This is a genomic window from Flavobacterium davisii (assembly GCF_019565505.1).
Taxonomy (GTDB): domain Bacteria; phylum Bacteroidota; class Bacteroidia; order Flavobacteriales; family Flavobacteriaceae; genus Flavobacterium; species Flavobacterium davisii.
Genome location: NZ_CP067378.1, coordinates 1 through 57,671, shown reverse-complemented (window position 1 = coordinate 57,671; position 57,671 = coordinate 1). Strand labels below are relative to the sequence as shown.

Here is a 57,671-nt window from a genome sequence, read left to right as displayed (position 1 = left end):
TTAATAGATAATATATAAAATATTATCTCAAACCAATTTATAGCCACATTCAGAAATAAAATATTTCAATAAAATTAAATATTAAGATCTTCTTGCTTCTGAATTTAAACCCCATTTTTAAGACTTTTCTTCTAAAATGGGGTTTAATGTTTTAACCTATATTAATATTACAATAAAAGATACGAGAGCTTTCTTAAACCCAGATTCCGCATTAGACTTCGTTGTGAAACAAAATTTTTCAATAAATTCAAGTGCTCACGGAAAATTTTAGAAGAAGAAATAGTGAACTATTTTGATGATTAAAATTTGAGTACGTGCTTGAATTGGAAGAAAAAATAAAGTGGAATAGATTTACTTCGTCTATTCGCTACGCTCGGGTCTAATGTGTAATCTGAGTTAAAATAAATTAGATGATATTTATTTGTGTTTAGCACCATTTATTTACTTCTTTAGAGCTATCTTTTGTAGAAAATAAGATTATAATCTTTTAGATCAACCTGATTGAGGATAAAAAATATTTTTTTAGATTATCTTTTTGCTTAATCCCTTTACCCTCTTTATCCAGAAAAGCTGAGTATTAATATATAAAAAAAACCGATAAATTAAATTTATCGGTTTTTATTTCGTGGGGAGAGCAGGATTCGAACCTGCGAAGGTTTCCCAACGGATTTACAGTCCGTCCTCGTTGGCCGCTTGAGTATCTCCCCCTCACTAACTGTGATTGCTTGATTGCGATGCAAAAATACAGTTGTTTTTTAAATTAACAAGCTTTTTTTTATCTTTTTTTATATTTTTTTTCAAATACTTGTTATTGAGTTTGTTAGTTATTGTTTTAGTATGCCAAATTATGCTATTTTATATTATGTTTTTATTAGATCGTATAAAAAATGAATCTTATACTAACTAAAAATGGTTGTTCGAAAAAAACGACCCTGTTATGCTTGCAAAAGAATAGAAAATCCCCACAATTATAATGATCAACATAACTATTTGTAAGGTAGCCTTAAATAAATTAAAGACTGAGTTTTTACCTTCGAACAACCTTTGATTAATTCTTATTTTAAAAATAATTAAATAAGATATTTTTTAAAAGTCAAATTTTTCCCTTAATTTCTTTTTTATATTTGTTTAACAATGCTTTTGTCATTCCTAAATTAGCTTTTGTAGAATCAACAGCTAAATAAATAAAATATTCATTATTTTCAGAAATATCTATAATATGAATTTGAGATTTTAAATTAATTAAAATATCTTCAATAGATTCGTTTAATCCTAAAGCATTGATAGCATTCAATTTAGCTTTTACAACTTCAAGGTTAAATGCAGATCCTAATTCAGGATCAAAATTAGGATTAACTGATAGGGTAAAGTAAGAAATTCCACTCTTAATTTCAGAAACAGCAACAGCTATAAAACCGGGGACGTTGTTTCTTAAGTCCTCACCAAATTGTTTTAAAAAATTTGACATACGTTTGATTATTAAGTTAAAAATTAATTTTATTTTTGGGGATTTAAACATTGATTATTTTAATCATGACAAATATAAACAAAATTTTGAACAATCATACAATATGATGAATGAATTTGAAGATTTAGGTATACGTTTTAATAGATATTTAATATCAAAAGGATTAGGTGTTAATCAAATTGCTAGAATGTTAGAGCTATCCGGTAGTCAAATTAGCAATATTAAAAATGGAAAGGTTTTTGGAACAGATAAAATGTTCAAAATACTGAATACTTTTACTGATTTAGATGCTAATTGGTTATTTCGTGGCGAATCTATGGAACATCCTGAAGTTGATATTAACAGATTGGATTATATCATTGAATTACAAAAAGAGCGTATTATAGACCTTAAAAAGAAAACGCAGAATTGAAGAAGTTATTAAAAACGAATACCTCTAAAATGAACTAGATGGTATTAGTTTAACTAATATAATTCCATATATTTTTTTCTTATTTAAAGCTATAAATATTTGTTTTAGTTTTTGATTAGCTGGTTTGTCCATAGTAGGATCCTCTTTTAGTAATCGAATAGCATGATGTCTTGCTAACTGTAAAATATCACGATCTTTTACCAAATCAGCAATTTGTAAGTTTAGTACACCGCTTTGCTGAGTTCCCATGATATCACCTGGACCGCGGAGTTTTAAGTCAACTTCTGAAATTTCGAAACCATCGTTAGTTTTGCACATGGTTTCCATTCTTATTTTACTTTCATTACTAAGTTTAAGACCTGTCATTAAGATACAATAGCTTTGTTCAGCTCCTCGTCCTACACGACCTCTTAATTGATGTAATTGGGAGAGGCCAAAACGTTCTGCGCTTTCTATAATCATAACGGAAGCATTAGGGACATTTACACCTACTTCAATTACAGTGGTTGCCACCATAATGTTTGTTTTTCCTTCTGCAAAACGATTCATTTCTTCTTCTTTTTCTGTTGCTTTCATTTTGCCATGTACTATTGAAATAGCATATTTAGGCAAAGGAAAATCTCTAGAAATACTTTCGTAACCATCCATTAAATCTTTATAATCCATAGATTCTGATTCTTGAATTAGAGGATATACTATATAAACTTGTCTTCCTTTATCAATTTCATCTCGCATGAATTTCCAAACTTTTAGTCTATTACTATCATAACGATGTACGGTTTGTATAGGTTTTCTACCGGGTGGAAGCTCGTCAATTACAGAAACGTCTATATCACCATATAAACTCATAGCTAAGGTTCTGGGAATAGGAGTAGCAGTCATGACTAATATATGCGGTGGAAGTTCTGCTTTTTTCCATAATTTACTACGTTGTTCTACTCCAAAACGATGCTGTTCGTCTATAATGGCTAGTCCTAGATTTTTAAATTGTACTTTGTCTTCTAATATGGCATGGGTACCTATTAATATATGTAAACTTCCATTTTGTAGTTCTTCATGGATTATTTTTCGATCTGAATTTTTAGTGGAACCAGTAAGCAATTTTATATTTATATTAAGAGGCTTAGCTAATTCAGTAATTCCGTTAAAATGTTGAGTGGCTAAGATTTCTGTAGGTGCCATAATACAAGCTTGAAATCCGTTATCTAAAGCTAACAGCATGCTCATTAGGGCTACAATTGTTTTACCAGAGCCTACATCTCCTTGTAATAAGCGATTCATTTGGGCTGGATTTCCTAAATCATTTCGAATTTCTTTTAATACTTTTTTTTGAGCATTAGTTAAGTCAAAGGGGAGGTATTGAGTATACATTTCATTAAAATAATGACCTACTTTTTCAAATGGATATCCTTTAATTTTGTGTTTTCGTACTAAATTTTTGGAGATTAATTGTAATTGAATAAAAAAAAGTTCTTCAAATTTTAATCTAAATTGTGCTTTTTGTAATAATTCTTGACTTTTAGGAAAATGAATATTGAATAATGCGCTGTTTTTAGGAATCAGTTGTAATTCTTCTAAAAGATAAGGAGGGAGGGTTTCAATAAATAAAGTATGGGTTTCAATAAAAAGTTGTTGCATCATTTTATTGATAACTTTATTAGAAATTCCTTTATTCTGTAATTTTTCAGTTGAAGGATAAACGGCTTGCATTGCTGTACGCAAATTGGCTTTGTGTTCGTCTAGCAATTCCATTTCAGGATGTGGCATTGAGAATTGATTATTAAAGGCATTTGTCTTACCAAATATTACGTAAGGCGTATTTATTTTTATATTTTCACGTATCCATTTAACACCTTGAAACCAAACTAATTCTATTTCACCTGTATCGTCTATGAATGAGGCTACTAAACGTTTTTTCCCTTTACCAAATTCAACTGTTTTTAAATGAATAATTTTGCCTATAATCTGAACTTCGCTATTGCTAGGCATTAATTCATTAATTTTATAATAACGCGTTCTATCTATATACCGATTGGGATAAAGATTAACCAAGTCGGCATATTTATATATATTAAGTTCTTTTCGTAATAACTCCCCGCGTTGTGGACCAACACCTTTTAGATATTCTATAGGAGTTTCTAATAATGACATTTTTAATACAATCTGGTTAATTTAACAATTTAATTTTTTTTTAATAGATCTACATACCAAAAACCATAATGAAGGGGAGTTTGATTTGAATTTGTATTACAAACTTGATTTGAGTTATCTGATTGAGGCTGTTTATAAGATCTGTATACTATTTCTCCTATCTCAAATTCAATGGGTTTTGAGAAAATAGGACCATCAAAGGTAAATGTATGAAATTCGCCGTTTTCACCACAAACATCTACATTCTCAGGTAGATCATTTAAAAATTGAGAATCTATAATCCGCCCTACAAAACTTTTATCTAAATATTCTTCATTAACACAGGTTACAATAGTTTTAAAACCTAGGTCTAAAAAGGTGTGAATTAATTGTGTTGTATCTATTTTCCATAGAGGAAAAACGGCTGTAATATTCAATTCTTTTAGTTTATTTTCACGATAACTGCGTAAGTTTTCTAAAAAAATATCGCCAAAAATGGAATATGAAACACCTTTATTCTTAAAGTCAGATAAGGTAGTCTGCATGATTTTTTCATAAATTTCCATTGTAGGCATTTCAGGAATTTCCATTTTATGTAATGGTATTTTTATACTTTTTGCCTGTTCTTCTAAAAGTTCAGTACGAACGCCGTGCATAGAAATACGGTTGTAATGCTTATTAACACTTGTTAATAGACTGACTATTTCATATTCATTTGTTTGCAAAATTGTATATAACGCTAGTGCTGAATCTTTTCCGCTACTCCAATTAAAAATGGCTTTTGACTTCAATTTTTGATATTTTAGGGTAAACTTACAAAAACATTGTATTTTTAGAAAGTAAATTAGTAATTCTAATTGATAAAGGAGAATTTTTAATTATTATAATCGTATTAAACCCAGATTACGCATTAGAAATTTATTAAAAATAAAAAGGATACTTTTTTGACCTCAATTAAGTTTTACTAAATACTAAATCAGAGTTTAAAGAATATTAAAAAGTAGGGGAGAGGAAATAATATAAAGGAAAGTTTCTTTAACAACTTGTAAATTAAACCTAAATAATAGAAAATTAAACTAACAGGTTTTATTATATTCAATTTCTTAAGTATATATTGTTTTTATTATTTATAAAAAAAGAATACTATTTGTTCTGCTGCAATTTTCTGTAGATACTTTAATTTTTTTGTATAGTAGGCTCTAATATAAAAACGAATTTGAAATAGTTTTTTATTAAAGTTTTAGATGATTAAAATTTATAATAAAAGAGGCTGTCTGAAAAAAAACTTGTTTTGTCATTTTTAAACTAAGGAAAAGAAATTATATAATCTTTTTACAAGTTTAAATAATGTCCTAATTCTTATTTTCAGACAGCCTAAATAGTATAATTTATAAGAGAATTTTATTTGTTTTAGATGTGTACTTAATGTTATATAGTATACATTTTTTTTCTCATTTCTTGAATTTTATCATCTTCAAGGTATTCATCAAAAGTCATGTAGCGATCAATAACCCCGTTAGGTGTTAATTCTAAAATACGATTTCCAACTGTTTGTGCAAATTCGTGGTCATGTGTTGTGAATAACACAGATCCTTTGAAATTTTTTAATGAATTATTAAAAGCGGTAATAGATTCAAGGTCTAGATGGTTCGTAGGTTCGTCTAACATTAATACATTGGCACGTAACATCATCATTCTAGAAATCATACAACGTACTTTTTCACCTCCTGATAATACACGTCCTGTTTTTAGTGCTTCTTCACCTGAAAAAATCATTTTACCTAAGAAACCACGTACATAAACTTCATCACGTTCTTCTTCTGTTTTAGCCCACTGACGCAACCAATCTACTAATGTATAATCATTTTGAAAAAAGTTGTGGTTATCAGCAGGTAAATAGGATTGATTGGTGGTAACTCCCCAGTCAAATGTACCTGAATCAGCTGTTAAATTACCGTTTATAATTTCATAAAAAGCAGTGGTTGCACGAGAGTCTTTAGAAAATACAACAATTTTATCTCCTTTAGCCATATTTAGGTCGACATTTTTGAATAAAACTTCGCCATCTAAAGAAGCGGATAGATTTTGAATATTCAAAATTTGATCACCTGCTTCGCGTTCTTGATCAAATATAATAGCAGGATAGCGACGGCTAGAAGGTTTAATGTCGGAAATATTTAATTTTTCGATCATTTTCTTACGAGATGTTGCTTGTTTAGATTTTGCAACGTTTGCAGAAAATCGACGAATAAATTCTTCTAATTCCGCTTTTTTCTCTTCTGCTTTTTTGTTTTGTTGTGCACGTTGTTTAGCAGCTAATTGTGATGATTCATACCAAAATGTATAGTTACCTGAATAGTGGGTTATTTTACCAAAATCAATATCAGATACATGTGTACATACTGCGTCTAAAAAGTGACGGTCGTGCGAAACTACTAATACGGTATTTTCATAATTAGCTAAGAAGTTTTCTAACCAACCAATAGTTTCAAAGTCAAGATCATTAGTAGGCTCGTCCATAATAAGCACATCTGGATTACCAAATAAAGCTTGTGCTAATAAAACACGTACTTTTAATTTTCCTTCCATTTCGCTCATTAAGGTATAATGATAATCAGATCCAATACCTAAATTAGATAATAGGGTAGCAGCATCAGAGTCTGCATTCCAACCATTCATTTCTTCAAATTGAATCTGTAATTCTCCTATTCTGTCAGCATTGGAATCGTTATAGTCTAAATATAACGCATCCATTTCTTTTTAACAGCATATAAGACTTTATTTCCCATTAATACAGTTTCTAAAACTGTATGTTCATCAAACATGTTGTGATTTTGGTTTAAAACAGACATACGTTTACCGGGCTCTAAAATTACATGTCCAGAAGTAGGATCAATATCGCCTGATAATATTTTTAAAAATGTTGATTTTCCCGCACCGTTTGCCCCAATAATACCATAACAGTTACCTTGTGTAAAAGTTACGTTTACTTCGTCAAACAAAATTCGTTTACCAAATTGTACTGATAAATTTGAAACTGTTAGCATTTTTTATTTTTTTAAAGCGTTGCAAAAGTACTAATTAGTAATCAGTAATTAGTAATTAGTTGTTAGTTTTTTATAAATTGCGTAAAATTCTAAATATAAAGAATGAAAATACCGTTTGATAATGCTCCTTTTTATCATTATTTATTAGAAATATTTGCATTTTTTATAGGCATGCGCCTTTATTCTTTTCTTAAGAAAAAAAATAAAATTATATCGGATGAAAATAGACTTTGGATTTTATTAGGTGCTATGATAGGGGCTCTAATAGGATCAAGAGTTATTGCAGTTTTAGAAACGCCTAGTTTAATTCCTAATATGTCCTTTTTTTCTTTTTTTCAAAATAAAACAGTTGCAGGTGGTTTTTTAGGTGGTTTACTTGGGGTAGAAATAATAAAAAAATTATTGGGGAAACAAAAGCTTCCGGTGACTTATATGTATACCCTATTTTAATAGCTCTTATAATAGGTAGGATAGGATGTTTGGGCATGGGAATTATGGAACCGACTTACGGAATAGAAACTTCCTTTTTACAGGAATAGATTTAGGTGATGGTAAATTGAGGCATCCCGTAGCTTTATACGAAATTGTTTTTTTATTAGGATTGATTTTTTTGTTCTACAAACTTGAAAAAGTCGATTTTATAAACGGAGATCGTTTTAAACTTTTTTTCTTGCTTTATTTTTTATATCGTTTTTTTATTGAATTTTTAAAACCTTATGAATCTTTGTTTTTTCAATTAAGTATTATTCATTTCATTTCTATTTTTGTTTTTTTCACTATTATTGTTTTATAATTAGAATTATTAAAAAAATAAATGCCTACTAGAGATTATATATATTACGATGCCACACAAAGTATTTGTCCAAAATGTTTACATCTTTGTAATGCTAAAATTGTTTTTGAAAACGAAAAAGTTTGGATGTTAAAACATTGTAAGACACATGGTGATTCAAAAGTTATGATTGCGGATGATGTTGAATATTATCGTCAGATAAGAAATTATAATAAGCAATCAGAAGTGCCTTTAAAATTTAATACAAAGGTGCATTATGGTTGTCCTTATGATTGTGGGTTATGTCCTGATCATGAGCAACATTCCTGTCTATCAATTGTAGAAGTTACAGATCGTTGCAACTTAGCCTGTCCTACTTGTTATGCTAGTTCAGCCCCTAATTATGGGAATCATAGAACATTAGACGAAATTGAAAGAATGTTAGATGCTATTGTAGCTAATGAAGGGGAACCTGATGTAGTTCAGCTTTCAGGAGGAGAGCCTACTGTACATCCTCAATTTTTTGAAATTTTAGATTTAGCTAAATCAAAACCTATTAAACATTTAATGGTTAATACTAATGGTATAAGAATAGCTAAAGATATTTCTTTTGTAGAAAAATTGGCTTCTTATATGCCCGATTTTGAAATTTATCTTCAATTTGACAGTTTTAAATCAGAAGTTTTAGAAAAAATGAGAGGAGAAGATTTAAGTCAAATTAGAAAAAAGGCTATTGATAACTTAAATCGATTTAATTTATCCACCACTTTAGTTGTTACTCTACAAAAAGGTGAAAATGATGACGAAATTGGTGAAATTTTACAATATGCCTTACAACAAAAATGCGTTAGAGGAGTAACTTTTCAGCCAACTCAAGTTGCGGGAAGAAATGAAAATTATGATGATAGTGAAGGTCGAATAACACTAACAGAAGTACGTAGAAAAATTTATGAGCAATATCCTATTTTTACACCGCAAGATCTAATTCCTGTTCCTTGTAATCCTGATGCTTTATGTATGGCTTACGCTTTAAAAATGAATGGAGAAGTTTTTCCTATGACAAATCTTATTAATCCAGAAGATCTTTTAAACAATTCTAAAAATACAATTGTTTTTGAAAGTGATGAAAAACTTAAAAATCATTTACTTACCTTATTTAGTACAGGTATTTCTGTAGATTGTGCAGAAGAAAAATTAGGCGAATTAATGTGTTGTCTACCTAGGGTAAAATCAGATCATTTACAATATGAAAATTTGTTTAGAATTATTATTATGAATTTTATGGATGCACATGATTTTGATGTAAGAGCTGTCAAAAAATCATGTGTACATATAGTTGATAAAAAGGGAAAATTAATTCCTTTTGAAACAATGAATTTATTTTATAGAGATGAATCGATAAAAGAAATTAGAAAACAACTAAACTAAAAAAATGCAAAGATTTAGTTTTTAAGGAAAGAAAGATTAAATGACATGAAGAATAAGAAAATATTTTTTTTATCAACTTTCATAATGATATTATGTATTCTATTTGTAGAGCCTATTCGTACTATTCTAAAATTAGGCCTACTAACTATTGCCGGATTGGCTGTTATAATATCCCCTTTTCCTCTTATCATAGGATTATTACGTTTGTTTTTTATAACGGATGATAAGAAGTTTACATTACAATTAGTTACGTATTCAACTATTATATTAATAATAGGCTATAGTACTTGTGGTATATTAACCTTTGTAAAATAAATAATATGTTAAATAATCTTTTTTTTGTTTTAATTATTGTTGTAGAACTGGTAAGTCTAATAGCTTTTCTTGTAGGTCTGATATTAGGCATTTTTTTTAGAAAAGATAGGTATAAATTAATAACTAAAAACTATTAATTTACTCTGTCATTTCATTTATAATAGGATTTGGATGCTGTGTAGGTCGTATTGTGTTATCACCTAAATGATTAATTTTAACGCTATATTAACATTTTTTTATAAATTATAAAAATACATTTGCTATAGGTAAATATTAAATGATGATTGCTTATTATAAAAAAATATTTTTTTATACACTATTTTTTATCCCTTTTTTTCTCATTTCTTGCAAAGAAGAACAAGAAGATAAGGTTTATTTTGGTGGTGAGATAATAAATCCTAATTCTAAATTTCTTTATTTATGTAAAGAAGACAAGGTGATTGATACTATAGAATTAGATAACAATAATCGTTTTTTAGTAAAATATGATACGTTAAGTTCTGGTATGTATACTTTTAGGCATGAACCTGAATATCAATATATGTATATAGAAAAAGGGGACAGTTTAATGGTAAGGCTAAATGCACAAGAATTTGATAATTCATTAACATTTTGTGGGCGAGGAGATGAGAAAAATAATTTTCTAATTGAATTATTTTTGAGAAATGAAGAAGATAAAAATTCTAGTTTTGATATTTATGATGAACCCTTAAAAAAGTTTGAATATAGGCTTAATAAAGAATATGAAAAAAGGAAAGCCTTTTATGATGAAAAAAAGAAGAAATAAATTGGAATGATGATTTTGATTTGTATGCTAATTCTATGTTGGAAATGCCTTACTTAACAAAAAAAGAGCTTTATCCTTTAGTATATCAATTTAGAACCAACAAAAAAGTTTGTGGTTTACTTCCAAAAGATTATTATGATTACCGAAAAAAATTGATTTCAATAATCAAAAATTAACTGATTTCTCTCCTTTTGTAGCCTATTTAACAGCTATGTTAAACAACATTACCTGTCATAATAGAAAAGAAACTGTTATTGTACAAAATAATATAGATAGATTAAAAGTAGCCGATTCTATATTTACCAATAAATCTATTAAAAACTCTGTATTACATAACATTGCTTTTATGTATCTTTTAGAAGATCAAAATACTTCTAATAATAAAGCTTTTTTGTCTCAATATTATAAACTTTCTACTGATTCGTGTAGTCGAAATGCTATTAAAGATATAGCTAATGCTATTCAGTCTTTAGCTAAAAATAAATATCTACCAACAATTGAACTAATTGATTTACAAGGAAAAAGGATAAGTTCTATACCAACAAATTCTAAAAAAACGGTTGTGTTTTTTTGGAGTTCAGAGGCAAAATCTCATTTAAAATTAGCTCATAAAAAAGCGATTGAAATTATGAAACGAAATCCTTCTATAAACTTTGTAGCAGTTAATATAGATAAGGATCCGACTCAATGGAAAAAAGTCTTAGAGCATCATCATTTTGGAATTCCTCAATTTCATGCTAAAGATTTTGAAGATATACAAGATAAATGGGTAATAACCAAAATACACAGAGCAATATTATTAAATGAAGATAAAACAATCAAAAATGCTTTTATAAATATTTTTGATGCAGAATTTGATAATTATCTAAAATAGTGATATTGTTTTTGATTAAATATTGTCTGAAAAAGATTAAAATATTATTTATTTCATTGTTTATATTTAATAAGAGTATTTTTAGTAAGATTAGAAATTATACAATATTTTACATAAGGTGTATAAACTAAATATTTAAATATTACTTTTTTAGAAAACTTCCTTTTTATATACGCTAACTAAACGTTTTTATGCCTCTTCTTTTTTTACTTTTTTCTATCACTTTATGGGGACAATCAAGGCCTAATGTAGATTTTATTTCATTAAATGCAGAACTTTCACCCGCTTTTGAAACTAAATCAATATCAGGAACTTGTGAATATCTTTTACAAGTAAATAGAAAAGTAGATTCTATTAAAATAGATGCAATAAACATGGCTTTTGAAGAGGTTCAAATAAATGAAAAAACTGTAAAATACAAAAATACAAATAAATCAATTGTTTTTTTTGAAGGCTACAAAATAGGTAAAAATATAATTAGATTTAAGTATCAAGCCACTCCCAAACAGACTATGTATTTTGTCGATATGGGAAAAGATTCTAACGGCCTATCTTCTAATTATCATCAAGATAATGAATATAGAAATTATCAAATATGGACACAAGGTCAAGGAAAGTATACTTCTCACTGGCTACCTAGTTTTGATAATGTAAATGAAAAATTAATTTTCAATTTAAGTATTTGTGCACAACCATTTTATGAAGTCATTTCAAATGGTATATTAAAAAAAAGTGATACAGCCCTGGTTTAAAAGCAAATAAAAAATGGGAATATAAAATGAAAAAACCAATGTCTTCTTATTTAGTTATGCTTGCTATAGGAGGATTTGGTCATAAAAAAATAAAATCAAAAAAAGGTAAAAATATTTTTTTATATTATAAAAATGAAGATCAAAACAAATTGGATTATACATACAAATATTCAAAGGAAATTTTTGATTTTTTAGAAAAAGAAATTGGACTAGAATATCCGTGGGATATTTATAAACAAGTTCCTGTAGAAGATTTTTTATATGCTGGAATGGAAAATACTACTGCTACATTATTTAGTCAGGATTTTGTAGTAGATAAAATAGGTTTTAATGATAAAAGTTATCTAAATGTCAATGCTCATGAATTAGCACATCATTGGTTTGGAGATCTGGTTACTGCCAAAGAAGGAAAACATCATTGGTTGCAAGAAGGTTTTGCAACCTATTATGCACTATTAACTGAAAAACATTTGTTAGGGGATACTCATTTTCATTTTGAATTGCTAAAATATGCTGAAGAAATACAAGCCAATTCTAAAAAGGATACAATTCCTATTTTAAATGAAAAAGCAAGTGTTTTAAGTTTTTATAAAAAAGGAGCTTGGGCATTACACTATTTAAAAGAATTAATAGGCGATAATAATTTTAATAAAACGATCAAAACCTATCTAAAAAAATATCAATATAAAAATGTTGAAACAGATGATTTTCTAAATGAAATTAAGAAAGTAGCACCTGATTTTAATATTTCTCAATTTAAAAAAGAATGGTTAGAATCATCTTATTTTCCTATTGAAAAAGTAATTCAAATTTTGAGTAAAAATGAGAAGGTGAAAAAATATTTTGAATTACAAAAAATGGAACCTATTCCTTTTAATGAGAAAAAAAGTTTTTTTAAAAATATTTTATTATTAAATGAATCTGAAGCATTATCACAAGAAGTAATTTACCAACTAATTAATATTCCTTACGAAGAAAAATCGGAACTATTAAAATTAGCAATGGATACAAAGAATATAGTTATCAGACAAACAGTAGCAGAAACAATGCAAACAATTCCTTTAGAATTTAAATCAAATTACGAAGGTCTTTTAACTGATGATTCCTATGTGACTCAAGAAATTGCATTAACTCAGCTATGTAAACAATTTCCTGAAAATTGTCCTTTTTATTTAGATAATACCAAAGAAATAACGGGTTTAAATGATAAAAGCTTTAGAATTAATTGGTTAGGACTAGCTCTTAATTCAAAAATATATAATAAAGAAATATATAATTTGCTTTTGTCAGAACTTTTAAATTATACAACAATTCAATTTAGTTCAACTATAAGACAAAACGCATTAGAAGTAGCTCTAAAAATTAATCCAACACATCCAATTGTTTTAGAATCATTAGTAAATGCTACTCAGCATCATAAGTGGCAATTTGTTCGTTTTTCAAAAAAATACAATTAGGGCAATGCTAAAAAAAGTATATTTTAAAAAAGCTTTTGAATCTATTTTGCCTAAATTATCTGAAAAAGAACAAGTTTTTTTAAAGAATGAATTAAAATAGATAATAGGGTAGAGGCTTAATTATAAAATTTCTTCTATATTTTTTTTTATATTTTCTGCTATTTTATTAGTAGGTAAATCATTTTCATCATTTCCAAAAGGATCTTCAATTTCTTCTGCTATAAGTTCTAGACTGGCCAAAACATAAAATATAAAAATAACAACAGGTATTGTCAAATAACCTAAACTAAAAACATAGCCAAAAGGTAAGGTCATGACATAAAAAAGATAAACTTTTTTAGGAATACACTATAAGAAAAGGGAATAGGTGTATTTTTTATCCTTTCACAAGCTCCACAAATATCTAAAAAGAGATTAATTCATTATTGATGAATAGTAAATTTTCATCTGAAAGTTTGTTTTGATTTTTAAGCTCAATTATTTTTTTAGTCATTAGTTTAACAATTTGATTGGGCTTATGTTTTTTATGACGTACGTCTACATTTAGTTCTTCAAATAACTCTTGACTAATTTCTTCATTCTTTAAATGTAAATTAAGAGTTTGTGCAAAATGGGGTATTGATTTTTTAAATAAAATTCGATCTTCTTTGTTGAGTAATGCAGAAAGTTTTATTGCTAGGTTTCTACTATTATTAACTAAAGATCCCCATTGTTTCCTTCCTTCCCACCATCTATCATAAGCGGTATTTGTTCTAAAAACTAAAAGTAATGAAATAACAAAACCCAACATGCTGTGCATGATGGGTATGTTCTTTAAGTTATGATTTTCTGATAATTTAAAATATTCGAGTTCTAAATAGGCAATGATTCCAGCATATATTCCAATACTAACTATTAAAGGTAATAATTGTCTAAAAGTATCTGCTTTGTGAAATCTAAAAATAAAAGTAAACCAATCTTTTGTATTATAAGAAATCATTATGTTTTATTCTTTTTCTTTGTGAATTCTATCTAATTTAATTTTTTCTGGAGCATGAAGTACCATTGGGAATTTTTCAATTTTCACAGAACTTATATCCAATCCAAAAGCACTTTCTTCTGATAAAGAGAACTTTTTAAGAAAGAAATAGGTATTCATTATTATTTTTTCAGCAAAATCTAAGAAACTGTCATTTGAAAGATATTTTTCAGAAAGTATAAATTTAAAGTCGCCTAAAATTTTATTTTTATGTAAAGATTCGTAACGACTTGTAATATCTACTTCTCCTTTTTCTACCATGTCCTTAATTACTTCTTTAAACATTAGATTAATTTTGGTAGGTTCTCTAAATCCTAAATTAAAATCAATACGGTATAAATCATCTTTAATAATCTCAGTTACTCTATATTCTTTTTGTATGGTTCATTCGTAACATTAACATGTATAAACCAATAAATATCAGCACGTTTTGGTCTTTTTTGCAAAATAGAATACATTACTTTTTCTTCAATTTCATCTACGCGACCTGCGTTGGTCATATAAACTAAATGAGTAGCATATTTTGGAATAGATAAATCAACGCTTAATTCGGCTAAAACTTTTTTGTAGTGGTCAACTTTTACAAATTTAGTATAATTTTTACCAATTTGTTTCGCTCTATACCAAACAGCCATGACAAATATTAATAAACAGGCAATAATAAGTGTTACGTATCCGCCATGTGCAAATTTATCCAAACAAGCTATTAGAAAACTAAATTCAATAGCTAAATAAAATAGAATTACAGGTATTATTATATAGACAGCAATACGCTTCATAACCATATAATACATCAATAAAATAGTCGTCATGATCATACATAAAACGATAGCAAGACCATAGGCAGCTTCCATTTTTCCTGATTCTTTAAAGTACAAAACAATACCAATACAACCTGCTAATAATAACCAATTGATAGAAGGGATATACAATTGACCTTTTAGTACTGTTGGGTATTTAATTTTTACTTTAGGCCAAAAATTTAATCGTACTGCTTCATTAATTAATGTAAAAGAACCAGATATTAAGGCTTGAGAAGCAATAACAGCAGCTAAAGTAGCTATTAAAATTCCAAAAGGTTGAAACCAATCCGGCATTACCAAATAAAAAGGATTGATATTATTAGGATTAATACTACGTAAAGTTTCTCCTTGATGTTTGATTAAATAAGCTCCTTGACCAAAATAATTTAATAAAAGAGCTATTTTTACAAAAATCCAACTGATTCTAATATTTTGTCTACCACAGTGTCCCATATCGGAATATAAAGCCTCAGCACCTGTAGTACATAAGAATACAAAACCCAATACATAAAATCCTTCTGGGTGAATTTTTAATAAATGAATAGCATAATAAGGGTTAACAGCTTTTAAAACATCAAAATTTTGTGAAATTTGAATAATTCCTAAAATGGCTAACATTCCAAACCAAATGGTCATCATAGGAGCAAAAAATTTACCCACTAAGCTCGTTCCAAATTGTTGAATTAAAAATAATAATACTAAAATAGTAATTACAATAGGAACCGTATTTATTTCAGGAAAATATAATTTTAATCCCTCAACAGCAGAAGAAACAGATATAGGAGGTGTAATAATTCCATCTGCTAACAAAGCAGATCCACCTACAATAGCTGGTATAATGAGCCATCTGACTTTCGTTCGTTTAACCAATGCGTATAATGCAAAAATACCACCTTCGCCATTATTATCGGCAGATAGTGTCATAATTACATACTTTAAAGTAGTTTGAAGGGTAAGCGTCCATAAAATGGCCGAAATTCCTCCTAAAATTACATCGGGGCTAATAGCATGATTGCCAATAATAGCTTTCATTACATACAAAGGAGATGTACCGATGTCACCATAAATAATTCCTAAAGTAACAAGAATTCCACCTAGAGTAAATTTACTGTGGAGATCTTGATGATGCGTTGCGCTCATATTTGAAGTTAATAAAATAAAACACAAAATTAAATATTTACAATTAAATGTTTGTATTTTTAGTCTTTTTTTTTAAAAGAAATAGAAAGTTTTAAACTATGAAAGAAATATTTATAACATTTGTTATTTCGTTTTCACTATTAGCTTGCAAAACAAGCCAAAAGAATACTCTTAATTTTATAGATTCTATAAAAATGGTTTAATAGTCAAAAATAGTTGGTAAAATAGCTGTTAGCTATTGTAAAATATGATATTTCGAAGAGTTTATTGAAATTCGTTTCAATAAACTTTTTTTATTTATGAAAAACTCAAAAAAAAGCGATGTCCAACTTGTAAAAGTCTAGAAACTATAAAATGGGGAATTCAACAAAACAAACAACGATTTAAGTGTAAAAATTGTGGACAATTATTTACTAATATTAATAAATCAGTTTCAGATTCTAATAAAGAAATATGGTTCAAAAATTGGGTAATTGGCAAAGACACTTTTAATAAAATTTCACAAGAATCAGGATATGGAATAAGCACTTTACAACGTTATTTCTATAAGATGCTAAACAAATCTCCTGTCTTAGAGTTTAGTTCAACTGATGAGATATATTTAGTTCTTGATGGAACTTATTTTCCAAATGATATCTGTTTAGTTGTATATAGAAACTTTCATTTAAAGCTAACACAACTTTACAGAATAAGCAATGGAGAACATTTTGAGGAAATAGCCGAAGACTTAGAAAATCTATTAAAGCTTGGGATAACAATAAAAAGCATTACTTCTGATGGAGATAAATCTTCTATAAAAGCCATTAAAAAAGTTTGTCCAAAAGTACCCTTTCAAAGATGTTTAGTTCATATATCACGAATGTGTAGAATATGGCTTACAGCAAATCCAAAACATAAATCTGGTTTTGAACTGAAACAAATAGCTGTTAAAATTCATTATATAAACACCGAGTACAAAAAGCAATTATGGCTTATGGAACTCATAAAATAGGAAGAAACATATAGAGATTTCATTAATCAAAAATCATATAATCCCGAAACAGGAAGATATTGGTATACGCATAAAATGGTTAGAAGATCGTTTACGGTAATCAAAAAAGCATTGCCTAATATATTTTTGTATCTAAAAGATGAAAAAATACCCAATTCAACAAACTCATTGGAATCATTTTTCGGACACTTAAAAGGCAACTTGAATATTCATAGAGGATTAAGTTTAGCCAACAGAAAGAACTTTTTGAAATGGTATTTGTATTATAAAAACCAAATGTAAAAAGGTTTTATTTAGCCATGTTAAATTACCGATAATTAAAGAGGATAGACTGAAAATCTATCCTCTCAAACTATCGTATAATTATCAAACTTATTGCTAGTTGGTTGCTCCTCAGCAGAGCCAACGTCCTCTTCAATTTGATAGGGGTAATATAAGCATTAAATACTAAAAAATCACCAACTATTTTTGACCACATTACCATAAAAATAGATACTCTCTTAATCGAGCAAATGAGCAGTCGCGCTTTATTAATAGATAAAGACCATTTGTGGTTTGGAACCAATCAAGGTAAATTTGGTTGTATCCATCTAAAAAATAAATCTACCTATATATCTAATGTAATAGAAAAAAATAAAAAGTTCGATTTTAGAAGTATTGCTCAAACTAATAGGATGTATTTATATTAAGTATTGCTAATCCTGCTATACTTTATAAAATAAATAAAAAGACAAAAATAGTAGAAAAGGTATATGAAGAACATCATGAAAATGTTTTTTATGATGCCATGTTATTTATTAATAATAAAGTAGGATTTGCCATTGGAGATCCAATAAATGGATATCCTTGTATCATTAAAACAGAAAATGGAGGACTTAGTTGGAAAAAAATAGAAGCAATTCATTTACCAATATTTATATCAGGAGAATCTTTTTTGCAGCCAGTAATACCAATTTAAATTATAAAAATGGAACTCTTTTTATGGTTTCTGGTGGAAGATCAGCAAATCTCTACACATCTATGAACAAAGGGTTAAAATGGAATAAAAAACCAACTCCAATTATTCAAGGTGAAAGTATGACCGGAATTTTTACATCTGATTTTTTTAATGATAAAATAGGAATAATAGCAGGAGGTAATTATGAAAATTTGAATGACAACACACAAAATAAGGCTATTACTCTTGATGGAGGAAAGAGTTGGCAATTATTAGCCCAAAATGAAGCTTTTGGATACGCATCTTGTATACAATTTGTGCCTAATAGTAAAGGAAAATCGTTATTAGCCACAACAGCAACAGGTGTTTTTTATTCCCAAAACAGAGGAAAAAATTGGAAGAAATTATTATCAGATAATGATTTTATTGCCTTTCGATTTTTAAATTCCAAAACTGCAATAGCTTCTGGCAAAAATAAAATTGTTCGTTTTAATTTAGAGTAAAAAATTACCTTTCTTTAAAAATAAATCCAAGTCCCATTGATTTTAGCATTTTTTTACTAAAAGGGGAAAAAAAATGAGATTGACCAAAAAGCCAACCAAAAAACATTAACATAAAAGGGTAGAGAGGCAATACTAAAATTAATAATAAAAAGTAATAAATACTCCAATGCATACTTTCCTTTGTTAATCCTAGAAATTGCATAAAATAGGCGGAAATTCTAGCTGATAAAGAACCATTTATAGCAAATACAAGGAAAATAACAGCTAATTGATAATTCGATTTAATTCCCCAATGCTTTTTAAGTCTATTCATTTTCTTTTATTTTCACAAATATAATTAACGTATGGGAAACCTGCTAAATAATTGTTTATTATTATATTTTGTTTCATAAAAATAATCATAATTTATGAGTATTTATACAAATTGAACTGTAATTTATTAGATTCTTAAATCTGTAAATTTTCTTAGAAACATACTAGAATTTAACAGCTAATTAGTTAAACTAGATCATATACTTATAATTGATAATTTCATAAAATATTTTTAAATTAATATCGTATAAAATTTAAAAACAATTGAATTTAACCCAAATTACTTTTAGATATTTTAAAAAAACATTTTACTGATTTTAGTATTATAAAATTAAGAACTAGAATTACCAAAACTATATTTGAGTTTAAGTTTTTAATATTCATTAAAATCTAAAATAACGACTCTCTCTTTATACATCATTATAAAAGACCTATAATTTATATTATGTAAAATAGAAAAATTAAACATTTCCTTTGCTCCTATAAAAAATGTTTCTAATTTTACTTTGAAAACATTTACATTTGATAAAGTCTTCATTTGTTACTTAATTATTTTAATGATTATAAATGCTTTCTAAAAATAGATTTTATAAAAATTATATGAAAAATTCTATAGCTACTAATATTGCCAATTTTTTAAAGGATTTTAAACCCTTTAGTTTTTTATCTTTTGAAGATCTAGAACAAATTGCGCATTATATCAAAGTTATTCATTTAGATAAAAAACAAAAACTTTTTCAAATAAATGATCCTTTACATGAAAGTTTTTATGTCGTAAATTCTGGTGTTATTCATTTAACTGTTGTATCAGATGCCGAAGAAACGCTATTAAACAAATGCTATGCAGGAGATATTTTTGGATTAAGACCTTTTTTTGCTAAAAACAACTATCAAATGACCGCAAAAGCAAATGAAGAAGCTATTTTATTTGCTATACCTATTGATAAAATTAGACCATTTGTAATACAAAATTCACAAGTTTTAAATTTCTTACTAGAAAGTTTTGCTTTAAATTCAAACAATCCAACAGATCAAGATAAAAAACAATTAATTGCTGATAATGTTCAACTTTCAGAATTTCAAAATGATTTTTCATTTATACAAACATTAGCTTATAACCACTCCCCTTTGTTCGTTAAACGAGATCAAAGTATTAAAGAAGTAGCTTTGCTAATGACTGATAAAATGCTCGATAACGCATTTATAATAGAAGATAATAAACTTATAGGGATCGTTACCGATTCAGATTTTAAATATAAAGTTGCTACTGGTAAAAATGCTATTCAGTCGCATATTGATAAAATAATGACTTATCCAGTTATAACAGTTACTGAAAATATTTCATTATCAGAGGCACAATTAGTAATGTTATCACATAAAGTACACCATTTATGTGTTACTATAGATGGGACTCCACATAGCGATGTAAAAGGTGTTATTACACAACAAGATTTAGTACAAGCGCAAGCTAATTCCCCGGTGTATTAATAAAAGAAGCTAAAAGAGCCAACTCTTCATTAGAATTAAGAGCTGTTTATAAATCCATGGCATCTATGATGCAACAAGCACTTACAAAAAATATACCATTGCAACATCTTTATAATGTAGCTGGTGAAATTATATTAGCAATTATTCATCGTTCTGTAGAATTAGCTATTTTAGATTTAGGTTCTCCTCCTGTACCTTTTGCATTTTTAAGCATCGGAAGTCAGGGAAGAAAAGAACAATTATTATTAACAGACCATGATAACATGTTAATATATGCAGATGTAGAGATACAACAAGCTAGAAATGCTCGTTTTTATTTTAGCCAATTAGCTAAAAAAGTTGCTGAAACACTTGAAAAGTTAGGCTATAAACATTGTGAGTTCGGAAATTCTATAACAAATGAAAAATGGTGTAAACCCTTAGGAGAATGGATTATGCAATATGAAAATTGGATTAAATCTCCAGGGAATTTACTAATGAACATTGTGCCATTTTTTTTGATTATGAATTTGTATATGGAGATCAGAGTTTTGAAACTGCTATTACCGATACGATTAATAAAATGAAGAATAAAGTTTTATTTTTAGACTATTTAGGAAATGATGCACTAAAAAAACCAGCGCCCTTAAATTTCTTCAAAAAATTTAATGAGGAAGATACAGGGCCATATTATGGTAAATTCAATATTAAAGAAAAAGCGCTTAATCAAATGGTAGATATAGCCCGTTTGTTATCCATACAATTTGAATTAAAAGGAATAAATAACACTTATTCTAGATATAAAGAATTGGCTATAAAAAATGCGGAAAATGAGAACATTTATCGTCAGGCATCCGAAACATTTTTGTTATTATCGAAATATAGAATTTTAGAAGGTTATAAAAACGATAATACGGGTGAGTATATAGATGTAGAACATTTACCTAAAATAGAAAAAGAACGCTTGAAAGAATCTCTTTCTGTATTAAAAGATTTAGAAGAAATAGTAAAAGATACCTTTCAATTAACACAATTTTCATAAAATGCTCGATTGGTTAAAACATTTAGGAAAAGAATATCCAGATTTTTGGAAAAATTATTTAGTTCAATTAGAAACACCTTCTATAAGAAAAGTTGCTTTGCATATTGAAACAACAGGATTAAATCCTTTAAAAGATAAAATTATATCTATAGGGGCTGTTGTCATTCAACATAATCAAATTATCGTTGAACAAAGTTTAGAAATTGAATTAGAAAAGGATAAAATAATGAATGCTAAAGAGTTGACTTATGAAGAAGCTCAAGCCATTGAAGCCTTTATCCATTTTATAGGTAATGCTACACTTGTTGGACATAGAATACATTATGATATTGATATTTTAAATGAATATCTTTCAAAGTTACATAGCGGTCGTATCAAAAATAATTTATTAGATGTAGAAGTCATGGAAACTAGAATTTTGGATCTAAATTCTAAAAATTTTTCACTAGAAGAACTATTTTCTACCTACAAAATAAAAAATCCTGAAATACAAACTTCAGCGAATTTAGCATTTAATATTGGTTTGTTGTTTTTAAAAATGAGAGGGAAACTAAAAATTAATTAAACCCAGATTACGCAAAAGTTTCTATCTATTTCAAAAACTAAATCAAAAAGGAGGAATTATATATCATATAATTCCTCCTTTTTTGAGAGTTATAAACTTAAATGATGATTTAATACAATTTATTTTAGACACTCTCTTTTTTTATTTCTTCAACTATTTCTGGATTTAATAATGTAGAAATATCTCCAAAGTTTTCCAAATCACCAGAAGCTATTTTTCTTAAAATTCTACGCATAATTTTACCTGAACGAGTTTTAGGTAAACCGCTAACAAACTGGATTTTATCTAATTTAGCAATTGGACCTACTTGATCTGAAATAATTTGGTTAATTTCAATTTTTAAATTTTCACGATCACGATGTTCTCCTGTTTCTTTTAAAATGACAAAACCATACAAAGCATTTCCTTTTATATCATGAGGAAATCCAACGATAGCACTTTCTGCCACAGCAGGATGCTCATCAATAGAATCTTCAATAGGTGCTGTTCCTAAATTATGTCCTGAAACAATAATAACATCATCTACTCTACCTGTAATTCTATAATATCCTACTTCATCACGTAATGCACCATCTCCTGTGAAATATTTACCAGGAAATTGTGAAAAGTAGGTTTCTTTATAGCGTTCATGATCTCCCCAAATAGTTCTAGCAATACTTGGCCAAGGAAATTTAATACACAAACTTCCTACTACTTGATTCCCTTCTATTTCATTTCTTAATTCATCCATTAAAACAGGTTGTACACCGGTAAAGGCAGTGTTGCATAAGTAGGTTTAGTAGGAGTTACAAATGGTATTGGTGCTATCATAATTCCGCCTGTTTCCGTTTGCCACCAAGTATCTACCAAAGGACAGCGTTTTCCTCCTACATGATCATTATACCAATGCCACGCTTCTTCATTAATAGGCTCACCTACTGAACCAATTACTTTTAATGATTTTAAAGGAAATTTTTGTACGTAATTTAAATTTTCTTTAGCTAAAGAACGAATTGCTGTAGGAGCTGTGTAAAATTGCGTTATTTTATGTTTTTCTATTATTTGCCAATAGCGTGAAAAATCAGGGTAAGATAATATTCCTTCACTTATGACTGTTGTTGCACCGTTTAGAAGTGGTCCGTATAAAGAATAAGAATGTCCTGTAATCCAACCTATATCTGCTGTACACCAAAAAATATCGCCATCATTATAATTAAAAACATTTTTAAAAGTATAAGCGGTATAAACCATATAGCCAGCCGTAGTATGTACCATTCCTTTAGGCTTACCAGTAGAACCTGAAGTATATAAAATAAACAAAGGATCTTCAGCATCCATAATTTCGGCTACGCTAGTATCTAAAGCATTATCTAATAAAGGTTGTAACCAATGATCACGCCCTGCTTTCATGTCTATCGTATCTTTAGTCCTTTCTACAACTAAAACTGTTTTAACAGCATGACAGCGCTCTAATGCTTCATCTACAATACCTTTTAAATTAATTTTTTTATCACCTCTATAGGCACCATCTGATGTAATTACCATTTTTGCTTGACAATCATTTATACGAGCTTCTAAAGCGCCTGCTGAGAAACCTGCAAAAATAACGGAATGAACAGCTCCTATTCTAGCACAAGCCAAAATAGTAATTGCTAATTCTGGTATCATAGGTAAATAGATACAAACTCTATCGCCTTTTTCTATTCCTTGTTCAAGTAAAACATTGGCCATTTTTGAGACTTTTTGATAAAGCTCATTGTAACTAATCTTTTGTGATGTTTCCTCTGGATTATTGGGTTCAAAAATGATAGCTGTTTTATCGCCACGTCTAGCTAAATGACGATCAATACAATTCTTTGTTATATTAACTTTTGCATCAATAAACCATTTAAATTCAGCTTTTTGCATGTCAAAGTCAAAAACTTTATCCCACTTCTGATACCAAATAAAATTTTCATCGGCTATTTTATCCCAAAATTTTTTGGGTTCACGTACCGATTTTTTATACATTTTAAAATAGTTTTCTAAATCCTTTATGGTATAATAACTCATGATTTGCCTTTTTATAAAATGGTTTATGACTCGTTAAAATTCTAAAAAGCGAAAATACCATATTTATAATGAGTTCGCAATTTATAAATGATTAAATATTCGCAAAAAGTAAAAAAAAATCTACTTACTATATTTAAAAAAATCTATTTTTCTATTTTAATTGAAAAGAATAAAACAAAACAATATCCAAACAAGTATAATTTAAATTATTTTTGCACATTCAAAATCGTTAAAAAATAGGTATAAGTGGTTTATTCATTTTTATGAGTTTGTGTTTTTTAATAAAATAAGATAAAATGTTTTTTAATTCCTTAGAATTTGCAATTTTTTTACCTGTCATCTTTTTTCTCTATTGGTTTGTTTTTAATAAATCGAAAAGAAGTCAAAATACCATATTAATTATAGCTAGTTATTATTTTTATGCTTGTTGGGATTGGCGTTTTTTATTTTTATTAATTTTTTCAACACTTTTAGATTATATATCAGGTATCCAGATTGAAAATAGTAAAAATGAAAGAATTTCTAAATTTTGGTTTTGGCTTAGTATTGGAATAAACTTAGGTTTTTTGGGCCTTTTTAAGTATTATAACTTTTTTGTACAGTCTTTTGCTGATCTATGTGACAAGATAGGATTTGAAATACATCCTTATATGTTAAAATGGGTCTTACCTGTAGGTATTTCATTTTACACTTTTCATGGTTTATCTTATGTTATTGATATCTATAAAAAAAGAATTAAAGCAGAATATAATTTTATTGATTATTCTTTATTTGTTAGCTATTTTCCTTTATTAGTAGCGGGGCCTATTGAAAGAGCCACTCATTTACTCCCACAAGTAAAAGTTAAAAGAATATTTCATTTTGAAAAAGCAAAAGAAGGATCTTATCAAATTATATGGGGCTTGGTTAAAAAAGTGGTAATTGCGGACTCTTGTGCTTTATATGCTAATGCTATTTTTGATCATTCAGACACTATGAATAGTTATTCACTACTATTAGGAGCTATTTATTTTGCCTTTCAAATATATGGTGATTTTAGTGGTTATTCTGACATTGCCTTGGGGACTTCAAAATTATTTGGAATAGATTTATTAAAAAACTTTGATTATCCTTATTTTTCTAGAGATATTGCTGAATTTTGGCGTCGTTGGCATATTTCCTTATCCTCTTGGTTTCGTGATTATTTATATATTCCTCTAGGAGGAAGCCAAGGTGGAAAATGGATGCAAGTTCGTAACACATTCATAATCTTTTTAGTTAGCGGATTTTGGCATGGAGCTAATTGGACTTTTATTATGTGGGGACTTATAAATGCTATTTATTTTTTACCATTGTTGATATTAAATAAAAATAGGAATAATGTTGGAAACATAGATTTTAAATGGAATTTTTCTGGAATTAAAACCTTACTAAATATACTAAATACTTTTGTTCTTTCTACTTTAGCTTGGATATTTTTTAGAGCTAAAACGATAACAAATGCTTATAATTATATTTATAGATTATTTACTAATAGAGATTTCACTACACAATATTTAGATAATGAACGTTATTCTCATGAATTAATCCCTTTAGTAGTATTATTTATCATTTTTGAGTGGTTTAATAGAGGTAAAACGGAACCTATTTCGGGAAGATTTGCTTTTATAAAATTATTTATTTTGATTTTAACTTTAATTGCTCTAGGTGTTTATTCTGATTATAAAGAATTTATATATTTTCAATTCTAATGAAAAAATTTTTAAAACATAGTTTAGTACTATTATGTATTGTTATATTAGGTAGTATTTTTCTTGATCTAACTTATACCTTTATTCTTTCTTCTTCTAATAAAAGAAATAAAATTGAATATGTATTGCATATAAAACCCCAAAAATATGATGTCGTTATTATGGGAACATCTCGTGCTAATAATCATTTTATTCCTTCTCTTTTTGAAAGAAAAGGTTACAAAACGTTTAATTTTGGTATCAGTGGTTCTCATCTTTTTGAAACTAATTTATTATTAAAAATAATGCTTCAACGAAAGGTTAAAATCAAAAATTTATTACTAGAAGCTGATTTAAGCGTTTGCAATGAAAAAAGAGATGAAGGAACAACAGCACGTTTTATGCCCTATTTGCATACTAATTCAATTATAAAAGATCATTTTAAATCAGAAGCAGATTTCTTACAACTTTATTATATTCCTTTTTATCGCTATATAAAATTTGATAGCAAAATTGGTTTTAGAGAAGTAAAAAATGCTTTTTCAAAAGAAAAAACAAACTTATTAGATAATAAAGGTTACTATCCTCTAGAAGGTACTAATTGGCGGAGAATGAAAAATAATATTGCTGGATTAAAACCTATTCGAAATCATTATTTAGATGATATCAAAGAAATATGCAGAAAAAATAATATTCGTTTAATTTTAGTCATGACTCCTATGTGTAAGTGTACCAAAGGCATGAATTATTTTTCTAATGTAAATAAAATTTACCCCGAAATTTATAATTTTGAAAACGCGGTAACGGAAGATTATTATTTTTCATCCTGCGGTCATTTAAATAACAAAGGAGCTATTAAATTTACCAACTATATACTAAATCATCTTACATTTTGATTGGAAATAATTAATATTTTTTTAAATAAAATTAATTATCGATTTCCTTGTTCAAGTTATTTTGTAATTGATATAATTAAAAAGAAGGTGTCCTAAAGGACACCTTTCTGCCATTTTCGACCATAGGAAAAAGAGATGATACTCATGATATGTCTTGTTTCGCCTGTTTGAGTAAAGTTTTCAAGTTTCTTATTGTCCAAATGACAGATTAGACGTTGAATTTTAACTTTTCAGCCCCCTCCTTTTTAATTATTTATATTTGAAGTCATTTACTTTTTTATACAGTATAGCAAGTTACAGCTAATTAAAAAAATTGAATTACTCCTTATTAATAAGATGATTAAGCATGATGTACTAGTATCGGAATATGTACTCTATGTGTCATTTTTTGAGTGAGCCTTTTAGTAAATAATTCTGTAAAAAAATCTCTTTTATAGGTAACCATACCTAACAAATGTATTTGATGATTATCAATAAAATTCTCAATTCCATCCATTACATTTTCTGATGTATCAAAGACAAAATGAACCTTATCACTTTCAAAATTTTCTTTCCAAGAATTTATTATTTCATCAGATACTTTATCTGCTGAATTTACAACATGTAAACATTTGATGGTACAACCTAATTTATTAGCTAAATCTATTGTATTTACAAAAGCTTCTTTATCCGTTTCCTTAAATCGGGTGGTAAAACCTATAGTTTCCCAATCTTCTGTATTACATCCGTCAGGTAAGACTAATGTAGGTACATTACCTGTTAAAATAACGGAATCAGTATTTGTTCCCATAACTCTAGAAAACCAATCATCATCTCCAGAAGTTGACATTACGATAAAATCTACTAGTTCTTCTTTTACACATTGATTTATACTTACATTTAACTCACCCAAAACAATTTTATGACTTATTTCTACATCTTCTAGTCCTTTTGAATAAGCTAATTCACTTAATTTTTTATTATTTTCTTTAAATAGTTCAAATTCATCTAAATCAACACTTGAATACAACATATTAGCACTCAAAACACTTGATTGCACATCTATAATGGGCAAATTATAGCTATGTAATAAAAGCACTTTTGCTTGGTTTTTTTTTGCTAATTTTAATGCAAAAAGACTGGCTTTATTAGCTGCATCTGAAAAATCGGTAGGAACTAAAATGGTTTTCATATATATTAAGTTTTAGTTATGATAGTTTATTTCTTAAAATTTTTAGCTTTAAAAGAAGGACTTAGTAATTCACTATTTTTTTAAAATATTGCGACTTAAATTTAGTGAAAAATCTAAATGAAAGTCAATCGGAAAGATCTCTGTTCTCCCCTATTTTATGCCTGATTAAATTGCTCTTCCTAATTTGTAATCTAATTTAGATCTAAATAATAATAAAAATGATGATAATTGTCATTTGATATATTTAAATAGAGGCAATCTAAAAGATACAAGACTTTTTATTTCTCTTTTTATCTTCACTATCAAGTCTAATGCAGAATTTTGGATAAAGATAAAAATTAAGCTAAATTTTCACTTGTTTTTGTTAGGCTTCCTAATTATATTTGAAAAATAAAATAATTCTTTTAACTCAGATTCTGAACTATTTATGAATTTACAGAACCTTATAATAACAGACAAAGAACAGATCGCTCTAAATGACGTATTTCTAGATGAAATCAGTAAAAAAAACATAAATCAGCTTATAAAAGAGCATATTTATTTTGATGAATTAAATAAATATGGACTGCCTGTAAATAATAAAATTTTATTACATGGCAATTCAGGTTGTGGAAAAACAATGACAGCTAAAGCTATTGCAAAAGAATTAGATAAAAATATTTTAATACTCAACTTAAGTAATATAGTATGCTCACGTATAGGAGAAACATCTCAAAATATTAAACAAATTTTTGATAAAGCCAGTCGAGATCATGCTATTTTATTCTTAGATGAATTTGATCAAATTGGAAAAGCAAGAGAAAATGATGATAAGGACGTAGGTGAAATGAGAAGATTGGTAAATACCATTATACAACTTATAGATTATTTCCCAAATAAAGCTTTATTAATATGTGCCACAAATCATCCTGAAATTATTGATATCGCTTTATTAAGACGTTTTCAATTACAAATTAATTTCAAAATACCTCAAAAAGAAATCTTAGATCAATATTATGATACTCTTTTATCAAAATTTCCTGAAAATTGTCAAAACATAGAACGTAAATATGACATATCCTTTGCTGAAGCTAAAGATTACATATATACCGTTATAAAATCAATAATAATTGCATCCTTGGAAAAAAACAAGAAATAAATCTTATGGAAGAAAAAATTATACAAAATATAAAAATTATAGAAGAACGTATAAATAATGCTTGTAAAAAAAGTAATAGAAATCCAAATGAAATAAAATTACTATTAGCAACTAAAACCGTTTCCGCTGAACGCATCAAAATAGCCTTAAATAATGGAAACAAATTAATAGCGGAAAACAAAGTACAAGAATTAAAAGAAAAATATGAATTATTAAAAGAAATTCCTCATACAAATCATTTTATAGGACATTTACAAACCAATAAAATAAAAGAGATTTTAAAATATGATGTTTCTTGTATTCAATCTCTTGATCGTTTGGATTTGGCAGAAAAATTACATCAAAGATTACAATTTGAAAATAAAACAATAGAAGTTTTAATACAAATAAATACCTCCAATGAAAATAGCAAATTTGGTATAGCGCCTGATGAAGTTTTTCATTTTATACAAAAAATAGCCCAGTTTAGTACCCTAAAAATAAAAGGTCTTATGACAATAGGATTATTTAGTAATGAAAAAGATAAGATACGTGAATGTTTTCGATTACTAAAAAATATTCAAGAAAAAATAATAGCTCTTGATATTCCAAATGTAGAAATGCAAGAACTTTCAATGGGCATGAGTGGAGATTTAGAAATTGCAATAGCAGAGGGAGCAACGATCATAAGAGTTGGTACTGCAATATTTGGACAAAGAATTTATCCTGATAGTTATTATTGGGATGAAAATAAAATTTAATTTTTTAGATGTAAGGAAAAATTAACAGAGACTTCAAAATAATATTTTAAACCCAGATTCCATATTAAACTTTCTTATAAAACAAAATTTTCAATAAATTCAACTGCTTACGGAAAATTTTATAAGAAAAAAATAGGAACTATTTTCATACTTAAAAGAAAGCAAGTGCTTAAATTGTAATGAATAACCTGAAATAAATTGGCTTCGGCAATTCATTTTCTTCGAGTATAATAGGGAATTTGGGTTAAATGTATTGTCAGGAATACTAACAAATAATAAAAAAACTAATAATTCTTATTTTTGTAGTATAATGATTTATTAATTGTATATCCATCTTGAAAGGTTATAATCACTCATTACTCTCTCATTAATATATTTAAAACAAATCATTTAAATTATACTTTTTAAAAAATTGAATTCATCAAAATGATGAATAATTTCATTAGCCAAAGACAAATCTTGTAATTTAGAATTAATACTATTATAACCCACACAATAAATTCCTGCTGCATGAGCCGCTCGAACCCCATTAGTACTATCTTCAATAATAATACAGTTTTCTTTAGGAGCTATTGAAAGTGAAGCAGCATGTAAAAATATAGCGGGATCTGGTTTTGATTTTGGAAAATCTTCTCCACTTACTTTATGTGTAAAATATTGATTTAAATCAAACCGATTAAATACCCGATTTATCGTACTTTTTGAAGCAGATGAAGCTAAAATGAGTTGAATATCTTCAGCATGCAATTTTTTAATCAAATCCAATACACCTTCAATTAATTCTAAATCAGGTTTCGTATCAAAAGCCTCATTAAAAAGTGCCCTCTTTCTCAATATAAGTGCCTCCACCTCTTCTTTTAAATTAAAATTTTCTTTTAATTTTTGAAAAACATTTCGTGTAGAATTACCAGTAAAAGAAGTATACATAATCTCAGGAACCGTTATAGACAACTCTTTAAAATGTTCATAATAAGCATACTTATGAACAGGTTCTGTATCTACAATAACCCCATCCATATCAAAAATGACAGTTTTAATCATAAAATTTAATTTTAAACCCAAAGATACAAAGGCTTTTTATATTTAAAATTAAACCTTTTTAAATATCTTTAGTCTTATACTGAAAGCCTAACTATCTTGCAAGACGAAATTCTTTTTTTAGCAGAACTTTTAAATTCTAAAACTCAAAATGAAGCTTTTAGGAAGTTAATTCGTATGTATCAAAAACCATTGTATTATCATATACGAAATATAGTAATAGATCATGATGACACAGACGATATTTTGCAAAATACATTTATAAAAGTATTTCAAAATCTTCAAAATTTTAAAGGGGAAAGCAAACTTTATTCATGGATCTATCGTATTGCTACAAATGAAGCTATCAGTTTTTTAAATAGTAAAGCCAAGAAAAAAGGTTTATCTAATGACGAATTAAAAGCAAAAATGATACAAAAATTAGAAGCCGATATTTATTTTGATGGAAACGAAATTCAACTAAAATTACAAAGAGCCATAGCTTCACTACCGGAAAAACAACAACAAGTATTTAAAATGAAATATTTTGAAGAATTAAAATATGAAGAAATTAGTCAAATATTAAAAACTTCTGTAGGAGGATTAAAAGCCTCCTACTTTCATGCTGTCAAAAAAATTGAAGATTTTTTAAACTCAAATTAAACCTTTCCTTCTCAATGATGTCCTATTAATATGAATCAAATTAATATAAATACAGACCCTAAAATTAATGCTGGTTATCAAGTACCTGATGATTATTTTTTAAATTTTGAAGATCGTCTAATGTCAAAAATAAACCAGAAAACAAAAACAGCTAAAGTATTTTCTATTGGACAGAAAAAAAACATTTGGCTATATGGAGTTGCTGCCGTAATAGTTCTATCTATTTTTACTTGGATTTATTTTTATCAAACGAATACTTCTACCTTGGTCTCTACACAAGAATATTTAGCATATTCAGACGATATAATGACTGAAGATTTAGTTGATTATTTAACAAATGAAGATTTAACAGATTTAGAAAAGGAACTTACTTCTATAGATCATCAAATGTCTATTTATTTGAATGAATACTTATAACTAATTATTAAAAATACTATGAAAAAAATAATTATACTTTTTATATTTCTATCATTTCAACTTAGTTCTGGACAAGAAAAAACAGAAAAGATAGAGAAAATAAAAGCATTACGTATCGCTTTTATATCTGATAAATTAGAATTAACTCCTGAAGAAGCCGAAAAATTTTGGCCTGTATTTAATCAATTTGATAGTAAACATTTTGAACTTCAAAGACAAAAAAAGAAACTAATGCAAGAACTAAATGTTAATGAAGTTACTTCTTTATCTGATAAAGAAGTGCAAAATTTAATGGATCAAGAAGAAAAAATAGAAACTGAAATTAGACAAAATAAACGATCATTAGTTAAAAGTTTACAAGGAGTTATTCCAAATCAAAAAATTATTCAATTAAGACAAATAGAGATAGAATTTAAACAAAAATTACTTAATCAAATAAAAAAAAGAAAATTTGAAAAATAAATTAGTTTAAGCTTAAAATCAAATTAATTCATCTTTTATTATTTCTTAATAATAGATGAAATCTAAAATTTCCTCTAAACGAAATCATTATAAAAAATAAATAGTACAAATTATTCATCATTTTTTTAAAAATCTATTCCAAAATAAGTAAATAATGTATATTTGGATCCAAATAAGAAACAAATGATTACAACTGAAAAATCTACAACATTAGAACAATATTTTTTAAAATTTAGAGAAAATATTGTAGGAATTAATCAAGAATTTGATTCACCTTTTGGAAGAAAAAAATCATTTACACAGATTGGACTGCCTCAGGGAGATTATACAGACCAATTGAGGAAAAAATATTAAACGATTTTGGTCCTTTTGTGGCAAATACTCATACTGAAACGACTGTATCTGGGACAGCTATGACCATGGCTTATCATCAAGCTCGAAAAATTATTAAAAACCATGTAAATGCTGACGAAAATGATGTTTTAATTACAGATGGTACAGGTATGACGGGAGTAGTTAATAAATTTCAAAGAATTCTCGGTTTAAGAATATCTGAGAACTTAAAAAGTTATACTAATATCCCCAAAGAATTAAAACCCATTGTATTTATTTCTCACATGGAGCATCACTCTAATCAAACCTCTTGGTTAGAAACCATTGCCGATGTAGTAATAATTCCAGCCAATGAAGAAGGTCTTTTTGTTTAGAAAATTTTAAAAAAATAATAGCGCAATATAGCGATAGAAGCTTTAAAATAGCATCTATCACATCTTGTTCGAATGTTACAGGCATTAAAACGCCTTACCATGAAGTAGCAAAAATCATGCACCAAAATGGAGGTGTATGCTTTGTAGATTTTGCTTGCTCAGGACCTTATGTAACAATTAATATACATCCTGAAGATCCTGAAGCCTATTTAGATGCCATTTTCTTTTCTCCCCATAAATTTTTAGGAGGGCCAGGAACTTCTGGAGTGCTCATCTTTAATAAAAATTTATACAAAAATAACGTGCCTGATTGCCCGGGAGGAGGTACTGTATCATGGACCAATCCTTGGGGAGAACATAAATATATTGACAATATAGAAGATCGTGAAGATGGTGGTACTCTCGGTTTTCTTCAAGTTATAAAAACAGCATTAGCCATTCAGTTAAAAGAAAAAAATGGGTGTAGCAAATATTTTAAAACGTGAAAAAGAAATTGTTGATTACATATTTAATGAATTAAAAAAAGAACCGAATTTAACCATATTATCCGAACAACATCAAGACCGATTAGGCGTTATTTCATTTTATATAGATAATTTACATTATAATTTAGGTGTTAAGATATTAAATGATCGTTTTGGTATTCAAACTCGTGGTGGATGTAGTTGTGCAGGTACTTATGGTCATTATTTATTACATGTTGATCAAGACAAATCAAATGCTATCACTTGTAATATAGATTCTGGTGATTTAACTGTTAAACCCGGATGGATACGAATGTCTATACACCCTACTACAACTAATCATGAAATTGAATTAGTTTGCAAAGCCATCTGTTCCTTAGCTCAAAATCATCAAGAATGGTCTAATGATTATTTATACAACACTAAAACCAATGAATATACTCATAAAAATGCACAATCTATTGATAATTTAATTAAACATTGGTTCGACATTTAAGTCAATACAAAATAGAGATTAACTTAATATTTCCTTCGAATCGAAGAGCCAATAATAAATACAATCACTGAAGATCTATGAAAAAAGGAAACTTAGTGAGGTGAACCTGTGTTGAGCTCTTCGATAAAATCAGAGTTTGTTTCCTGATTATGACTATATTCCTATTTATAATACGAAATTTTGTTTTTTTAAAACAAACTATTTTAGCTAAGTAAACAAGGGATATATTAATTTATTTTTAAAAAAGTTTTTTGTGCTTCCTTATATCCTATTGAAAAAATTTCATCCATTTTTAATTTATTAGTCTCAAAAGTACCAAATTTAGACAATTCTTCTGGCTGAATTAGCCAATTACAATTTGTAAATTTATGCGCACTAGAATTAGCAAAAAGTAAATCAAAAGCGCGAGCTGTTACAGATCTAATAGAAGTAAGATTCTTGGATTGTATTTTTTGTATAGGGCTTACATAAACACCTATACAATAATGACATCTTCCTTGTAATAAATCTGTTGGAAAATGATTTAAAATTCCGCCATCACTATACAAATTTCCTTCAAATTCATAGGGAGAAAAAACACCAGGAAAAGATGATGAAGCCAAAATAGCATCTACTACACGTGTTTCTTCATCAAAAATCTTTAGTTCCCCTTTTACTAAATCGGTTGCAGTTATATGAATTTGAATAGGCAAATCTCCTATTTTCAAATCTTTAAAAATTTTATAAAAATAAGGCTCGAAAGCATTTCCATCTATTAAACCTGCTTTAGAAAATGTGAAATGTCTCCAATGGAAAAAATAAATAGATCTAAAAAATTCTAAAATTTCAAGAGGTGATTTACCTACTGCATATAAAGCTGCTATAATAGCTCCTACACTCGTCCCTGAAATAATTTTAGGATTTATTTTGTTTTCATTTAAAAAATGTAATACTCCTGCATGAGCTAAACCTTTACTTCCTCCACCAGAAAGCACTATTCCTATATTATCTAATTTCATTTTTATAAAAAACGGTAAAAAAATTATTTTATTTTAGCGCCCTTTTACCTTCATAACAAAATCTAGTGCCTAGATATTTATTGATAAAAGGAAAAATATTGTAAACAATATTTTTCCTTAAAAATAACAATTTATTTTTTATTCAATAACAAACCCAACTTGTACGTTTACTACTACAGCTATTTCACCTATTGCTAAAATTTCTTTGTTCCCTGAATCACCCAAAGCCTCTCGCATTCCAGCTGATTTATACATCATAGGTTGTTGAGGATAATAACTTGATGAATTATCAGTTACTAAAAGCAGTTTTCCTACTTTTTGTCCTAAAACAGATACAAAATCTTCTGCTTTTTGTTTAGCATTTAACATTGCTTTTTTACGAGCTTCTTTTTCTAATTCTTCCAATTTTGAAGTTTTAAAATCTACACCTCTTATATTCGTTATACCTGTATCGGTAATTCCTAACATAAAATCATTATATTTCTTAATATCTTTTAATAAGATGCTAATGGTCTGACTAGCGTAAAAATTATACTTCTTTTTTTCATAATCATAATTTTTATTAAGATTTACATCTGTTGTTTGATAATCAGAAGCTGGAATATTATACTCTTTTATATATTGAATGAGTTTATGTATTATATCATCATTCATTTTTTTTGCAGTGGTTGCATCTTTTGCTGTATTTTCAACTCCTAAAGTAATTAAACATTGATCTGGAATTACTTTTACTTTTCCTTCTCCAGAAACACTCACTTGTGGAATTTGTTGTTTTAATTCTTGTGCTTGCATTATAAAAGACATTAAAAAGAATAAGGATGTGATTAATTTTTTCATTGATATATAATTTTAATTCTACATTTATTTTTTAGAAATGTTACAAAATGTATGCCATTATATTTTTTTTATCTTAGTTAAGAAAAAAAGTATTATTATAGGAATAAGTAATAAAATAATCATTTTAAAACTACTAATTAAAATAGTCGGGTTTATTAATATTGTAGAGACTAAACCTCCTAATGCTCCTCCAAAATGTGCTTCATGCCCTATATTATCATTTTGAGCTTTTATTCCATAAATAGAATATAACAAATATCCTATACCAAATATATAGGCTGAAATTGGAATTGGAATTAAAAAAAGATATAAATTCATTTCAGGATTCAACAAAATAGCAGCATATAATATACCTACTACTGCACCAGAAGCTCCTCTTGCTCTATAACTGTAATCATTTTTATGATAAACCATAGATAAAAAACTTCCTGATAATAAACTAACTAAGTAAATAATTAAAAACAGATAGGAACCAAAATTATAAATTACAATGTCTGCAAACATATATAAAGTGAACATATTAAAAAATAAATGTCCCCAATCACCGTGCAAAAAACCTGATGTCAACATTCTTATTTGTTCTCCTGAACGAATTTTTCTTACATTAAATTCATATTGATTAGAAAAATTGTAATCTGTAAAACCTTTATAACTTACAAAAACTGTAATTCCTATTAGTGCTAATAATACTAAATTCATTGCCTCCTTTTTTTACGAGCAATATACTACATTTTAGACGAACAGTATGCAATGAAATTCTTTATTAAATAAATTTAATGAGTTATATTTGCCTTAAAATATTAAAATGCAATTAGTCGTTTATATACTAGTATACCCTATAATTTGGTTCATATCAATACTTCCTTTTAAATTATTATATATTTTATCTGATAGTGTTTATTTTATTATTTATTATATAGTAGGCTATAGAAAAAAAACGGTACGTCATAACTTAATGATTGCGTTTCCTAATTTATCTTCAAAAGAACGATTGTCTATAGAAAAAAATCATATAGACATCTTTGTGATATGTTTCTAGAAATGATAAAAACACTAAGTATTTCAGAAAAAGAAATGGATAAAAGGTATCAGTTTACCAATTTAGAAATTTATAATAAATTGGAAATGCAACAAAAAAGTGTCATTATCATGTTAGCTCATTATGCAAGTTATGAATGGATAATAGCCATGAATAAATATATTAAGTTTGAAGGTTTTGGTGTATATAAAAAAATTAAAAATCGTTATTTTGATAAGTTAGTAAAAAAATTCGTTCTAAATTTAATGCTACATTAATTAGTACAAAAGAAACCTCTAAAGTTATAGAAAAGAATAACCATAATAATATTTTATCAGTATATGCTTTTATTAGTGATCAAACACCTAAGCCTTCAAGTAATATGCATTGGTATCAATTTATGGGGAAAGAAACGCCTATACATGTTGGAGCGGAGCTATTAGCTAAACGTTTTGACATGAGTTTAATATTTTTGAAAGTAAAAAAAGATAAAAAGAGGTTTTTATCAAGCTACTTTTGAGATTTTAGCAGATGAAGTAAAATCTATTCCTAATTTTCAAATTTCGGAAAAGTTTATTCAAAAAGTAGAACAACAAATTTATGAGGCTCCTGAGTATTATATGTGGACTCATAAGAGATGGAAACATACTCGATAAGTAATAAAGAAGTTTTTAAAAAATTCAAATTCAACATCTAATCTGTCACTTTCAAGAAAGGTGAAGTCGTATTATCAGTATCTTATCATTTCGCCCTGTGAACGAAATGATAAGATTGTGACTTTTTAGAAGATCCTTCTTTCTATATATTTTATTATTTAAGAGGAATATTTTGTAAGATCTCTAAAACAAATTTCCAATATTTTTGAGCAGAAGAAATACTAGCTCTTTCATCAGGACTATGTGCTCCTTTAATTGTAGGTCCAAAAGAAATCATATCCATACCGGATAATTAGTTCCTAAAATACCACATTCTAAACCTGCATGACAAGCTACTACATGTGGTTTTAAACCATTTTGTTTTTCATATATAGAGGTTAATACATCTAATATTTCGGAATTAACATTTGGTGTCCATCCCGGATACGAGCCTGAAAAATGAACTTCGCAACCAAATAATTCGAAAGCTGAGCGCAACGCATTAGCTAAATCAAATTTAGAACTTTCTACTGAAGAACGGGTTAAATTTTGAATAGATATTTGTCCTTCTTTTACAATTACTCTGGCAATATTATTTGATGTTTCTACTAAATCAAGCATATCAGGGCTCATACGATATACTCCATTGTGAGCTGTATAAATAGCACGTAATAAACCTTCTTGTACTCCTAAATCCATTACATTGGCTGGCAAATCTGACTTTTCAATCATAATTTGCAGATTAGGTTCCATTGTTTTATACTCTGCTTTGATATCATTTATTACCTCTTGCATATCAAAAACAAAAGCTTCATCATACATTCCAGCAATAATAACTTTAGCTACACTTTCACGTGGAATTGCATTTCGTAAACTTCCGCCATTGATTTCTGCAACTTGAAGACCAAAATTTTCAAAACCATCAAATAATAAACGGTTCATAATCTTATTGGCATTACCTAAGCCTTTATGGATATCCATTCCTGAATGTCCTCCTTGTAATCCTTTTACAGTAATAACATAACCTACTGAACCTGCAGGTGTTTCTTCCTCATTATACGTACGTTCAGCTGTTACATCTACTCCCCCTGCACATCCTATATCAATTTCATCATCTTCTTCTGTATCTAGATTTAAAAGGATTTGACCAGATAATAATCCTCCTTTTAGCCCTAAAGCTCCTGTCATTCCCGTTTCTTCGTCAATTGTAAATAAAGCCTCAATAGCAGGATGTATAATATCTGTACTTTCAAGTATTGCCATAATCGTTGCTACACCTAAACCATTATCTGCTCCAAGTGTGGTTCCTTTAGCTCGAACCCAATCACCATCAACATACATTTCAATACCTTGTGTATCAAAATCAAAAACAGTATCATTGTTTTTTTGACAAACCATATCTAAATGCGATTGCATTACAATGGTTTTTCTATCTTCCATTCCTACAGTAGCAGGTTTTTTAATAATTACATTACCTACTTCATCTTTTATTGTCTCTAGACCTAATTTTTGTCCAAATTCCATCATAAAAGCAATCACTCGTTCTTCTTTTTTAGACGGGCGAGGCACCGAGTTTAGATCGGCAAACTTGTTCCAAAGAGCTTTGGGTTCAAGGTTTCTTATTTCTTGACTCATTTTGTTAGAATAATTTTAAAGTGTCAAATTTACAAATAATGGTTTTTCTATGATATAAAAAGATTATAATTTATAAACTTCATTTCATCATATAGAATAACCTTAAAATATATTATTTTTATGCTTTACTTATTTTATTTTTAAACATTAATCTTTTTCTCAAAAAACTAATAATTCAAAAGTTTTTTTAATTCTATTTCAAAACGCATTTTCGGCAAATATTGATCTTCTAATGATTTCATAAAAGGAATAGCAGTTTCTAAACTACCGACTCTACAAACAGGGGCATCTAAAAACTCAAAGCAATTTTCCATAATTAATGCCGAAATATCACTAGCTATACCTCCAAAAAGTGTATCTTCTTGTAATACAATGGCTCTATTCGTTTTCTTTACAGATTTATAAATTGATACTACATCTAATGGCTGGAGTGTTCTCAAATCGATTAGATCAGCTGATATGTTTGGATTATCATTCAAAGTTTCTAAAGCCCAATGTACACCGGCTCCAAAAGTGATGATAGTAACGCTATTTCCTTCCTTTATAAGCGAAGCTTTACCAAATGGTAGTGTGTAATAATCTTTTGGTACATTCTGATAAATGGAACGATAAAGCATTTTATGTTCAAAAAAGACAACGGGATTAGGATCATTAATAGCCGTATTCAATAAACCCTTTGCATCATAAGGGAATGCTGGATAAACGACTTTTAAACCGTGTGTTTTAGTAAACCATGCTTCATTAGTTTGAGAGTGAAAGGGGCCTGCTTGTGTACCACCGCCACAAGGCATACGAACTACTACATCTGATTTTTCACCCCAACGATAATGTTGTTTGGCAAACAAATTAACAATAGGATTAAAACCTGTAGAAACAAAATCAGCAAATTGCATTTCTACAACCGCTTTGTAGCCATTAATAGATAATCCGTTTGCAGCTGAAAGAATTACACTTTCACAAATAGGTGTATTCCTTACCCTCTCTTTTCCAAATTCCGTAACAAATCCTTCTGTAATTTTAAAAGCTCCTCCATATTCAGCTATATCTTGTCCCATAAGAACTAAATTAGAGTGTTTTTGCATAGACTGTCTTAATGATTCTGAAATAGCGTCTATAAAACGAATATTCTCTACTTCTGTACTGGGATCTATTTTTTCAAAATTATAAGGAGCGTATACATCTTTTAATTCTTCTTCTAAATTGGCTATAATAGCCGGTTCTTCTTGTACTTTTAGCCAATTTAAATCGATTTCTTCTTTAATTTCTTTATGAATTAAATCATCTTCTTCATCTGAAAGTACCATTGTAATTTTCAAATATCTCCTATAATTTTCAATCGGATCTTTTTCTGCCCAGTTTTTAATTAATTCTTCAGGTACATATTTCGTACCGCTTGCTTCCTCATGCCCTCGCATTCTAAAAGTTTTACATTCTATTAAAACAGGTCTAGGAGAATTAATCATTGATTCTTTTAAGTCGGATATTAAATTATAAATTTCAAGAATATTATTCCCATCTATTATATAACTTTCCATTCCGTAAGCTTTACCTCTATCTGCTAAATTTTCACATTTATATTGCTCATTTGTAGGAGTAGAAAGGCCATATCCGTTATTTTCTATAATAAAAAAAACAGGTAAATTCCAAACGGATGCTACATTTAAAGCCTCATGAAAATCACCTTCTGAAGTAGCGCCTTCTCCAGTAAATACTGCTGTAACTTTATTGTTTTTAGATAGTTTATTAGCTAATGCAATACCATCAGCTACTCCCATTTGTGGTCCTAAATGAGAAATCATACCTATTATTTTATACTCTTGAGTTCCAAAATGAAATGATCTATCTCTACCTTTTGTAAAACCATTTATCTTTCCTTGCCATTGCGAAAAAAGTTTTTCTAATGGTATATTTCTAGCTGTAAAGACACCTAAATTACGATGCATTGGCAATATGTATTCATCATCATTAAGAGCAGCTGTAACACCTACTGCTATCGCTTCTTGACCAATACCAGAAAACCATTTTGATACTTTTCCTTGACGGATTAAAATCAACATTTTTTCTTCTACTAATCGAGGTTTCAAAAGCTTTTTGTAAAGAGCTAATAAAGCTTTGTTTGTTAAATCTTTTCTTTCAAAATTCATAATTAATTCAGTTAGCTATATCAAAAATAGAGATTAAAATTTCAGTAAAACTGACAAAAGTTAGTTTTTTTATAATTGTTAATAACTTTTATTGAAGAATAAAACATTTTATCTCTACATTTGTTCTATCAAGGTATTATACCAATTGAAGTTATTAACAAAAACTAAGACAATGCAAAAAATTCCTAGTGTTGACTTACGTGATTTCCTATCGGATGACCCGGTACGTAAACAAAAATTTGTAAATGAAATCGGAAAAGCCTACGAAGAAATTGGTTTCGTAGCATTAAAAGGTCACTTTTTAGATGACAAATTAGTTGAAAATTTGTACAGTGAAGTACGTAACTTCTTCAGTTTACCATTAGAAGTGAAATCAAAGTATGAAATCCCCGGTATTGGAGGACAAAGAGGATATGTATCTTTTGGAAAAGAGCATGCTAAAGGTCGTTCTGCTGGTGACTTAAAAGAATTTTGGCACTTTGGTCAGTACGTATCAGAAGGTTCTAAATGGGCTGGAGAATACCCTGACAATGTAATGGTAAATGAATTACCTAAATTTAATGAAGTAGGTAAAGAAGCTTTTCAAATGTTAGAAAAAACAGGTGTTTACGTGTTAAGAGCTCTAGCATTATATGTAGGTTTAGACGAATTGTATTTTGATAATTTTATCAAAGACGGGAATTCAATTTTACGACCTATACATTATCCACCTATTACAGATGAGCCTAAAGATGGTGCAGTACGTGCAGCAGCTCATGGTGATATTAACTTAATCACATTGTTAATGGGAGCTCAAGGTAAAGGGTTACAAGTACAAAATCATGCAGGCGAATGGATTGATGCTATAGCACAAGATGATGAATTAATGATTAATGTAGGCGATATGTTATCCCGTCATACTAATAATAAGTTAAAATCAACTATTCATCAAGTGGTAAATCCTCCAAGAGAATTATGGGGAACTTCACGTTTTTCAATTCCTTTCTTCATGCACCCTGTAAGCAACATGTCTTTAAATTGTTTACCAGAATGTATAGATGAAAAGAATCCTAAATTATTTGAAGATATTACAGCTGGCGAATACCTAAATGAGCGTTTAGTTGAATTAGGATTATTAAAAAAATAATTTAACCATTAAATATTTAAAATTGAGAGTTAAGGATTTTAATTAATTTTTAATTCTCAATTTTTGATTTTCATCAAAATGGATTTACAAGATCAATTACAAAAACTTTTCCCTGATCATACACCTTCTAATGATCCTATTGAAGAAGAAAAATCACATGAGCTCTTCGTTCAAAAAGAACCTATGATTTGCAAATATGAAAGAAGAAAAGGAAAGCCCATCACCATCATAGCAGGCTATGAAGGTGAAGATGAAGATTTTAAACTTTTAGCTAAAGAAATAAAAAATAAATTAGCAGTTGGAGGAAGTTTTAAAGAGGGAGAAATCATTATTCAAGGAGATTATCGTGATAAAATCATGAATATTTTAAAGGATAAAGGTTTTAAAGTTAAACGTGTTGGAGGTTAAATTTAACTCTAAAAAAATCAAAATTAACTTTTAAACGTTTTGTTTATCAATTCTACCATTTAGAACAATCAGAGCCTCAAAATTAAATTGATTAACTAAAGGAGATAAAATAATTAGATTCTTTTAAACAAACTCTTTCATTTAATAATTTTAAATTTATGATTAAAAATTCAGAACTTATATTAAACCCTGATGGTAGTGTTTATCATCTTAACTTAAAACCGTCAGATATTGCAAAAGATATTATTATAGTTGGTGACCAATACCGTGTTGAAAAGATCACAAAACATTTTGATTCAATTGAGTTTTCAACACAAAAAGAGAATTCAAAACTCAAACAGGAATCTATAAAGGTAAACGTATTACTGTATTATCTACAGGAATTGGCCCTGATAATATTGATATCGTAATGAATGAACTAGATGCTTTGGTAAATATTGATCTAGAAACAAGAAAAATTAAAGAAAATTTAACTTCTCTAAACATCATTCGTATTGGAACTTCTGGTTCTTTACAAGCAGATATACCTGTTGATAGTTTTGTTTTATCTAAATACGGACTAGGCTTAGACAATATGCTACGCTCCTATTTAATTGATCACATTACTGAAAACGAAATAGAAGAAGCTTTCATTTCTCAAACAAATTGGGATATGCGTAAAGGAAAACCTTACGTTATTGCAGGAAGCGAAACGTTAGAAAAACGTTTGGAAAGTGATAAAATTTTTAAAGGTTTTACAGGAACAGCAGGCGGTTTTTATGGTCCTCAAGGACGTGTCCTACGTTTAAATATTCAAGATCCACTATTAAATAACAAAATGGATTCTTTTAATTTTAACGGAACCCGCATGACCAATCTTGAAATGGAAACCTCTGCTATTTATGGTTTAGGAAAACTTTTAGGTCATAATTGTTTATCTCTAAATGCTGTAATTGCAAATCGAGCTAACGGTACTTTTAGTGAAGATCCTTATAAAGCTGTAGACGCACTCATCATATACACACTTGATAAATTAGTTGAATAACTATTATCCTAAATAGATGATGCTACAACTGGAAAGCAAAAAACTAATTTTTAAACCATTTGAAATGACTGATGCGCAATCATTGTTTGAAATGGATAGAAATCCTAATGTTCATAAATATTTATGGCAACAGCCCATCCAAGATATTGAAGATGTTAAAATTGGTATTAAAAAGGTATTAGAACAATATGAAAAAAATAAAATAGGACGATATAGCACTATTTTAAAAAAAACAGGCGAATTTATTGGATGGACTGGTATTAAATTTATAAATGATCACAAAGAAAATGGTAATACCAATTTTTATGATTATGGATACAGACTAGATGAACGTTTTTGGGGACAAGGATATGCAACTGAAGCTACATTTTTTTGGTTAGAATATGCTTTTTATCAAATGAAAATAAAAGAGTTAAACGCATATACTCATTTTGAAAATAAAGCTTCCAATCATATATTAAAAAAATGTGGATTCCAGTTTATAGAAACATATATTGCATCAGATAATGTATCATGGAATTGGTGGAAAATTATTAAATAGTTAGTCTATTATGAATTTTATTTTAGAAACACCTAGGTTAATCATGCGGCCTTTGACAATAGAGGATGTAGAAATATTGCATAAAATAGATTCTAACCCTAATGTTCATGAGTATTTATGGAACGCTCCTGCAACTGATATTAATCAAACAAAATTTGTTATAAACGCTATTTTAAGTCAATATATTAAACATAAAATAGGACGTTATGGTATTATTCTAAAAGAAACGAATGAATTTATAGGCTGGGGTGGTCTTAAATTTAATGAAAATACAGTCAATAATCATCAAGATTTTTATGATATAGGCATTTGTATAACACAAGAATATTGGAATAAAAAATTAGGCTTTGAAGTTTTTCATGCTTGGATTAAATACGCATTTAAACACCTAAATTTACCAAAGTTATACGCCTATACACAAACAAAAAATTATAGTAGCAATAAAATGGCCGAAAAAAATTCACATGCGCCTGACAAATGAATTTATTTATGATGATCAAAATTGGAATTGGTACGAATTAGGTATACTAAAATACGACATGATTATTAGTAAAAAAATAATACATGATATAGAAATTAATATTTCACCTATTCTAACAAACAATAATGAATAATCTATCTAATTGGTTAACTAATAGAGGCATCTCTACTTGGGAGGAACTGACTAAATACGTACAAAAAATTCCCTATGGAAGAAATAGTTTGCGTAATGATTTTTCCCTTGTATTAACTGAACATAGAGGAAGCTGTAGTTCTAAACACGCATTGTTAAAATCCTTGGCATCTGATTTTAATCAAGAAAATACGGAACTCATTTTAGGCATTTTTAAAATGAATGCAAAAAATACCCCTTCCTTAAAAGAAATATTAGAAAGCAATTCTATTGATTATATACCAGAGGCACATTGCTATTTAAAAATAAATGATCAATATAAGGATTATACAAGTAAAAATAGTCTTTATTCTAGAATAAAAGAAGATATACTTTTTGAAATCATAATTAATCCTGATCAAGTAATACAATATAAAATAGATTACCATCAAACATTTTTAAAAAATTGGATTTTCGAGACCAAACAAAATAAGACCTTTGAAGAAATTTGGGATATTCGTGAAAAATGTATTGCCCAATTATCTAAATAATTTAATTTTCTAAAAATCATTTTCTTTAATTTAAAATATGAAAACAGTACGAATTGTTGGAGTGCCAGAACATTTTAATCTTCCTTGGCAATTATGTATAGAAAACGGAGAATATGATCAAGTGGGAATTGACCTACAATGGACTGATATTCCTGAAGGAACTGGCAAAATGTGTCAAATGTTACGTAACAATGAAACAGATCTTGCTGTAATTCTAACAGAAGGAATAATAAAAGATATTGCTTCAGGAAATGATAGTTCTATCATACAATTATACGTTCAGTCTCCATTAATCTGGGGAGTACATGTTAATTCCAATTCTCACTATCAATATATGTCTGATTTAGAGAATACTAAAAGTGCTATTTCAAGAATAGGTTCAGGTTCTCATTTAATGAGTTTTGTTAATGCAAAACAACAAAATTGGGATCTTAACACATTAAATTTTGAAATTGTTGATACGATAGAAGGAGCCGTTAAAGCTATACAAAATGGAAAAGCAGACTATTTTCTATGGGAACGTTTTATGACACAACCCTTAGTTGATCAAGGTATTTTTAAAAGAATAAGTGAATGTCCGACTCCTTGGCCTTCTTTTGTAATTGCTGTTCGAAATGAATTTATTCAAAATAATTCAGCTACATTGGAGTTAATTTTAGAAATTATTAATAATACAACTATTGAGTTTAAAGATATACCTAGTATAGACAGAACATTAGCTGCTCGTTACAATCAAAAAATAGAAGACATACAACTATGGCTTAAACAAACAAAATGGTCACAAAAGAAAATGGATCAAAAAACGTTTGATAAAATTCAAAAACAATTGCTAGAATTTAATTTAATAGAAAATAAATTATCTTTTGACATGATCGTAAAATAAATTTTGCGTGATATAAAAAATGACTACAACCTCTATAAAAGATCTTTATCATCAATACAAGGATCGGCTTTCATCAGTAAAGCCTTGGAGTCGTGTAGTCATTTTAATTTTATGCTTATTACTCACGCTACCCACTTTTATAATTGCACATCATAACTTAAAAGAAACTAATTGGAAAATTCCTTTTGATCGTTTTTTATTATTCATTTGCATTACTATAATTTATTATTTATTATTTCAAAAAATAAAAAAATAATTATTGTTTTTATTGTCATCTATATACTTATTTTATCATACGGAACTTTTTTTGGAAATTATGGTTTTTATAATTTGTATGATGATTACAGATCTATGATGTACACAATGGATGAAAATCCATATCCACAAGATATTATTATCAACAAACTACTCCCCTTCCCTAATAAATCTAAAGTTCTAAAAGCAATTGATTTTAACAATCCAAAAGTGCGCAATTTTGCTGTTTGGTCTACCACTCAAAATTTTAAAAATGTATCCCATTTAAAAGATTTTTTTGAATACCGAACCACTATACAATGTTTTGCTGTTTTTAAAGAAATCAAAAAGAAATGGAATTATGTAAATGACCCACAAGGAAATAATTATATTGCCGATGCCTCTGAATCAATTGAACATTTTTCAGGTGATTGTGATGATCACGCTATATTAATGGCAGCCGGTATTAAGGCCGTCGGAGGTATTCCACGTTTGATACACACAGATGCCCATATTTATCCCGAAATGCTTATTGGCACTAAACGAGATCTTGAAAAAGTAAATTACTTAATACATAAAGTATTATTTATTCAAGAAAGCAAAAACAAACCCTTACACTATCATATAGATGAAAGGGGTTATATTTGGCTTAATTTGGATTATACTGCTAATTATCCAGGAGGAAAATTTATGAGTGAGACCATCTTAGGTCAATTAACACTTAGTAATTAAACTTACCATTTTATTTCTTCTTTATCAATAGATTTCAAATATTCATTCGTTTTACTAAAATGTTTATTACCAAACCATAAACCACGATTGGCACTTAAGGGTGATGGATGTCCCGTTTCTAAAACATAATGTTTATCTCTATTTATCTTAGCTCCTTTTTTCTTAGCAAATCCTCCCCAAAGTAAAAAAACAACATTTTCTTTTTTATCTGAAATTTGCTGGATAACAGCATCTGTAAATATTTCCCATCCTTTGTTCTGATGACTCCCCGCGTTATTTTCTCTAACTGTTAAAGTTGCATTTAAAAGCAAGACCCCTTGTTCAGCCCAACGTTCTAAATTGCCTGATACTGGCATGGGCATTTTTAAATCGGACTCAATCTCTTTAAAAATATTAAGTAATGAAGGAGGAAATGCAATACCTTCATTAACAGAAAAACATAATCCATTAGCCTGTCCCAGACCATGATAAGGGTCTTGTCCTATTATCACGACTTTTACATCATTAAAATGACAATGATCAAATGCAGAAAAAATAAGATTCCCTTTGGGAAAGCAACGACCTATTTGATATTCATTCTTTACAAAGTCAATCAAATTTTTAAAATATATATTTTCGAATTCTTCTTTTAGAATATCTTTCCAAGAATCATGAATTTTTACTTCCATTTTTTTTCTTACAAAAATATTAAAACTTATAAACTTATGATAACTTTTCCATACTTTTGCCGGTTTCAAAGAATATCAAATAACACTAATGAACAGCAACAATAAAGTATTAGTATTTGTTTTATCAGTTACATCTGTATATCTTGGACTTTCATTTTTTTCAAAAAACATAATTGAATATTATCCTAGTTTCAAAAATGTTAATCTATTTGCTGATATACAAAACGATAAATCGGTTAAGACTGATAAAGAAAATACTAAAAAGAAAACAAATAGTTTAGTTAATAAAACTCAAAAACTAGATAGCACATTTACTATTTTTGATAGCTATCAAACAACCAATATAACAGATTTTGATAATGATAGCAAAAATTTTGTATTCCAAAATTTATCTAGTAAACTAGATGAACTATATCAAAATAAAAAAGCAAAAATTAGAATTGCTTGGTTTGGTGATAGTCAAATAGAAGGAGATCTAATGACTCAAGACATTCGAGAAATGTTACAAAATTATTTTAATAAAAAAAAGGGCGTTGGTTTTGTTCCTATTAATTCAATTTCATCTGATTTTAGGCAAACAGCCACTTCCAAAACATCTGGATCTTTTGAAACCTTTAATTTTAAACAAAACCCTGAAAAAAATGTTTTCTTATCAGGTTATTCATTCCTTAGTTCGGATTTAGATATTACTTTACGAAATAATATAAAAAAAGACAGTACACAAATTCTTGAAAAATGGTTATTATTTGGTAAAGGAAATGATATTACGATAACTCAAAATGGTGTTCAAACAAACTACCATGCTAGTGAAGCTTTTAACAGAGTTTTATTAGATAGGTCTACAGCAAATAGCATACACTTTAAGGCTCAGTTTGCCAACACTCCTATTTACGGTATAAGTTTTGAACCCGAAAACGGTATTGTACTAGATAATTTTTCTTTTAGAGGTATCACAGGAATTGAGCTCAACAAAATTAGTATAGAACTCTTACAAAAATTGAATCAAGAAAATTATTATGATTTAGTTGTATTTCAATACGGAGTTAATCTGATGTTTAGACCTAATGACTTAAATTATGACTATTATTATGAAAAAATGTCTCCTATCATTAAAAAATTTAAAAAAGAAATGCCTAAAACCGATTTCTTAATTTTTAGTTGTTCAGATAGAGCTTTTAAATATGATAATGAATGGAAAACGGCAATAGGAATAGATAGCTTAATAAAAGTACAAGCTCGATTATCGTATGATAATAAAGTCCCTTTTATAACCTTTTTAATTCTATAGGAGGAAAAGGAATTATGAAAAAAATGGGTTGATACTATTCCTAGAATGGCTAGTAAAGACTATATCCATTTCAATAATAGAGGGTCTAAAGTAGTGGCTAAAACAATATTTCAATCTATTCAAAAAGAATTTGAAAAAATAAAAAACAAACCGAAAAAGCAAATAAAAAAACAAAATAATAAAAACTAATTTTCAAAATGTTAACTTTCGATTTCAACAAAATAATCGATCAGCTATTTTATGATCCTAAAAACCCATTACTTTTTAATAGTGGCTTCTTTGTTTACTTTTTTTTAGTTTTCATTATTTGCTATTATATGGTAAGAAAAAATTACTTAAGAAGAGCCTATATCTTAAGTTTTTTTTCGCTTTTTTTTTTTACAAAGCGAGTGGAAATTTTGTTTTTTTAGTAATAGGATCAGCCGTTGTTGATTATTTACTCTCTATTGCTATATACAAAGCAAGAGCAAAAGCCGGATTAAGAAAATTTTTATTAATTTTTTGTATTATTTTTAACTTGGGCTTACTTTTTTATTTTAAATATACTAACTTTTTTATAGAAATAATAAACAGTTTAAATATAACAAAATTAGATCCTATCCACATTTTATTACCTATTGGTATTTCATTTTATACATTTGAAAATATTAGTTATGCAGTAGATGTCTACAAAGGAGAAATAAAACCAGAAAGAAATATTGCAAACTATATTTTATTTTTATCCTTTTTCCCTAAATTAGTTATGGGACCTATTGTTAGGGCTAAAGACTTTATACCTCAATTAAAAAAAGATTATTACGTAAGCTCTGAAGATTTTTCAAAAGGGTTCTACCTCATAATAAGTGGATTAATAAAAAAATTAATCATTTCAGATTATATAACACTAAACCTAGTAAACTATATTTTTGATGGTCCTCATTTACATAATGGTTTTGAATGTCTTATAGCTCTATATGGATACGCCATTGTGATTTATTGCGATTTTAGTGGATACAGTGATGTGGCTATTGGGATTTCTAAATGGCTAGGAATTACGATCCCTCCCAATTTTGAATCACCGTACCAAAGTACTTCTCTTACTGAATTTTGGAGAAAATGGCATATTTCCTTATCTTCTTGGTTACGTGATTATTTATATATAGCCATGGGAGGAAATAAAAAAGGTAAATTAAGAACTAATATTAATTTATTTTTAACGATGCTTATTGGTGGATTTTGGCATGGAGCAAGTTGGAATTTTATTATTTGGGGATCTTTACATGGTTTTGGCTTGATTTTAAATAAAGTTTGGACCAATTTCACGTCTAAAATAAATTTTTTACCTCGATTTATTTCAAATCTTATTTTTGGACTTATAACATTCCATTTCGTCTGTTTTTGTTGGATTTTTTTCAAAGCAGAAAATTTAGAAACGTCCTTGACTTTTATCAATCAAATTATCAATCAATTTAGTCTTGAAGGAGCTGAAGATTTTGTAACAAATTACAAACACCCTTTAATAATGATTATAATAGGATATTTAATACATTTAATACCAAATAATTGGAGTGAAAAATACATTGCAATACAAAAAAAGCTCCCTTTATTATTTAATATCATCGTTATGATTTTGTTTATATTCTTATATTCTTATTTTAAAAGTACTGAAGCTGTAATGCCTATTTACTTACAATTTTAATACTAGTAAAAGAGGCAGAATTGCAATAAATTATTATTTTAAAATTTTATATAATACCCCTATTTTTGAGTTAATTATTCAAAAATGGGGTTTTTTATATTAATGCCTATTTTTGTCTTTTCATCTAGATCATGAAGTCTAATGCGGAATTTAGGCTAAAAAAGGTTATTCTATTAAATTCAATGTATTTAATCTAAGGAATAAGATGAAGTCTTTTTCAGTAGAAGTCTCGTTTACTATATAAAAAAATAAAACACTTTTATATACTTAACACATAAATTCATCATTTATAAAAAATGATCCAGCCTAATATTATTTAGAAGATTTAATTTCTTACTTCTGAATTTGTTTTAGTAACAGTAGAGGAAAGTGAATTTAAAAAGTTATTCCAACTTTTAGCAAATGCTTCGGTAAATAAATAACCTTGCAACTCATATCCCTTTTTAGAATAATGAACAAGATCATTTGTTAAAAATTGATTTCTTGCTAATTCACAACCTCCTTCTAATCCTTTTGAAATTTCAAACAAATCCCAAAGAGCAATCTGATTTTCAAGACAATATTCCTTAATTGCTTCAGAAAAATCCTTTAATTTTTTATTAGGAACTACTTTCTTATAAAAAGAAACAGGAGGAGTTGACAATATAAAAACGGCTTCTGGATTAAATATTCTTATTTTTTCAATTGTTTCTTTTATAGATTCGATAAAATTTTCAGGGGTTAAAGCAATATTTTGTGCTTCATTTGTTCCCATAGACAATATATAACAATCTGACTTAATATTTTTAATTTGATTCCAAAATAAATTTTCGGAGTTATAATCCGAAAATTTAGCTCCATTTACTCCTATAGCACTATAAATAATTCCTCTATCAATAGAATTTTCTAAAAATACACCATAGAGCTTTGTACAAATAGAATCATTACATACAATATTGAAATCAGAACGAAGACTACTAAATTTAAAATCTAAAACTCCTTTTGTCTTAATATTACATTTTATTGTATCCGCTACTAAATTTATATTTTTAATTTCATCATTCGTAAATAAAGTAAGTTTATCAAACTTATGAATTGTTTCCAATGCTCTAAATTTGAAACTAACAAAAGAATTTGGTTCTGTAGATTCTATGGCAAAACCACTTAAACCACAGGGTATATCTGGATTTTTCTTAATCAATCTACTCCCTTTCCAATCCGAATTAGAACTAAAAATTATATCTGAAGGAGCATTACTTTTAGCTAGTTGATAGGGAAATATTAAACCTCTACCAGCATTACCAAAATAACGTTGTAATTCAGTACGTACTATTTTAGTAGACATATCAGCCTGTATATGCGAATCTCCTATATGAACAAATGAAACTCGTTTTCCATCATTTTCTTTTAACCTTAAGAGTTTAAAGAAAAGAGGTTTTAAATGATTCTCATTTATAATGCTATTTTTTTCAAAATCTAAATTTATCTTAGGATATAAAGAATCTGTTTTTTTATACTGAAATATGGCTATATTTTGCCCTAAAAGTGGTTGCAAAACAAAATAAATAAATAAAAAAACAACTTTATTAAAAGACATAAAATATTAATTCTAAGTTAATTTGTTGATAAAAAGCACATTTAAAAAAACTTTTTCTTAAATTTGCTCCCTACTTCTTAAAAAGAAGAAATAGAATTATTAATCATTTGGCAAATTTGGTCATTATTTTAAGTAATACCAACTTAATTATAAAGAAATTTATGCTTATGAAAAATCTAAAATTTTACTTTTTATTTGTTTTCACCTTCCTTAGCTTTTGTAATAGCTATTCGCAAACTGAATCATACATTAAGGAATATGGTGAAATGGCAGATAAGTTATCTTTTGAATTTGGAATACCAAGATCTATAATTTTAAGTATTGCTATAGTAGAGTCAGGCTATGGTAATAGTAAAGTTGCAAAAAGGTTAAACAATCACTTTGGTATAAAAGGAAAAAATCAGGTAACTTGGTCTAGTTTCAAACAATATTCAAGCGTTGAAGATTCGTTTAGAGATTTTTGTTTAAAAATGGCATCAAAAAAATTCTATATGAATTTAAAAGGAAGTGATGACTACCTACTTTGGTTAAAAAAATAAGTTTAACAGGATATTCAACAAAACCAACTCTTTGGCGAAATAAGATAAAAAAAACAATTTTAAAGCATAATCTACATTAAAAGTTACTTTTAATAGATTAAATTTAAAAGGGGATTGAATTTTCAGTCCCCTTTTTTTGATTTAAATTGTAAATTTGTGACTACATTAAAAAACAAAATGATTTCGATAAATAATAAAACCTTACAAGACTTAGAGTTTCAAACTGTTTTAGAAACTATTTCAGAATACTGTACAACTGAAATAGGTACTGAAAAAACATTGCATATAACACCCTATAGTAACAAAGATGAATTAATAGAAATTTTATTACAAACTTCAGAATATCGTTCTTCTTTTGATAACAATAATGCTTTGCCCAGTCATAATTTTGATCCTATAATAAATGAACTAAAATTTTTAGCAATTGAGGATAGTTTTTTAGAAGCTTTAAGTTTTAAAAAAATTCATTCGCTCGCTGAAAATGCCAATATTTTACTACTTTTTTAAAAAAATTTGAAGATTATTATCCAGCTCTACATCGCAAAGCTATTGAGATAACTATTACAAAAGAAATTAGCAAATCTATTGAAACTGTTTTTGATAAATACGGTGAAATAAAAGATGAGGCCACTCCCACTCTACTAGAAATCCGCAGAAATATGAACCTAGTTCGTGGTAAAGTGAATCAAAGTTTTGGAATGGCACTAAGCCAATACAATTCATTAGGTTATTTAGATGAAATTCGTGAAACCGTAGTAGAAAATCGTCGAGTATTGGCTGTACAAGCAATGTACCGTCGTAAAGTAAAAGGATCTATATTAGGCAGTTCTAAAACTGGAAGTATTGCTTATATTGAACCCGAATCTACACTTCGTTACTCTCGTGAATTAGCTAATTTAGAATATGAAGAACGAGAAGAAATTATCAAAATTTTAAAACAATTAACTAATAAAATTCGTCCTTTTCACGGGTTATTGACACAATATCAAGATTTTTTAAGTGATATAGATGTCATTTCAGCTAAAGCCAAATATGCTTTTAAAATAAATGGATTACTTCCTAAAATAAATGAAGAAAGAAAAGTCTTTTTGCGAGAAGCTTTTCACCCCATTTTATTTTTAACCAATAAAGAAAGAGGAAAAACAACCTATCCACAAACTTTTGATTTTGATGAAGATAAACGTATTATAGTCATATCAGGTCCTAATGCTGGTGGTAAAACGATTTCTATGAAAACAGTTGGCTTGTTATTAGTAATGTTACAATCAGGTATGTTAATTCCTGTTCATGAACGTAGTGAAACTTGTTTTTTTGATCGAATTCTAACAGATATTGGCGACAATCAATCTATTGAAAATCACTTAAGTACCTATAGTTATCGTTTAAAAAACATGAACTACTTTTTAAAAAAATGCAATGCTAAAACCTTATTCTTAATTGATGAATTTGGTACCGGTTCCGATCCCGAGTTAGGAGGAGCATTAGCTGAAGTATTTTTAGAAGAATTTTATCATCGTGAAGCCTTTGGCATCATTACAACACACTATGCTAATCTAAAAATGTTAGCTAATGAATTACCGAGTGCTACCAATGCTAATATGCTTTTTGATGAAAAATCATTAGAGCCGATGTATAAGCTAATTATTGGACAAGCAGGTAGCTCATTTACATTTGAAGTAGCTCAAAAAAATGGTATTCCATACGGATTAATAAATCGTGCTAAAAAGAAAATAGAAGGTAGTAAAGTACGATTTGACAAAACAATTTCATCACTTCAAAAAGAACGTTCTAAACTAGAAAAAACTTCACAAAATTTAAAACAGGAGGAAAATAAAGCTCGTGAAGAAAGCAAAAAAATGGAAAGCATTAATCTTAAAATTCAAGATAAATTAGAACGTTATCAAGAGTTATACGATAGTAACCAGCGTTTGATTTACATGGGACAAAAAATTGATGATATTTCAGAAAAATATTTTAACGATAAAAGTAAAAAAGATCTAATTGGTGAATTTTTAAAAATGGTAGAAATTGAAAATTCAAAACGTAAAAAAATTACTATAAAAGAAAAAAAGCGAAAGAAAAAATTGAAAAAGAAGTACTTGCTGAAGTAAAAGAGAAAGTAGATGAAATTCGAAAAGAAAAAAAGGAAAAGAAAGAAATTGCTAAAAAAATAGAGAAAACAAGCCTAAAGTAATACTTAAAGTAGGCGATCGTGTTCGTATGATTGATGGCAAGTCTATAGGAACAATTGATAAAATTGAAAAGAATAATGCAATTGTGAATTATGGTATTTTTACTTCAAAAGTAAGCTTAGACCAATTAGAATATATTCAGCCTAAATAAATATTAAATTAATGGAACATTTAGCAAAAGATAAAAAAATAATCCTTTTTGATGGAGTTTGTAACCTTTGCAATTACTGGGTGCAATATATTATTCAAAAAGATAAAAATGATATTTTCCGTTTTGTAGCTTTAGAATCTAAATTAGGACAAGAAATCCTTTTATATTTAGGAATTAGTAACCGGAATATTGATAGTATTATACTTTATATTCCAAAACAAGCTTATTTTTATAAATCTGATGCTATTTTAGAAATTGCTAAAAATCTGCCTTATTTAAATTGGCTTTATTTTTTTAAGATAGTTCTCGGAATATTACGTGATCCTCTTTATGATTTTATAGCTAAAAATCGCTATAAATGGTATGGTAAAAAAGAAAGTTGTATGATTCCTACTCCAGAATTAAAAGCAAAGTTTATTGATTAATACAAAAATATGATCCCTTTAAGAATAAATAAGATACTTATTTCAAAGAATACTTTTTTTTATTATTCTTTTTACTTCAAATTGTATTATTAGAAATATTAACAACATTTCCTTTTATTACAGAACAATACTATAGCAATGGCTTTTACCCCGTCATTTCAAAACTAAATAGAATCATTTTTGGATGGATTCCATTTTCTATAGGTGATCTTATTTATACTTTATTAATACTGTATTTTATTTACTGGTTTTATAAAAATCAAAAAACAAGCTGGATTCAAAAAATCAAACAAACTTTTAATATTTTTGTCATAACCTACTTTATATTCCATTTACTTTGGGCCTTTAATTATTATCGAATGCCTCTTTATCAGAAAATGAATCTAAAAACAGATTATACTCCAAAAAGTAATTTCAATTTTTACCAAAAACTTATTAATACAAGTAATCAAATTCATTTTAAACTGACACATAATACAAATGAAAAGGTCATTATTCCTTATAAAACAGTCCAAATATTTCAATTAGCACCATTAGGATATGTAGATTTACAAAAAAAACATCCTTATTTTGAATATAAAAATCCTAGTATAAAAAAATCATTATTCAGTATACCACTAACTTATATGGGATTTGGGGTTATTTAAATCCTTTTACAAATGAAGCGCAAGTAAATAATGAACCACCATCTTATAGTTTACCTATTGTCGTTTGCCATGAAATGGCACATCAAATGGGATATTCTAGTGAAAGTGAATGCAACTTTATTGGTTATTTAGCCTCAACACATAACAAAAACTTATTCTTTCAATATGCGGGTCATACTTATGCTTTACGTTATTGTTTGTCAAACATTTCCTCTAAAAATAAAAAGGAACTAGAAAACATAATTAAAACAATAAATCCGGTATTTTAAAAAATTTTAAAGAAACTGATCTCTTTTGGTCAAAACATGAATCAATCCTTAATAAAGGATTTGAATTATTTTACGATCATTTCTTAAAACTAAATCAACAAGAAGAAGGTATAAAGAGTTATAGTAAATTTATTGATTTATTAATTAATTATTCCGATCAATAATTTTTAAAACCCACACAGAGTACTTGAATTTGAAGAAAAATATTTACTTCGCAATTTATTTCGTTCGAATCTAATGCGAGATTTGGTTTAAAATTTAGAGGCTGCTGAAAAATTGGACGCTTTATAAAATTAAGAACTCCAAATTCCAATTTTATTATTAAGTGCAAGGTTTTTAGACTATTGTATTCAAAACCTTGCATCTAATATTCTGATTTCTACAATTTATATATTCAAAGTTCTATTTTACAAATTATATAAGAATTAAAATTTTCTAAAAAATATTAAAAATGAAGATTTTAAGTAAAAATAATGCCAATTAACGTTGAATTAATTTTTTAGCAGTCTTATTTACTTATAAATTTTATTTAATACATTTTTCTTAACTATTTAAAAAAGAAAGGTTTTTATCTTTTTAAATAGAATTAAATTCCTACGCATTAACTACTTTTTTAAGTTCAATAATTGTTTTTTCTGGATCGTTTGAATGAAACACAAAACTACCTGCAACTAAAACATCTGCTCCTGCTTCGACTAATTTTTTTGCATTTTGAGAAGAAACACCTCCATCAATTTCAATAAGAGTAG

50 protein-coding genes, 1 tRNA gene and 14 pseudogenes are annotated in these 57,671 nt (G+C 27.7%); 45 read left to right on the top strand and 20 right to left on the bottom strand.

All coding sequences use genetic code 11. From position 1 onward, the window contains the following. Positions 1-626: 626 nt before the first annotated feature. Together JJC05_RS00285 and JJC05_RS00280 are read right to left on the bottom strand one after the other, a co-directional pair. Positions 627-707 (bottom strand) — tRNA-Tyr (locus tag JJC05_RS00285). A 386-nt stretch (positions 708-1,093) separates the two neighbouring features. Then, positions 1,094-1,468 (bottom strand): hypothetical protein, encoded by a 375-nt coding sequence (locus tag JJC05_RS00280; protein WP_127823061.1) that lies wholly within the window; start codon positions 1,466-1,468, stop codon positions 1,094-1,096. Between the two features lie 4 nt (positions 1,469-1,472). Here JJC05_RS00280 and JJC05_RS00275 point away from each other — a divergent pair, with 4 nt between their 5' ends. Beyond that, entirely contained in the window at positions 1,473-1,880 is a 408-nt protein-coding gene (locus JJC05_RS00275; RefSeq protein WP_258929329.1) for a helix-turn-helix domain-containing protein, read from the top strand. Between the two features lie 49 nt (positions 1,881-1,929). Here the strand turns inward: JJC05_RS00275 and recG are convergent. From recG to JJC05_RS00260, 3 genes and pseudogenes are all read right to left on the bottom strand, one after another. Further along, positions 1,930-4,031 (bottom strand): annotated as a pseudogene (recG, locus tag JJC05_RS00270) (ATP-dependent DNA helicase RecG). A gap of 29 nt (positions 4,032-4,060) precedes the next feature. Continuing rightward, positions 4,061-4,801, bottom strand: a complete 741-nt coding sequence (locus tag JJC05_RS00265) for a Dph6-related ATP pyrophosphatase (protein WP_105197040.1) — start codon at positions 4,799-4,801, stop codon at positions 4,061-4,063. Between the two features lie 637 nt (positions 4,802-5,438). Beyond that, positions 5,439-7,057 (bottom strand): annotated as a pseudogene (locus JJC05_RS00260) (ABC-F family ATP-binding cassette domain-containing protein). A 102-nt stretch (positions 7,058-7,159) separates the two neighbouring features. Between JJC05_RS00260 and JJC05_RS16255 the strand changes: the two are divergent. The 8 genes from JJC05_RS16255 (at position 7,160) to JJC05_RS00235 (ending at position 13,442) form a co-directional block, all read left to right on the top strand. Next, positions 7,160-7,507, top strand: a complete 348-nt coding sequence (locus tag JJC05_RS16255; protein ID WP_258929327.1) for a hypothetical protein — start codon at positions 7,160-7,162, stop codon at positions 7,505-7,507. A 25-nt stretch (positions 7,508-7,532) separates the two neighbouring features. Beyond that, positions 7,533-7,850, top strand: coding sequence for a prolipoprotein diacylglyceryl transferase family protein (locus tag JJC05_RS16250; protein WP_258929325.1), 318 nt, complete (start codon positions 7,533-7,535; stop codon positions 7,848-7,850). Between the two features lie 21 nt (positions 7,851-7,871). Beyond that, a complete protein-coding gene (locus JJC05_RS00250) occupies positions 7,872-9,257 on the top strand; it encodes a radical SAM protein (protein WP_105197042.1) in 1,386 nt (461 codons plus the stop codon). A 45-nt stretch (positions 9,258-9,302) separates the two neighbouring features. After that, the gene (locus JJC05_RS00245; protein WP_105197043.1) at positions 9,303-9,572 is read left to right on the top strand and encodes a hypothetical protein; all 270 of its coding nucleotides are present in this window, start codon (positions 9,303-9,305) and stop codon (positions 9,570-9,572) included. 277 nt (positions 9,573-9,849) lie between these two features. Continuing rightward, positions 9,850-10,359 carry a hypothetical protein gene (locus JJC05_RS16245; protein WP_258929322.1) on the top strand — a complete coding sequence of 170 codons (510 nt, stop codon included), beginning with the start codon at positions 9,850-9,852 and terminating at the stop codon, positions 10,357-10,359. A 211-nt stretch (positions 10,360-10,570) separates the two neighbouring features. Further along, a complete protein-coding gene (locus tag JJC05_RS16240) occupies positions 10,571-11,233 on the top strand; it encodes a TlpA family protein disulfide reductase (protein WP_258929321.1) in 663 nt (220 codons plus the stop codon). 191 nt (positions 11,234-11,424) lie between these two features. Beyond that, the gene (locus JJC05_RS16235) at positions 11,425-11,985 is read left to right on the top strand and encodes a gluzincin family metallopeptidase (protein WP_258929320.1); all 561 of its coding nucleotides are present in this window, start codon (positions 11,425-11,427) and stop codon (positions 11,983-11,985) included. A 26-nt stretch (positions 11,986-12,011) separates the two neighbouring features. Continuing rightward, a complete protein-coding gene (locus tag JJC05_RS00235; protein WP_258929319.1) occupies positions 12,012-13,442 on the top strand; it encodes a M1 family aminopeptidase in 1,431 nt (476 codons plus the stop codon). A gap of 120 nt (positions 13,443-13,562) precedes the next feature. Here the strand turns inward: JJC05_RS00235 and JJC05_RS00230 are convergent. Then, positions 13,563-14,421, bottom strand: a pseudogene (locus JJC05_RS00230) (bestrophin family protein). A 6-nt stretch (positions 14,422-14,427) separates the two neighbouring features. Beyond that, positions 14,428-16,403, bottom strand: a pseudogene (locus tag JJC05_RS00225) (KUP/HAK/KT family potassium transporter). Positions 16,404-16,698: 295 nt separating this feature from the next. Here JJC05_RS00225 and JJC05_RS19000 point away from each other — a divergent pair. From JJC05_RS19000 to JJC05_RS00205, 6 genes and pseudogenes are all read left to right on the top strand, one after another. Next, positions 16,699-16,806: pseudogene (locus tag JJC05_RS19000) on the top strand (transposase-like zinc-binding domain-containing protein); the annotation flags it as partial. Positions 16,807-16,953: 147 nt separating this feature from the next. Next, the gene (locus tag JJC05_RS16230; RefSeq protein WP_258929318.1) at positions 16,954-17,394 is read left to right on the top strand and encodes a transposase; all 441 of its coding nucleotides are present in this window, start codon (positions 16,954-16,956) and stop codon (positions 17,392-17,394) included. Between the two features lie 75 nt (positions 17,395-17,469). Beyond that, positions 17,470-17,676, top strand: coding sequence for a hypothetical protein (locus tag JJC05_RS16225; RefSeq protein WP_240668935.1), 207 nt, complete (start codon positions 17,470-17,472; stop codon positions 17,674-17,676). A 230-nt stretch (positions 17,677-17,906) separates the two neighbouring features. Next, the gene (locus JJC05_RS00215) at positions 17,907-18,083 is read left to right on the top strand and encodes a hypothetical protein (protein ID WP_235877896.1); all 177 of its coding nucleotides are present in this window, start codon (positions 17,907-17,909) and stop codon (positions 18,081-18,083) included. Positions 18,084-18,181: 98 nt separating this feature from the next. After that, the gene (locus JJC05_RS00210; protein WP_235877894.1) at positions 18,182-18,352 is read left to right on the top strand and encodes a hypothetical protein; all 171 of its coding nucleotides are present in this window, start codon (positions 18,182-18,184) and stop codon (positions 18,350-18,352) included. 62 nt (positions 18,353-18,414) lie between these two features. Further along, entirely contained in the window at positions 18,415-18,834 is a 420-nt protein-coding gene (locus JJC05_RS00205; protein WP_235877892.1) for a WD40/YVTN/BNR-like repeat-containing protein, read from the top strand. 4 nt (positions 18,835-18,838) lie between these two features. Here JJC05_RS00205 and JJC05_RS00200 read toward each other — a convergent pair whose 3' ends face one another. Together JJC05_RS00200 and JJC05_RS00195 are read right to left on the bottom strand one after the other, a co-directional pair. Then, positions 18,839-19,147, bottom strand: a complete 309-nt coding sequence (locus JJC05_RS00200) for a DUF6787 family protein (RefSeq protein WP_235877890.1) — start codon at positions 19,145-19,147, stop codon at positions 18,839-18,841. Between the two features lie 372 nt (positions 19,148-19,519). Next, entirely contained in the window at positions 19,520-19,684 is a 165-nt protein-coding gene (locus tag JJC05_RS00195; protein ID WP_181142911.1) for a hypothetical protein, read from the bottom strand. A 62-nt stretch (positions 19,685-19,746) separates the two neighbouring features. Here JJC05_RS00195 and JJC05_RS17795 point away from each other — a divergent pair, with 62 nt between their 5' ends. The 4 genes from JJC05_RS17795 (at position 19,747) to JJC05_RS00185 (ending at position 22,220) form a co-directional block, all read left to right on the top strand. Next, a complete protein-coding gene (locus JJC05_RS17795) occupies positions 19,747-20,634 on the top strand; it encodes a CBS domain-containing protein (RefSeq protein ID WP_309597377.1) in 888 nt (295 codons plus the stop codon). A 65-nt stretch (positions 20,635-20,699) separates the two neighbouring features. Continuing rightward, positions 20,700-21,200, top strand: a complete 501-nt coding sequence (locus JJC05_RS17790; RefSeq protein WP_309597376.1) for a DUF294 nucleotidyltransferase-like domain-containing protein — start codon at positions 20,700-20,702, stop codon at positions 21,198-21,200. Next, positions 21,197-21,655 carry a putative nucleotidyltransferase substrate binding domain-containing protein gene (locus JJC05_RS17785; RefSeq protein ID WP_309597375.1) on the top strand — a complete coding sequence of 153 codons (459 nt, stop codon included), beginning with the start codon at positions 21,197-21,199 and terminating at the stop codon, positions 21,653-21,655. The genes JJC05_RS17790 and JJC05_RS17785 overlap by 4 nt, the downstream gene beginning before the upstream one ends. Position 21,656: 1 nt before the next feature. Then, positions 21,657-22,220 carry an exonuclease domain-containing protein gene (locus JJC05_RS00185; protein ID WP_105197051.1) on the top strand — a complete coding sequence of 188 codons (564 nt, stop codon included), beginning with the start codon at positions 21,657-21,659 and terminating at the stop codon, positions 22,218-22,220. Positions 22,221-22,344: 124 nt separating this feature from the next. On the opposite strand, the pseudogene acs reads toward JJC05_RS00185, so the two are convergent. After that, positions 22,345-24,251: pseudogene (gene acs / locus JJC05_RS00180) on the bottom strand (acetate--CoA ligase). Positions 24,252-24,547: 296 nt separating this feature from the next. On the opposite strand from acs, the gene JJC05_RS00175 reads away from it, so the two are divergent. Beyond that, positions 24,548-25,981, top strand: a complete 1,434-nt coding sequence (locus tag JJC05_RS00175) for an MBOAT family O-acyltransferase (RefSeq protein WP_105197053.1) — start codon at positions 24,548-24,550, stop codon at positions 25,979-25,981. Then, positions 25,981-26,856: a hypothetical protein gene (locus JJC05_RS00170; RefSeq protein ID WP_105197054.1), complete on the top strand. Its 876-nt coding sequence runs from the start codon at positions 25,981-25,983 to the stop codon at positions 26,854-26,856. Before JJC05_RS00175 ends, JJC05_RS00170 begins: the two co-directional genes overlap by 1 nt. Positions 26,857-27,196: 340 nt before the next feature. Here JJC05_RS00170 and JJC05_RS00165 read toward each other — a convergent pair whose 3' ends face one another. Continuing rightward, on the bottom strand, positions 27,197-28,027 hold the full coding sequence (locus tag JJC05_RS00165) for a universal stress protein (protein ID WP_105197055.1): 831 nt from the start codon (positions 28,025-28,027) through the stop codon (positions 27,197-27,199). 427 nt (positions 28,028-28,454) lie between these two features. Between JJC05_RS00165 and JJC05_RS00160 the strand changes: the two genes are divergently transcribed. Together JJC05_RS00160 and JJC05_RS00155 are read left to right on the top strand one after the other, a co-directional pair. Beyond that, positions 28,455-29,165 (top strand): AAA family ATPase, encoded by a 711-nt coding sequence (locus tag JJC05_RS00160; protein WP_127823054.1) that lies wholly within the window; start codon positions 28,455-28,457, stop codon positions 29,163-29,165. Positions 29,166-29,170: 5 nt separating this feature from the next. Next, complete coding sequence (locus tag JJC05_RS00155; RefSeq protein ID WP_127823053.1) at positions 29,171-29,905, top strand: YggS family pyridoxal phosphate-dependent enzyme; 735 nt, start codon at positions 29,171-29,173, stop codon at positions 29,903-29,905. Positions 29,906-30,295: 390 nt separating this feature from the next. Here JJC05_RS00155 and JJC05_RS00150 read toward each other — a convergent pair whose 3' ends face one another. Beyond that, a complete protein-coding gene (locus JJC05_RS00150) occupies positions 30,296-30,946 on the bottom strand; it encodes an HAD family hydrolase (RefSeq protein ID WP_088394373.1) in 651 nt (216 codons plus the stop codon). Between the two features lie 96 nt (positions 30,947-31,042). On the opposite strand from JJC05_RS00150, the gene JJC05_RS00145 reads away from it, so the two are divergent. From JJC05_RS00145 to JJC05_RS00130, 4 genes and pseudogenes are all read left to right on the top strand, one after another. Next, the gene (locus JJC05_RS00145) at positions 31,043-31,585 is read left to right on the top strand and encodes an RNA polymerase sigma factor (protein WP_235877889.1); all 543 of its coding nucleotides are present in this window, start codon (positions 31,043-31,045) and stop codon (positions 31,583-31,585) included. A 30-nt stretch (positions 31,586-31,615) separates the two neighbouring features. Continuing rightward, on the top strand, positions 31,616-32,002 hold the full coding sequence (locus tag JJC05_RS00140; RefSeq protein ID WP_105197059.1) for a hypothetical protein: 387 nt from the start codon (positions 31,616-31,618) through the stop codon (positions 32,000-32,002). Positions 32,003-32,020: 18 nt separating this feature from the next. Further along, positions 32,021-32,464 carry a sensor of ECF-type sigma factor gene (locus JJC05_RS00135; protein ID WP_235877888.1) on the top strand — a complete coding sequence of 148 codons (444 nt, stop codon included), beginning with the start codon at positions 32,021-32,023 and terminating at the stop codon, positions 32,462-32,464. 183 nt (positions 32,465-32,647) lie between these two features. Continuing rightward, positions 32,648-34,131, top strand: a pseudogene (locus JJC05_RS00130) (aminotransferase class V-fold PLP-dependent enzyme). 227 nt (positions 34,132-34,358) lie between these two features. On the opposite strand, the gene JJC05_RS00125 reads toward JJC05_RS00130, so the two are convergent. The 3 genes from JJC05_RS00125 to JJC05_RS00115 form a co-directional block, all read right to left on the bottom strand. After that, positions 34,359-35,129 (bottom strand): patatin-like phospholipase family protein, encoded by a 771-nt coding sequence (locus JJC05_RS00125; protein WP_105197062.1) that lies wholly within the window; start codon positions 35,127-35,129, stop codon positions 34,359-34,361. Between the two features lie 138 nt (positions 35,130-35,267). Next, positions 35,268-35,966: an SIMPL domain-containing protein gene (locus JJC05_RS00120; RefSeq protein WP_105197063.1), complete on the bottom strand. Its 699-nt coding sequence runs from the start codon at positions 35,964-35,966 to the stop codon at positions 35,268-35,270. A gap of 57 nt (positions 35,967-36,023) precedes the next feature. Beyond that, a complete protein-coding gene (locus JJC05_RS00115) occupies positions 36,024-36,665 on the bottom strand; it encodes a rhomboid family intramembrane serine protease (RefSeq protein WP_105197064.1) in 642 nt (213 codons plus the stop codon). A 106-nt stretch (positions 36,666-36,771) separates the two neighbouring features. Here JJC05_RS00115 and JJC05_RS00110 point away from each other — a divergent pair. Then, a pseudogene (locus tag JJC05_RS00110) lies at positions 36,772-37,640 on the top strand (lysophospholipid acyltransferase family protein). Between the two features lie 154 nt (positions 37,641-37,794). Here the strand turns inward: JJC05_RS00110 and JJC05_RS00105 are convergent. Together JJC05_RS00105 and JJC05_RS00100 are read right to left on the bottom strand one after the other, a co-directional pair. Beyond that, a pseudogene (locus tag JJC05_RS00105) lies at positions 37,795-39,254 on the bottom strand (aminoacyl-histidine dipeptidase). Between the two features lie 167 nt (positions 39,255-39,421). Continuing rightward, the gene (locus JJC05_RS00100) at positions 39,422-41,398 is read right to left on the bottom strand and encodes an alpha-ketoacid dehydrogenase subunit alpha/beta (RefSeq protein ID WP_235877887.1); all 1,977 of its coding nucleotides are present in this window, start codon (positions 41,396-41,398) and stop codon (positions 39,422-39,424) included. Between the two features lie 172 nt (positions 41,399-41,570). Between JJC05_RS00100 and JJC05_RS00095 the strand changes: the two genes are divergently transcribed. The 10 genes and pseudogenes from JJC05_RS00095 to JJC05_RS00055 all read left to right on the top strand — a co-directional run bounded on the left by JJC05_RS00095 (position 41,571) and on the right by JJC05_RS00055 (position 47,489). Further along, the gene (locus JJC05_RS00095; protein ID WP_105197068.1) at positions 41,571-42,524 is read left to right on the top strand and encodes an isopenicillin N synthase family dioxygenase; all 954 of its coding nucleotides are present in this window, start codon (positions 41,571-41,573) and stop codon (positions 42,522-42,524) included. A 78-nt stretch (positions 42,525-42,602) separates the two neighbouring features. Continuing rightward, a complete protein-coding gene (locus JJC05_RS00090; RefSeq protein ID WP_105197069.1) occupies positions 42,603-42,932 on the top strand; it encodes a translation initiation factor in 330 nt (109 codons plus the stop codon). Positions 42,933-43,090: 158 nt separating this feature from the next. Beyond that, positions 43,091-43,956: pseudogene (locus JJC05_RS00085) on the top strand (nucleoside phosphorylase). Between the two features lie 16 nt (positions 43,957-43,972). Further along, complete coding sequence (locus JJC05_RS00080; protein ID WP_105197071.1) at positions 43,973-44,497, top strand: GNAT family N-acetyltransferase; 525 nt, start codon at positions 43,973-43,975, stop codon at positions 44,495-44,497. A 10-nt stretch (positions 44,498-44,507) separates the two neighbouring features. Next, on the top strand, positions 44,508-44,978 hold the full coding sequence (locus JJC05_RS00075; protein ID WP_235877885.1) for a GNAT family N-acetyltransferase: 471 nt from the start codon (positions 44,508-44,510) through the stop codon (positions 44,976-44,978). Continuing rightward, positions 44,962-45,111 carry a hypothetical protein gene (locus tag JJC05_RS00070; protein WP_235877884.1) on the top strand — a complete coding sequence of 50 codons (150 nt, stop codon included), beginning with the start codon at positions 44,962-44,964 and terminating at the stop codon, positions 45,109-45,111. Before JJC05_RS00075 ends, JJC05_RS00070 begins: the two co-directional genes overlap by 17 nt. Next, positions 45,104-45,640 carry a hypothetical protein gene (locus JJC05_RS00065; RefSeq protein ID WP_127823047.1) on the top strand — a complete coding sequence of 179 codons (537 nt, stop codon included), beginning with the start codon at positions 45,104-45,106 and terminating at the stop codon, positions 45,638-45,640. Before JJC05_RS00070 ends, JJC05_RS00065 begins: the two co-directional genes overlap by 8 nt. Positions 45,641-45,677: 37 nt before the next feature. Next, positions 45,678-46,523 (top strand): substrate-binding domain-containing protein, encoded by an 846-nt coding sequence (locus JJC05_RS00060; protein WP_105197074.1) that lies wholly within the window; start codon positions 45,678-45,680, stop codon positions 46,521-46,523. A 19-nt stretch (positions 46,524-46,542) separates the two neighbouring features. Next, the gene (locus JJC05_RS17780) at positions 46,543-46,779 is read left to right on the top strand and encodes a hypothetical protein (protein WP_309597372.1); all 237 of its coding nucleotides are present in this window, start codon (positions 46,543-46,545) and stop codon (positions 46,777-46,779) included. A 74-nt stretch (positions 46,780-46,853) separates the two neighbouring features. Next, entirely contained in the window at positions 46,854-47,489 is a 636-nt protein-coding gene (locus JJC05_RS00055; protein ID WP_309597374.1) for a transglutaminase-like domain-containing protein, read from the top strand. A 2-nt stretch (positions 47,490-47,491) separates the two neighbouring features. Here JJC05_RS00055 and JJC05_RS00050 read toward each other — a convergent pair whose 3' ends face one another. Then, a complete protein-coding gene (locus JJC05_RS00050) occupies positions 47,492-48,157 on the bottom strand; it encodes a uracil-DNA glycosylase (protein ID WP_105197076.1) in 666 nt (221 codons plus the stop codon). An 88-nt stretch (positions 48,158-48,245) separates the two neighbouring features. Here JJC05_RS00050 and JJC05_RS00045 point away from each other — a divergent pair, with 88 nt between their 5' ends. The 3 genes and pseudogenes from JJC05_RS00045 (at position 48,246) to JJC05_RS00035 (ending at position 51,123) form a co-directional block, all read left to right on the top strand. Then, a complete protein-coding gene (locus JJC05_RS00045) occupies positions 48,246-49,445 on the top strand; it encodes an SGNH/GDSL hydrolase family protein (protein ID WP_235877883.1) in 1,200 nt (399 codons plus the stop codon). Between the two features lie 45 nt (positions 49,446-49,490). Continuing rightward, positions 49,491-49,634, top strand: coding sequence for a hypothetical protein (locus JJC05_RS00040; protein WP_235877886.1), 144 nt, complete (start codon positions 49,491-49,493; stop codon positions 49,632-49,634). 8 nt (positions 49,635-49,642) lie between these two features. After that, positions 49,643-51,123 (top strand): annotated as a pseudogene (locus tag JJC05_RS00035) (MBOAT family O-acyltransferase). Between the two features lie 325 nt (positions 51,124-51,448). On the opposite strand, the gene JJC05_RS00030 reads toward JJC05_RS00035, so the two are convergent. Next, entirely contained in the window at positions 51,449-52,699 is a 1,251-nt protein-coding gene (locus JJC05_RS00030; RefSeq protein ID WP_127823046.1) for a GDSL-type esterase/lipase family protein, read from the bottom strand. A 266-nt stretch (positions 52,700-52,965) separates the two neighbouring features. Here JJC05_RS00030 and JJC05_RS16220 point away from each other — a divergent pair, with 266 nt between their 5' ends. The 4 genes and pseudogenes from JJC05_RS16220 to JJC05_RS18605 all read left to right on the top strand — a co-directional run bounded on the left by JJC05_RS16220 (position 52,966) and on the right by JJC05_RS18605 (position 57,086). Continuing rightward, the gene (locus tag JJC05_RS16220; RefSeq protein ID WP_258929317.1) at positions 52,966-53,238 is read left to right on the top strand and encodes a glucosaminidase domain-containing protein; all 273 of its coding nucleotides are present in this window, start codon (positions 52,966-52,968) and stop codon (positions 53,236-53,238) included. A 177-nt stretch (positions 53,239-53,415) separates the two neighbouring features. Beyond that, positions 53,416-55,581: pseudogene (locus JJC05_RS00020) on the top strand (endonuclease MutS2). A gap of 11 nt (positions 55,582-55,592) precedes the next feature. Next, the gene (locus JJC05_RS00015) at positions 55,593-56,006 is read left to right on the top strand and encodes a thiol-disulfide oxidoreductase DCC family protein (RefSeq protein WP_235877879.1); all 414 of its coding nucleotides are present in this window, start codon (positions 55,593-55,595) and stop codon (positions 56,004-56,006) included. An 80-nt stretch (positions 56,007-56,086) separates the two neighbouring features. Beyond that, positions 56,087-57,086, top strand: a pseudogene (locus JJC05_RS18605) (DUF3810 domain-containing protein). 430 nt (positions 57,087-57,516) lie between these two features. On the opposite strand, the pseudogene JJC05_RS00005 reads toward JJC05_RS18605, so the two are convergent. Continuing rightward, positions 57,517-57,671 (bottom strand): annotated as a pseudogene (locus tag JJC05_RS00005) (ribulose-phosphate 3-epimerase); the annotation flags it as partial.

Bases quoted from the DNA above. Each gene is read 5' to 3' on its own strand.
- JJC05_RS00280 (WP_127823061.1), bottom strand. From the start codon at position 1,468: ATGTCAAATTTTTTAAAACAATTTGGTGAGGACTTAAGAAACAACGTC.
- JJC05_RS16255 (WP_258929327.1), top strand. From the start codon at position 7,160: ATGAAAATACCGTTTGATAATGCTCCTTTTTATCATTATTTATTAGAA.
- JJC05_RS16250 (WP_258929325.1), top strand. From the start codon at position 7,533: ATGTTTGGGCATGGGAATTATGGAACCGACTTACGGAATAGAAACTTC.
- JJC05_RS00250 (WP_105197042.1), top strand. From the start codon at position 7,872: ATGCCTACTAGAGATTATATATATTACGATGCCACACAAAGTATTTGT.
- JJC05_RS00245 (WP_105197043.1), top strand. From the start codon at position 9,303: ATGAAGAATAAGAAAATATTTTTTTTATCAACTTTCATAATGATATTA.
- JJC05_RS16245 (WP_258929322.1), top strand. From the start codon at position 9,850: ATGATGATTGCTTATTATAAAAAAATATTTTTTTATACACTATTTTTT.
- JJC05_RS16240 (WP_258929321.1), top strand. From the start codon at position 10,571: ATGTTAAACAACATTACCTGTCATAATAGAAAAGAAACTGTTATTGTA.
- JJC05_RS16235 (WP_258929320.1), top strand. From the start codon at position 11,425: ATGCCTCTTCTTTTTTTACTTTTTTCTATCACTTTATGGGGACAATCA.
- JJC05_RS00235 (WP_258929319.1), top strand. From the start codon at position 12,012: ATGAAAAAACCAATGTCTTCTTATTTAGTTATGCTTGCTATAGGAGGA.
- JJC05_RS16230 (WP_258929318.1), top strand. From the start codon at position 16,954: ATGCTAAACAAATCTCCTGTCTTAGAGTTTAGTTCAACTGATGAGATA.
- JJC05_RS16225 (WP_240668935.1), top strand. From the start codon at position 17,470: ATGGTTAGAAGATCGTTTACGGTAATCAAAAAAGCATTGCCTAATATA.
- JJC05_RS00215 (WP_235877896.1), top strand. From the start codon at position 17,907: ATGAGCAGTCGCGCTTTATTAATAGATAAAGACCATTTGTGGTTTGGA.
- JJC05_RS00210 (WP_235877894.1), top strand. From the start codon at position 18,182: ATGTTATTTATTAATAATAAAGTAGGATTTGCCATTGGAGATCCAATA.
- JJC05_RS00205 (WP_235877892.1), top strand. From the start codon at position 18,415: ATGAACAAAGGGTTAAAATGGAATAAAAAACCAACTCCAATTATTCAA.
- JJC05_RS00200 (WP_235877890.1), bottom strand. From the start codon at position 19,147: ATGAATAGACTTAAAAAGCATTGGGGAATTAAATCGAATTATCAATTA.
- JJC05_RS00195 (WP_181142911.1), bottom strand. From the start codon at position 19,684: ATGAAGACTTTATCAAATGTAAATGTTTTCAAAGTAAAATTAGAAACA.
- JJC05_RS17795 (WP_309597377.1), top strand. From the start codon at position 19,747: ATGAAAAATTCTATAGCTACTAATATTGCCAATTTTTTAAAGGATTTT.
- JJC05_RS17790 (WP_309597376.1), top strand. From the start codon at position 20,700: ATGATGCAACAAGCACTTACAAAAAATATACCATTGCAACATCTTTAT.
- JJC05_RS17785 (WP_309597375.1), top strand. From the start codon at position 21,197: ATGAAGAATAAAGTTTTATTTTTAGACTATTTAGGAAATGATGCACTA.
- JJC05_RS00185 (WP_105197051.1), top strand. From the start codon at position 21,657: ATGCTCGATTGGTTAAAACATTTAGGAAAAGAATATCCAGATTTTTGG.
- JJC05_RS00175 (WP_105197053.1), top strand. From the start codon at position 24,548: ATGTTTTTTAATTCCTTAGAATTTGCAATTTTTTTACCTGTCATCTTT.
- JJC05_RS00170 (WP_105197054.1), top strand. From the start codon at position 25,981: ATGAAAAAATTTTTAAAACATAGTTTAGTACTATTATGTATTGTTATA.
- JJC05_RS00165 (WP_105197055.1), bottom strand. From the start codon at position 28,027: ATGAAAACCATTTTAGTTCCTACCGATTTTTCAGATGCAGCTAATAAA.
- JJC05_RS00160 (WP_127823054.1), top strand. From the start codon at position 28,455: ATGAATTTACAGAACCTTATAATAACAGACAAAGAACAGATCGCTCTA.
- JJC05_RS00155 (WP_127823053.1), top strand. From the start codon at position 29,171: ATGGAAGAAAAAATTATACAAAATATAAAAATTATAGAAGAACGTATA.
- JJC05_RS00150 (WP_088394373.1), bottom strand. From the start codon at position 30,946: ATGATTAAAACTGTCATTTTTGATATGGATGGGGTTATTGTAGATACA.
- JJC05_RS00140 (WP_105197059.1), top strand. From the start codon at position 31,616: ATGAATCAAATTAATATAAATACAGACCCTAAAATTAATGCTGGTTAT.
- JJC05_RS00135 (WP_235877888.1), top strand. From the start codon at position 32,021: ATGAAAAAAATAATTATACTTTTTATATTTCTATCATTTCAACTTAGT.
- JJC05_RS00125 (WP_105197062.1), bottom strand. From the start codon at position 35,129: ATGAAATTAGATAATATAGGAATAGTGCTTTCTGGTGGAGGAAGTAAA.
- JJC05_RS00120 (WP_105197063.1), bottom strand. From the start codon at position 35,966: ATGAAAAAATTAATCACATCCTTATTCTTTTTAATGTCTTTTATAATG.
- JJC05_RS00115 (WP_105197064.1), bottom strand. From the start codon at position 36,665: ATGAATTTAGTATTATTAGCACTAATAGGAATTACAGTTTTTGTAAGT.
- JJC05_RS00100 (WP_235877887.1), bottom strand. From the start codon at position 41,398: ATGAATTTTGAAAGAAAAGATTTAACAAACAAAGCTTTATTAGCTCTT.
- JJC05_RS00095 (WP_105197068.1), top strand. From the start codon at position 41,571: ATGCAAAAAATTCCTAGTGTTGACTTACGTGATTTCCTATCGGATGAC.
- JJC05_RS00090 (WP_105197069.1), top strand. From the start codon at position 42,603: ATGGATTTACAAGATCAATTACAAAAACTTTTCCCTGATCATACACCT.
- JJC05_RS00080 (WP_105197071.1), top strand. From the start codon at position 43,973: ATGATGCTACAACTGGAAAGCAAAAAACTAATTTTTAAACCATTTGAA.
- JJC05_RS00075 (WP_235877885.1), top strand. From the start codon at position 44,508: ATGAATTTTATTTTAGAAACACCTAGGTTAATCATGCGGCCTTTGACA.
- JJC05_RS00070 (WP_235877884.1), top strand. From the start codon at position 44,962: ATGCGCCTGACAAATGAATTTATTTATGATGATCAAAATTGGAATTGG.
- JJC05_RS00065 (WP_127823047.1), top strand. From the start codon at position 45,104: ATGAATAATCTATCTAATTGGTTAACTAATAGAGGCATCTCTACTTGG.
- JJC05_RS00060 (WP_105197074.1), top strand. From the start codon at position 45,678: ATGAAAACAGTACGAATTGTTGGAGTGCCAGAACATTTTAATCTTCCT.
- JJC05_RS17780 (WP_309597372.1), top strand. From the start codon at position 46,543: ATGACTACAACCTCTATAAAAGATCTTTATCATCAATACAAGGATCGG.
- JJC05_RS00050 (WP_105197076.1), bottom strand. From the start codon at position 48,157: ATGGAAGTAAAAATTCATGATTCTTGGAAAGATATTCTAAAAGAAGAA.
- JJC05_RS00045 (WP_235877883.1), top strand. From the start codon at position 48,246: ATGAACAGCAACAATAAAGTATTAGTATTTGTTTTATCAGTTACATCT.
- JJC05_RS00040 (WP_235877886.1), top strand. From the start codon at position 49,491: ATGGCTAGTAAAGACTATATCCATTTCAATAATAGAGGGTCTAAAGTA.
- JJC05_RS00030 (WP_127823046.1), bottom strand. From the start codon at position 52,699: ATGTCTTTTAATAAAGTTGTTTTTTTATTTATTTATTTTGTTTTGCAA.
- JJC05_RS16220 (WP_258929317.1), top strand. From the start codon at position 52,966: ATGGCAGATAAGTTATCTTTTGAATTTGGAATACCAAGATCTATAATT.
- JJC05_RS00015 (WP_235877879.1), top strand. From the start codon at position 55,593: ATGGAACATTTAGCAAAAGATAAAAAAATAATCCTTTTTGATGGAGTT.